45 protein-coding genes and 1 pseudogene are annotated in these 43,845 nt (G+C 71.9%); 27 read left to right on the top strand and 19 right to left on the bottom strand.

Annotated features, from left to right (window positions below; translation table 11 throughout):
* The 3 genes and pseudogenes from ACWEF6_RS32830 to ACWEF6_RS32820 all read left to right on the top strand — a co-directional run.
* Window positions 1–590 (top strand): annotated as a pseudogene (locus ACWEF6_RS32830) (saccharopine dehydrogenase); the annotation flags it as partial.
* A 150-nt stretch (window positions 591–740) separates the two neighbouring features.
* The gene (locus ACWEF6_RS32825) at window positions 741–2,816 is read left to right on the top strand and encodes a M4 family metallopeptidase (RefSeq protein ID WP_449686482.1); all 2,076 of its coding nucleotides are present in this window, start codon (window positions 741–743) and stop codon (window positions 2,814–2,816) included.
* A 76-nt stretch (window positions 2,817–2,892) separates the two neighbouring features.
* Window positions 2,893–3,801 (top strand): hypothetical protein, encoded by a 909-nt coding sequence (locus ACWEF6_RS32820; protein ID WP_310971276.1) that lies wholly within the window; start codon window positions 2,893–2,895, stop codon window positions 3,799–3,801.
* Here ACWEF6_RS32820 and ACWEF6_RS32815 read toward each other — a convergent pair.
* Complete coding sequence (locus ACWEF6_RS32815; protein ID WP_449686481.1) at window positions 3,774–5,252, bottom strand: flavin-containing monooxygenase; 1,479 nt, start codon at window positions 5,250–5,252, stop codon at window positions 3,774–3,776. The genes ACWEF6_RS32820 and ACWEF6_RS32815 overlap by 28 nt on opposite strands.
* A gap of 66 nt (window positions 5,253–5,318) precedes the next feature.
* Between ACWEF6_RS32815 and ACWEF6_RS32810 the strand changes: the two genes are divergently transcribed.
* Together ACWEF6_RS32810 and ACWEF6_RS32805 are read left to right on the top strand one after the other, a co-directional pair.
* Window positions 5,319–5,909, top strand: coding sequence for a TetR/AcrR family transcriptional regulator (locus ACWEF6_RS32810; protein WP_449675811.1), 591 nt, complete (start codon window positions 5,319–5,321; stop codon window positions 5,907–5,909).
* Between the two features lie 174 nt (window positions 5,910–6,083).
* A complete protein-coding gene (locus tag ACWEF6_RS32805) occupies window positions 6,084–6,920 on the top strand; it encodes a chitosanase (RefSeq protein WP_449686480.1) in 837 nt (278 codons plus the stop codon).
* Window positions 6,921–6,971: 51 nt separating this feature from the next.
* Here the strand turns inward: ACWEF6_RS32805 and ACWEF6_RS32800 are convergent, their stop codons facing one another.
* From ACWEF6_RS32800 to ACWEF6_RS32790, 3 genes are read right to left on the bottom strand one after another with little or no spacing between them, the layout of a single operon-like run.
* The gene (locus ACWEF6_RS32800; RefSeq protein ID WP_449686479.1) at window positions 6,972–7,958 is read right to left on the bottom strand and encodes a PHP domain-containing protein; all 987 of its coding nucleotides are present in this window, start codon (window positions 7,956–7,958) and stop codon (window positions 6,972–6,974) included.
* Between the two features lie 9 nt (window positions 7,959–7,967).
* The gene (locus tag ACWEF6_RS32795) at window positions 7,968–8,471 is read right to left on the bottom strand and encodes a metallophosphoesterase family protein (protein WP_449686478.1); all 504 of its coding nucleotides are present in this window, start codon (window positions 8,469–8,471) and stop codon (window positions 7,968–7,970) included.
* A complete protein-coding gene (locus ACWEF6_RS32790; RefSeq protein ID WP_449686477.1) occupies window positions 8,468–9,121 on the bottom strand; it encodes a GntR family transcriptional regulator in 654 nt (217 codons plus the stop codon). Before ACWEF6_RS32790 ends, ACWEF6_RS32795 begins: the two co-directional genes overlap by 4 nt.
* Window positions 9,122–9,196: 75 nt before the next feature.
* Between ACWEF6_RS32790 and araD the strand changes: the two genes are divergently transcribed.
* The 3 genes from araD to ACWEF6_RS32775 all read left to right on the top strand — a co-directional run bounded on the left by araD (window position 9,197) and on the right by ACWEF6_RS32775 (window position 14,065).
* Complete coding sequence (gene araD, locus ACWEF6_RS32785) at window positions 9,197–10,909, top strand: L-arabinonate dehydratase (RefSeq protein ID WP_449686476.1); 1,713 nt, start codon at window positions 9,197–9,199, stop codon at window positions 10,907–10,909.
* A 129-nt stretch (window positions 10,910–11,038) separates the two neighbouring features.
* Window positions 11,039–12,823 (top strand): VanW family protein, encoded by a 1,785-nt coding sequence (locus ACWEF6_RS32780; RefSeq protein ID WP_449686475.1) that lies wholly within the window; start codon window positions 11,039–11,041, stop codon window positions 12,821–12,823.
* Window positions 12,824–12,874: 51 nt separating this feature from the next.
* Entirely contained in the window at window positions 12,875–14,065 is a 1,191-nt protein-coding gene (locus tag ACWEF6_RS32775; protein WP_449686474.1) for an MFS transporter, read from the top strand.
* A 196-nt stretch (window positions 14,066–14,261) separates the two neighbouring features.
* On the opposite strand, the gene ACWEF6_RS32770 is transcribed toward ACWEF6_RS32775, so the two are convergent.
* Window positions 14,262–14,540, bottom strand: coding sequence for a hypothetical protein (locus ACWEF6_RS32770; protein ID WP_449686473.1), 279 nt, complete (start codon window positions 14,538–14,540; stop codon window positions 14,262–14,264).
* Between the two features lie 209 nt (window positions 14,541–14,749).
* On the opposite strand from ACWEF6_RS32770, the gene ACWEF6_RS32765 reads away from it, so the two are divergent.
* Window positions 14,750–16,024, top strand: coding sequence for a diguanylate cyclase (locus tag ACWEF6_RS32765; protein WP_449686472.1), 1,275 nt, complete (start codon window positions 14,750–14,752; stop codon window positions 16,022–16,024).
* Here the strand turns inward: ACWEF6_RS32765 and ACWEF6_RS32760 are convergent.
* Window positions 16,021–17,373: a TrpB-like pyridoxal phosphate-dependent enzyme gene (locus ACWEF6_RS32760; protein WP_449686471.1), complete on the bottom strand. Its 1,353-nt coding sequence runs from the start codon at window positions 17,371–17,373 to the stop codon at window positions 16,021–16,023. The two genes, ACWEF6_RS32765 and ACWEF6_RS32760, sit on opposite strands and share 4 nt — an antisense overlap.
* A gap of 77 nt (window positions 17,374–17,450) precedes the next feature.
* Here ACWEF6_RS32760 and ACWEF6_RS32755 point away from each other — a divergent pair, with 77 nt between their 5' ends.
* From ACWEF6_RS32755 to ACWEF6_RS32735, 5 genes are all read left to right on the top strand, one after another.
* Window positions 17,451–18,116: a dienelactone hydrolase family protein gene (locus tag ACWEF6_RS32755; RefSeq protein WP_449686484.1), complete on the top strand. Its 666-nt coding sequence runs from the start codon at window positions 17,451–17,453 to the stop codon at window positions 18,114–18,116.
* Window positions 18,113–18,859 (top strand): phosphatase PAP2 family protein, encoded by a 747-nt coding sequence (locus ACWEF6_RS32750; protein ID WP_449686470.1) that lies wholly within the window; start codon window positions 18,113–18,115, stop codon window positions 18,857–18,859. Before ACWEF6_RS32755 ends, ACWEF6_RS32750 begins: the two co-directional genes overlap by 4 nt.
* Window positions 18,856–19,011 (top strand): hypothetical protein, encoded by a 156-nt coding sequence (locus ACWEF6_RS32745; protein ID WP_449686469.1) that lies wholly within the window; start codon window positions 18,856–18,858, stop codon window positions 19,009–19,011. The genes ACWEF6_RS32750 and ACWEF6_RS32745 overlap by 4 nt, the downstream gene beginning before the upstream one ends.
* Window positions 19,012–19,020: 9 nt before the next feature.
* Complete coding sequence (locus tag ACWEF6_RS32740; RefSeq protein WP_449686468.1) at window positions 19,021–19,965, top strand: pentapeptide repeat-containing protein; 945 nt, start codon at window positions 19,021–19,023, stop codon at window positions 19,963–19,965.
* A gap of 93 nt (window positions 19,966–20,058) precedes the next feature.
* A complete protein-coding gene (locus tag ACWEF6_RS32735) occupies window positions 20,059–21,537 on the top strand; it encodes a non-reducing end alpha-L-arabinofuranosidase family hydrolase (RefSeq protein WP_449686467.1) in 1,479 nt (492 codons plus the stop codon).
* Between the two features lie 42 nt (window positions 21,538–21,579).
* On the opposite strand, the gene ACWEF6_RS32730 is transcribed toward ACWEF6_RS32735, so the two are convergent.
* From ACWEF6_RS32730 to ACWEF6_RS32710, 5 genes are all read right to left on the bottom strand, one after another.
* The gene (locus ACWEF6_RS32730; protein ID WP_449686466.1) at window positions 21,580–23,151 is read right to left on the bottom strand and encodes a hypothetical protein; all 1,572 of its coding nucleotides are present in this window, start codon (window positions 23,149–23,151) and stop codon (window positions 21,580–21,582) included.
* Window positions 23,152–23,217: 66 nt separating this feature from the next.
* Window positions 23,218–24,342 (bottom strand): HAF repeat-containing protein, encoded by a 1,125-nt coding sequence (locus ACWEF6_RS32725; protein WP_449686465.1) that lies wholly within the window; start codon window positions 24,340–24,342, stop codon window positions 23,218–23,220.
* A 127-nt stretch (window positions 24,343–24,469) separates the two neighbouring features.
* Window positions 24,470–25,693 (bottom strand): RNA polymerase sigma factor, encoded by a 1,224-nt coding sequence (locus tag ACWEF6_RS32720; RefSeq protein WP_449686464.1) that lies wholly within the window; start codon window positions 25,691–25,693, stop codon window positions 24,470–24,472.
* The gene (locus ACWEF6_RS32715) at window positions 25,690–26,013 is read right to left on the bottom strand and encodes a YciI family protein (protein WP_449686463.1); all 324 of its coding nucleotides are present in this window, start codon (window positions 26,011–26,013) and stop codon (window positions 25,690–25,692) included. Before ACWEF6_RS32715 ends, ACWEF6_RS32720 begins: the two co-directional genes overlap by 4 nt.
* Window positions 26,014–26,040: 27 nt before the next feature.
* Entirely contained in the window at window positions 26,041–26,640 is a 600-nt protein-coding gene (locus ACWEF6_RS32710; RefSeq protein WP_449686462.1) for a dihydrofolate reductase family protein, read from the bottom strand.
* A 180-nt stretch (window positions 26,641–26,820) separates the two neighbouring features.
* On the opposite strand from ACWEF6_RS32710, the gene ACWEF6_RS32705 reads away from it, so the two are divergent.
* Window positions 26,821–27,204 (top strand): hypothetical protein, encoded by a 384-nt coding sequence (locus ACWEF6_RS32705; protein WP_449686461.1) that lies wholly within the window; start codon window positions 26,821–26,823, stop codon window positions 27,202–27,204.
* Between the two features lie 47 nt (window positions 27,205–27,251).
* The gene (locus tag ACWEF6_RS32700) at window positions 27,252–27,713 is read left to right on the top strand and encodes a phage tail protein (protein WP_449686460.1); all 462 of its coding nucleotides are present in this window, start codon (window positions 27,252–27,254) and stop codon (window positions 27,711–27,713) included.
* A 3-nt stretch (window positions 27,714–27,716) separates the two neighbouring features.
* Here the strand turns inward: ACWEF6_RS32700 and ACWEF6_RS32695 are convergent, their stop codons facing one another.
* The 3 genes from ACWEF6_RS32695 to ACWEF6_RS32685 are packed head-to-tail and all read right to left on the bottom strand — an operon-like array spanning window position 27,717 to window position 29,553.
* Window positions 27,717–28,583 carry an aminoglycoside phosphotransferase family protein gene (locus tag ACWEF6_RS32695; RefSeq protein ID WP_449686459.1) on the bottom strand — a complete coding sequence of 289 codons (867 nt, stop codon included), beginning with the start codon at window positions 28,581–28,583 and terminating at the stop codon, window positions 27,717–27,719.
* Between the two features lie 56 nt (window positions 28,584–28,639).
* Entirely contained in the window at window positions 28,640–28,861 is a 222-nt protein-coding gene (gene infA, locus ACWEF6_RS32690; protein WP_310971250.1) for a translation initiation factor IF-1, read from the bottom strand.
* Window positions 28,861–29,553 (bottom strand): GNAT family N-acetyltransferase, encoded by a 693-nt coding sequence (locus ACWEF6_RS32685; RefSeq protein ID WP_449686458.1) that lies wholly within the window; start codon window positions 29,551–29,553, stop codon window positions 28,861–28,863. The genes infA and ACWEF6_RS32685 overlap by 1 nt, the downstream gene beginning before the upstream one ends.
* Window positions 29,554–29,803: 250 nt before the next feature.
* Here ACWEF6_RS32685 and ACWEF6_RS32680 point away from each other — a divergent pair, with 250 nt between their 5' ends.
* Both ACWEF6_RS32680 and ACWEF6_RS32675 read left to right on the top strand, forming a co-directional pair.
* Complete coding sequence (locus ACWEF6_RS32680) at window positions 29,804–30,430, top strand: glyoxalase (RefSeq protein WP_449686457.1); 627 nt, start codon at window positions 29,804–29,806, stop codon at window positions 30,428–30,430.
* A 70-nt stretch (window positions 30,431–30,500) separates the two neighbouring features.
* Window positions 30,501–31,292 carry an Fpg/Nei family DNA glycosylase gene (locus ACWEF6_RS32675; protein ID WP_449686456.1) on the top strand — a complete coding sequence of 264 codons (792 nt, stop codon included), beginning with the start codon at window positions 30,501–30,503 and terminating at the stop codon, window positions 31,290–31,292.
* Here the strand turns inward: ACWEF6_RS32675 and ACWEF6_RS32670 are convergent.
* Window positions 31,289–31,741 carry a DinB family protein gene (locus tag ACWEF6_RS32670; protein ID WP_449686455.1) on the bottom strand — a complete coding sequence of 151 codons (453 nt, stop codon included), beginning with the start codon at window positions 31,739–31,741 and terminating at the stop codon, window positions 31,289–31,291. The genes ACWEF6_RS32675 and ACWEF6_RS32670 overlap by 4 nt on opposite strands.
* A gap of 75 nt (window positions 31,742–31,816) precedes the next feature.
* On the opposite strand from ACWEF6_RS32670, the gene ACWEF6_RS32665 reads away from it, so the two are divergent.
* Window positions 31,817–32,611 carry a PIG-L family deacetylase gene (locus ACWEF6_RS32665; RefSeq protein ID WP_449686454.1) on the top strand — a complete coding sequence of 265 codons (795 nt, stop codon included), beginning with the start codon at window positions 31,817–31,819 and terminating at the stop codon, window positions 32,609–32,611.
* A gap of 309 nt (window positions 32,612–32,920) precedes the next feature.
* Here ACWEF6_RS32665 and ACWEF6_RS32660 read toward each other — a convergent pair whose 3' ends face one another.
* Window positions 32,921–33,319 carry a RidA family protein gene (locus ACWEF6_RS32660; protein WP_449686453.1) on the bottom strand — a complete coding sequence of 133 codons (399 nt, stop codon included), beginning with the start codon at window positions 33,317–33,319 and terminating at the stop codon, window positions 32,921–32,923.
* A gap of 46 nt (window positions 33,320–33,365) precedes the next feature.
* On the opposite strand from ACWEF6_RS32660, the gene mtnA reads away from it, so the two are divergent.
* Window positions 33,366–34,355, top strand: coding sequence for an S-methyl-5-thioribose-1-phosphate isomerase (gene mtnA / locus ACWEF6_RS32655; protein ID WP_449686452.1), 990 nt, complete (start codon window positions 33,366–33,368; stop codon window positions 34,353–34,355).
* On the opposite strand, the gene ACWEF6_RS32650 is transcribed toward mtnA, so the two are convergent.
* Window positions 34,312–34,527: a ferredoxin gene (locus tag ACWEF6_RS32650; RefSeq protein WP_208630229.1), complete on the bottom strand. Its 216-nt coding sequence runs from the start codon at window positions 34,525–34,527 to the stop codon at window positions 34,312–34,314. The genes mtnA and ACWEF6_RS32650 overlap by 44 nt on opposite strands.
* A gap of 2 nt (window positions 34,528–34,529) precedes the next feature.
* On the bottom strand, window positions 34,530–35,720 hold the full coding sequence (locus tag ACWEF6_RS32645) for a cytochrome P450 (protein ID WP_449686451.1): 1,191 nt from the start codon (window positions 35,718–35,720) through the stop codon (window positions 34,530–34,532).
* Between the two features lie 117 nt (window positions 35,721–35,837).
* Here ACWEF6_RS32645 and ACWEF6_RS32640 point away from each other — a divergent pair, with 117 nt between their 5' ends.
* Genes ACWEF6_RS32640 through ACWEF6_RS32625 form a run of 4 tightly spaced genes read left to right on the top strand, consistent with a single transcriptional unit; the run spans window position 35,838 to window position 38,355 of the window.
* Window positions 35,838–36,347: a PadR family transcriptional regulator gene (locus ACWEF6_RS32640; protein ID WP_449686449.1), complete on the top strand. Its 510-nt coding sequence runs from the start codon at window positions 35,838–35,840 to the stop codon at window positions 36,345–36,347.
* A complete protein-coding gene (locus ACWEF6_RS32635; RefSeq protein WP_449686448.1) occupies window positions 36,344–37,549 on the top strand; it encodes a cytochrome P450 in 1,206 nt (401 codons plus the stop codon). The genes ACWEF6_RS32640 and ACWEF6_RS32635 overlap by 4 nt, the downstream gene beginning before the upstream one ends.
* A gap of 4 nt (window positions 37,550–37,553) precedes the next feature.
* Window positions 37,554–37,751, top strand: coding sequence for a ferredoxin (locus ACWEF6_RS32630; protein WP_449686447.1), 198 nt, complete (start codon window positions 37,554–37,556; stop codon window positions 37,749–37,751).
* A 43-nt stretch (window positions 37,752–37,794) separates the two neighbouring features.
* Entirely contained in the window at window positions 37,795–38,355 is a 561-nt protein-coding gene (locus tag ACWEF6_RS32625) for a TetR family transcriptional regulator (protein ID WP_449686446.1), read from the top strand.
* On the opposite strand, the gene ACWEF6_RS32620 is transcribed toward ACWEF6_RS32625, so the two are convergent.
* Window positions 38,356–41,091 carry an FAD-binding and (Fe-S)-binding domain-containing protein gene (locus ACWEF6_RS32620; protein WP_449686445.1) on the bottom strand — a complete coding sequence of 912 codons (2,736 nt, stop codon included), beginning with the start codon at window positions 41,089–41,091 and terminating at the stop codon, window positions 38,356–38,358.
* 84 nt (window positions 41,092–41,175) lie between these two features.
* On the opposite strand from ACWEF6_RS32620, the gene ACWEF6_RS32615 reads away from it, so the two are divergent.
* From ACWEF6_RS32615 to ACWEF6_RS32605, 3 genes are read left to right on the top strand one after another with little or no spacing between them, the layout of a single operon-like run.
* Window positions 41,176–42,315 (top strand): GAF domain-containing protein, encoded by a 1,140-nt coding sequence (locus tag ACWEF6_RS32615; protein WP_449686444.1) that lies wholly within the window; start codon window positions 41,176–41,178, stop codon window positions 42,313–42,315.
* On the top strand, window positions 42,312–42,935 hold the full coding sequence (locus tag ACWEF6_RS32610; protein WP_449686443.1) for a response regulator: 624 nt from the start codon (window positions 42,312–42,314) through the stop codon (window positions 42,933–42,935). The genes ACWEF6_RS32615 and ACWEF6_RS32610 overlap by 4 nt, the downstream gene beginning before the upstream one ends.
* 16 nt (window positions 42,936–42,951) lie before the next feature.
* Window positions 42,952–43,818 carry a PHP domain-containing protein gene (locus ACWEF6_RS32605; protein WP_449686483.1) on the top strand — a complete coding sequence of 289 codons (867 nt, stop codon included), beginning with the start codon at window positions 42,952–42,954 and terminating at the stop codon, window positions 43,816–43,818.
* The last annotated feature ends 27 nt before the right edge of the window (window positions 43,819–43,845 follow it).

Raw genomic sequence — 43,845 nt, 5'->3', positions numbered from 1 at the left:
GGGCGGGGTTGGCGCCGACCGGTCGGCCGAGACGCCGGCCGGCTGAGGTGTCGGCCCCGCTCGGCCGCCCGCACCGGGTCGCCGACCCGGGCTGGTGGGCGGTCCCGCTGCCGACGATCGACGCCGAAGTCGTCCGGCGCTCGGCGGCCGCGTCCGAGCGCTACGGGCCGGACTTCACGTACCGGCACTTCGCCGCGGTCAAGCACCTGCCGGTGCTGGCGGGCGGCGTGGCCGGGGCGGGCGCCCTGCTCGCCGCGGCGCAGCTCCCGCCGGCCCGCCGGGCGCTGTCCCGGCTGCTGGCCCCGGGCAACGGCCCGAGCCCCGAGCGGCGCGCGCGGTCGTGGTTCTCGGTCCGGTTCTTCGGCGAGGGCGGCGGTTCGCGGGTGGTGACGGAGGTGTCGGGCGGCGACCCGGGCTACGACGAGACGGCGAAGATGCTGGCGGAGTCGGCCCTGTGCCTGGCGACCGACGACCTCCCGGAGACCGCGGGCCAGGTGACCACGGCGACCGCGATGGGCGGGGCGCTGGTGGACCGGCTCACCAAGGCGGGCATCGGCTTCACCACCCTCGTGAGTGGTAAAGCGGGTTAGAACCCGCCTTACCACTCACGAGGCTTTTCACGCTTTCACAGTGCGGGAGCGTGAAATTCCGCTGTTGTGATGGCACTTCTGCCGCTCCGAGGCCGCGGTTAGCGTCGATCGGGTTCTCCCCTTTCCCCTTCGCGTTTTCCAAGGAGCGTCATGAGATTGCCCCAACGGTTCGCCGCGCTCGGCGGCGCGACGGCGGCGGGCATGGTGGTGGTCGGCATCGCCGTCGCCGCGCCCGCGCAGCCCGCCCCCGTGCCCCCGCCGTCCGCCGCGCAGGCCCAGGCCAACGCCACCGGTGCCGCCGCCGGCCTGGTCGCCGCCCGCCCCGCCGCACTGCACGCCGGGAAGCACGACGAGTTCGTCCAGCGGGATGTCCGGTCGGCGGCCGGGCTGTCGTACGTCGTCTACGACCGCACCTACGACGGCCTGCCCGTGATCGGCGGCGACCTGGTCATCGCCACCGACGCCGCCGGCACGGTGAAGACCACCTCCGTCGCGCAGCAGCAGGCCCTCGGCGACCTCGACGTGCACGGCGCGAAACTCACCGCCGCGCAGGCCGAAGCCGTGGCGCGCAAGCAGGTCCGCGGGCCGAAGAGCCTGCCGGGCGGGAAGCTCGTCGTGGTCGCCGAGGGCACCGGGCGGCTCGCCTACGAAAGCAACGTCGAAGGCACCGACGAGCACGGCGAGCCGAGCAGCCTGAGCGTCTACGTCGACGCCGTGGACGGGCGCGTCCTGCGGACGGTCCAGCACCTCGCCGCGGGCACCGGCACCGGCAAGTGGAACGGCCCGTCACTGCCGTTGAACACGACGAAGTCCGGCAGCACGTACTCGATGGCGGACCCGAACACGCCGAACCTGGACTGCCGCAACTACAGCAGCGACGCGGTCCTCACCGGCCCGGACGACAGCTGGGGCAACGGCAGCGGCACGAACATCGAGACCGGTTGCGCGGACGCGCTGTTCGTCGCGCAGACCGAGAAGAAGATGCTGTCGGAATGGGTGGGCCGCAACGGCTTCACCGGCAACGGCGGCGCCTGGAAGATCCGCGTCGGCCTCGACGACGAGAACGCGTACTACTACAACTCCCGGCCGGCGTACGTGAACCTCGGCCACAACCCGAGCGGGGAGTGGGTCGGCTCGCTGGACATCCTCGGCCACGAGATGGGCCACGGCATCGACGACTACTCCGGGTCCGGCGGCTTCTCCGGCGGCGGCACCCAGGAGTTCATCGCGGACACCTTCGGCACCGCGACGGAGTTCTACGCGAACGAGCCGTCCCAGTACGACCCGCCGGACTACGCGATCGGCGAGGAGGTCAACCTGGTCGGCACCGGCGCGATCCGGTACATGTACGACCCGTCGAAGGTGGGCGACCCGAGCTGCTACTCCAGCTCGACGCCGAACGCGGAGGTGCACAAGGCGGCCGGCCCCGGCGACCACTGGTTCTACCTGCTCGCCGAGGGCAGCAACCCGGCCAACGGGCAGCCGACGAGCTCGACGTGCAACGGCAGCACGGTGGCCGGCATCGGCATCCGCAAGGCGATCAACATCATGCACGGCGCGGTGCAGCTGAAGACGTCCGGCAGCAGCTACCTGCGTTACCGGACGTGGACGCTGCAGGCCGCGAAGAACCTGTACCCGAACAGCTGCGCCGAGTTCGACGCCGTGAAGGCGGCGTGGAACGCGGTGAGCGTCCCGGCGCAGTCCGGTGACCCGACGTGCACCGGCACCCCGCCGACCACGTCGACGACCCCGACCACCACCACTCCTCCGGGCGGGTGCAGCGGGCAGCTGGTGCAGAACCCGGGCTTCGAGTCCGGCAAGGCGTCCTGGACGGACCCGGACACGACCATCGGCCAGTGGGGCGGCCAGGCGCCGGCGCGCTCGGGCAGCTACGACTCCTGGCTCGGGGGCCGGGGCTCGGCGCACACGGACACGCTCACGCAGTCCGTCACCATCCCGGCCGGCTGCAAGGCGAGCCTGACGTTCTGGCTGCGCGTGTGGACGGCCGAGACCGAGAACGTCGTCTACGACAAGCTCGTCGTGTCCGCGGGCTCGGCGACGCTGGCGACGTACTCGAACCTCGACCGCAACTCGGCGTACGTCCAGAAGACGCTCGACCTGTCTTCGTACGCGGGCCAGACGGTCACGCTGAAGTTCGCCGGGACGGAGGACCAGTCGCTGCAGACGTCGTTCGCCGTGGACGACACCGGGGTCACCCTGAGCTGACCCCGCGGGGCCTGCCACCTACTTTGGTGGCAGGCCCTCGTTGCGCCTCGGGCATCCGGTACTCATGCTTACCCGGATGGAGGCGATTCCCGCGGAGGTCGCCGCGACGGTCCGGGAAGGACCGTTCGCCGCGGCCTTCGACCAGGCGATCCGGCAGCGCGGCCTGAGCCTGGAGGCGCTGCAGCGGCGGATGGCGATCCGCGGCGCCCAGGTCAGCCTGGCCACGCTCAGCTACTGGCGCCGGGGTCGCCGTCACCCGGAGGGCCGGCGTTCGCTGCACGCGGTGACCGTCGCCGAAAGCTGCCTCGGCCTGCCCGCGGACGCGCTGACCAGCCTGGTGACGCGGCCGCGGGAGCGCCGTGCGCAGCCGTGGCCCGGCGGGGTCAGCCTGGCCAGCGCGCTCGGCTCCGCGCCGACCGACCTGGCGGCCTGCGACGGCATCGACCTCGACGGCAACGCCCGGCTCGCGCTCGTGTCGGTGCACCAGCGGGCGACGCTGGGTGCGGACCGCACCGAGCGGTCGGTGCGCACGGAGCTGGTGGTGACCAGCCGCGCGGACGGCGTCGACCGCTGGGTGTCGTTCTTCCGGCCGCAGACCGGCGGCGGCCGGCGGCCGGTGCTGCGCTCGGCGCACTGCTGCCGCCCGGGCCGCGTCCGCCGGGACGCGGCGTCCGAACTGGTGGCGTGCGAACTGCGCTTCGACTACCCGCTGCGGGCGGGCGAGACGTACGTGTTCGACTTCGAGTTCGCCTACGACGGGGAGCCACCGGAGACGAACTACCTGCAGTTCGGCGTGCGGGCCCCGGCCCGTCAGCTCGTCCTGCAGGCGTGCTTCGACCCGGCGGCGGTGCCGGTCCGGTGCTACCGCTACGCCGGGGAGGCGGCTTCCGGGCCGGAACTGCCGGTCGGCCCGAGCGGGACCAGCCACATCGCGGTGCTGGACGCGCAGCCGGGCGTCTACGGCATGTGCTGGGAGTGGGACTGACCGAGCTCGTAGTCGGCTTCCCGGAATCCGCCGACCTGCGCCCGCAGCCGCCCGGTGGAGAACGGCCAGCTGAAACTGTTGCGGCCGTTCACATCCGTGTAGTAGCTCGAACAGCCGCCGGACTGGTATACCGTGCCGGGCAACGCCGCCTGGACCTGCGCGTTGAACGCCGCCTGCGCCTCCGGGCGGACCGACAGCGACGTCCCCTCCGCACGCAGTGTCCGGGTGACCGCCGCGACCGTGTGCCGCAGCTGGGCCTCGACGATCGTGAACGCCGATGAGTGCCCGGTGCCGAGGCTCGGGCCCAACAGCAGGTACAGGTTGGGGTACCCGGCCACGGACGTCCCCGCGTACGCCTGCGGGCTGCCCTTCCAGTGGTCGTCGAGGCTGCGGCCGTCGGCGTCGAACACCCGTGCCGAGATCGGCATGTCGAGGATGTGGAAGCCGGTGCCGAAGATGATCGCGTCGACCTCCGCCGTCGAGCCGTCCGCGCCGACGATCGTGCTGCCGGAAACCGAGCGCACCGCCGTCGGATGGACGTCCACAGTGGACTGCGTCAGCGCCCGGTAGTACGTGTTCGACATCAGCAGGCGCTTGCAGCCGAGTGTGTAGTCCGGCGTCAACGCCCGGCGCAGCGCCGGATCCCGCACGGCGAGCCGCAGGTGCGCGAGCCCGATCTTCTGCACCTGCCGCAGCAGCCACGGGTGCCGGAAACCGAACCCGAGCGTCTCCATCAGGCCGTATTCGACGCCGCGCAGGGCCCGCTGCAGGGCCGGGAACCGCCGCAGCAGGAACCGTTCGACGCCCGGGACCGCGTGGTCCGGCTTCGGGAGCACCCACTGCGCCGTGCGCTGGAACAGGTGCAGCCGGCCCACCCGGGGCACGATCTGCGGCACGAACTGGACCGCCGACGCGCCGGTGCCGATCACCGCGACCCGCTTGCCGGTCAGGTCGTAGCCGTGGTTCCAGCGCGCCGAGTGGAAGACCTCGCCGGGGAACCCGGCCAGCCCGGGCAGGTCCGGGATCAGCGGTTCGTGCCAGGGGCCGGTGCCGGCGACCAGGATCCGGGCGGTGTAGCGCCCCTTCGACGTCTCCAGCTCCCAACGGGACTCCCGGGCGTTCCACTGGGCGCGCGTCACCTCGACGCCGTAGCGGATCTTCCCGGTGACGCCGAAGCGCGCGGCCGTGTCCTGCAAGTAGGCGCGGATTTCCGCCTGGCCGGCGAAGGCGCGCGTCCACTCGGGATTGGGCGCGAAGGAGTACGAGTACAGCGCGGACGGGACGTCGCAGGCGCAGCCGGGGTAGGTGTTGTCGCGCCAGGTCCCGCCGAGCGCGTCCGCCTTCTCCAGCACGGCCAGGTCGCCGACGCCGGCCTGGGCGAGGCGGATGGCCGCACCCAGCCCCGACGCCCCGGCACCGACGACGAGGACCGCGAAGTGGCGTTGTTCCATTTTCGGAGACTAACAGTATCCGAAAACCATCGGTACCCCGATTCCGAGGTTGGCTAGAGTTGCGGCATGGCCCGACTCACCCGCGCGGAAAGCCAGGCGCGCACCCGCGAGCAGCTGATCGAGACCGCCAAGCTGCTCTTCCTGCGCGACGGCTACTCGGTGACGTCGCTGGAGAAGGTCGCCGACGAGGCCGGGTACTCGAAGGGCGCGGTGTACTCGAACTTCCGCAGCAAGGACGAGCTCTGCCTGACGGTGCTCGACCGGATCCACGACGAGCAGGTCGCCCTGGTCGCCGAGGCGCTGGCCGGCGCCGAAGGCGTCGAAGGGCTGCTCGCGGCGTTCCAGACGTGGGCCGAGCGCAGCATCGGCGACGAGGCCTGGACCGCCCTGGAAGTCGAGTTCGCAACGAACGCGCGGCGCGACCCGCACGTGCGCGCCGAGCTGGCCGCGCGCGACAAGGCCATCCGCGACACCATCGCCGGCCTGCTCACCGGGTACGCCGAGCGGTTCGGGATCACGCTCCCGATGTCGGCCGACGACGCGGCGACGGCGTTGCTCAGCCTGGGCATCGGCCTCGGCGTCCAGCGGGCGATCGACCCGACGATCCCGGTGTCCGTGCTGCCGGACGTCATCCGCCTGTTCGCCGGGGCGCGCTGACCGTCCTTTGCGGACCCTTTGCGGTGGTCTGGACCGTTCACGAACATGAACGGATTCCACCTCTTGTGGAGCTCGCTGACTCTTCGCTACCGTGTCGCTACGCCGCAGCTCCACCCGCATCACCCGTACCCGCCGTGATCCGACGGCGCACCCCGCGGAAAGGGTTCCCTCCCCATGAGCAAGAAGTTGCGGCCGGTCCTCATCGGCACGCTCGGCGCCGCGTCCGTCGCGGCCCTCGTGATCACCACGCCCGCGTTCTCCTCGGCCGCTCCGGCGCCGGTGAGCGCGTCCGTGCTCGCCGCCGGCGACCTTTCGGCGCCGGCGAAGAAGGAGATCGCGATGAAGCTGGTCTCCAGCGCGGAAAACTCGTCGCTGGACTGGAAGGCGCAGTACAAGTACATCGAAGACATCGGCGACGGCCGTGGTTACACCGCGGGAATCATCGGCTTCTGCTCCGGCACCGGCGACATGCTGGAGCTCGTCGAGGCGTACACGAATTCGGTGCCGAACAACCCGCTCGCCAAGTACCTTCCGGCGCTGCGCAAGGTGAACGGAACGGACTCCCACGCGGGCCTGGGGTCGGCGTTCGAGAGCGCCTGGAAGCAGGCCGCGGCGACCACGGCGTTCCAGACGGCCCAGAACAACGAGCGCGACCGCGTCTACTTCAACCCGTCGGTGAACCAGGGCAAGGCGGACGGCTTGAGCAACCTGGGCCAGTTCGCGTACTACGACGCAATCGTGATGCACGGCCCCGGCGACAGTTCGGACAGCTTCGGTGGCATTCGCAAGGCCGCGATGAAGAAGGCGAAGACCCCGGCCCAGGGCGGCAACGAAACGACGTACCTCAAGGCGTTCTTCGACGCCCGCAAGGTGATCATGAAGCAGGAAGAGGCGCACGCGGACACGTCCCGGGTGGACACCGAGCAGCTGAAGTTCCTCAACGAGGGCAACTTCGACCTGCACACGCCCCTGAAGTGGAAGGTGTACGGCGACTCGTACACGATCAACTGAGCCGGGTCCGGCTTGCCTCGGGCGCACCGGAAGCGCTCGAGGCAAGCCGGGCTAGCGGGCCAGAAGCTCTTCCGCCGTGCGGGTGTTCAGGATGCGCTCCGGCCCGATGCCCGCCTCGATCGCGCGCTCGCACCCGTACCCCAGCCAATCCAGCTGCCCCGGCGCGTGGGCGTCGCTGTCGATCGTGAACTCGCAGCCGAGCTCCGCCGCCAGGCGCAGCAGCCGCATCGGCGGGTCCAGCCGCTCCGGCCGGGAGTTGATCTCCACCGCGACCCCGTTCTCGCGGCACGCCGTGAACACCTTCTCCGCGTCGAACTCCGACTCCGGGCGTCCGCGCCCCACCACCAGCCGGCCGGTGCAGTGCCCCAGTACCCGGACGTGCGGGTTGCGGACCGCCGCCACCATGCGGCGCGTCATGTCCCTCGCCGGCATGCGCAGTTTCGAATGGACGCTCGCCACCACGAAGTCCAGCTGCCCCAGCAGTTCCTCTTCCTGGTCCAGCGAGCCGTCGTCGAGGATGTCGACCTCGATCCCGTGCAGCAGGCGGAACGGGGCCATCAGCTCGTTGGCCTTCGCGACGATCTGCATCTGCGTCCGCAGCCGGTCCGGGGACAGCCCGTTCGCCACCTTCAGGCGCGGCGAATGATCCGTCAGCACCATGTACTCGTGGCCGAGGTCGCGGCCCGCCACCGCCATCTCGCCGATCGAACTGCCGCCGTCCGACCAGTCGGAATGGGTGTGGCAGTCGCCGCGCAACGCCGACCGCAGGGGCTCTCCGCCCGGCAGTTCCTTTTCGACGATCTTCCCCCGGTACGCCGGATCACGGCCGGCCAGCGCGTCCTCGATCACCCCCGCCGTGGCCTTGCCGATCCCCGGCAATGACGTCAGCGTGCCGTTCTCCACCATCTGAGCCAGCTTCTCGGCGCCGGTTTTGTCGACCGTCGCCGCGGCGTTGCGGAACGCGCGGACGCGGTAGGTCGGCTCACCCGCGCGTTCGAGCTGGAACGCGATCTCCCGCAACGCCCATGCCGGATCCATGGGACCTGTTTACCCCCTCCGGGGCAGTTGGTGCAGCTCGACGTCCGTCAAGGCACCCTCGCGCACCACGGCGGTCTGGTACGTGCAGTATGGCTGGCGACGCCGATCGGTCGGCGAACCCGGGTTGAGCAGGCGCAGCCCGGACGGCGTCACGGTGTCCCACGGGATGTGGCTGTGGCCGAAGACCAGCACGTCGGTGTCCGGGAACTGCGCGTCGCACCGCTGCTCACGGCCCTGCTTCGCGCCCGTCTCGTGGATCACCGCCAGGCGGACGCCGGCCAGCTCCGCCCGCGCGATCTCCGGCAGGCGGGCCCGCAGCGCCGGGCCGTCGTTGTTGCCGTACACGCCGATCAGCCGCTTGCTGCGCGCCGCCAGCTCGTCGAGCAGGGCGACCTCGACCCAGTCGCCCGCGTGCACGACGACGTCGGCGGCCGCGACCTCGGCCCACACCTGCGGCGGCAGCTCGCGCGCCCGGGCCGGCAGGTGGGTGTCCGAGATCAGCAGCAGCTTCATCCGATGGCCTTCAGCACCCGGTCCAGGAACCCGCCGATGTGGTCGCGCAGGAGCGCGGCCGCGCCCTCGGCGTCGCCCTTCTTCGCCGCCGCGAGGACCGCCTTGTGCTCGGTCCACTCCTTCTTCCAGCTCGGGTTGGCCTCCCAGCCGACGACGCTGATCAGCGCCGCGCGGTCCTTGAGGTCGTCCAGGATGCTGACCAGCAGCGGGTTGCCGCAGCCCGAGTAGAGGGCACGGTGGAAGCGGCGGTTCAGCAGGCTCAGCGCGGCCTGGTCCTTGTCCGCGATGGCCGCCGACGCCTCCTTCAGCGCCTCGGCCGCGTCTTCCAGCAGCTCGGGGTCGTGCCGCTCGACGGTCCGCCGGACGGCCTCGGGCTCGAGCACCATCCGCACGTCGTAGACGGACTTCGCGAGCTCGGCGTCGACCGTGATCACCGACGCGCCCTTGTACGGGCTGAACGTCACCAGCCCGGAGTTGGACAGCACCTTGAGCGCCTCGCGCACCGGGGTCTTCGACACGCCGAGCCGCGCGGCCAGCTCCGCTTCGACGAGCGGCTGCCCGGGGACGAGTTCCCGGGTCAGGATGCCGCGGCGGATCTCCTCCAGGACCACTTCGGTCCGGGAGGCGGGCAGGCTGAACGTCCCGGTCATGGCGCGCTCCCTCGATCTGTGAACCCCAATTCAACCAGGCGCCTCGATCGTATATCAGATGCCATACTGGATCGCATGAAGAAACCCGAGGAACTCCGCAGCCACCGGTGGTTCGGCGGCGACGAACTGCGCAACTTCAGCCACCGCGCCCGCAGCCGCCAGCTCGGCTACAACCCGGAAGAGCACCTCGGCAAACCGGTCATCGGCATCCTCAACACCTGGTCGGACATCAACCCGTGCCACCTGCACCTGCGCGAACGCGCCGAGCAGGTCAAGCGCGGTGTCTGGCAGGCCGGCGGCTTCCCGCTGGAGTTCCCGGTCGCCACGCTGTCGGAGACCTACCAGAAGCCGACCCCCATGCTCTACCGCAACCTCCTGGCGATGGAAACCGAGGAGATCCTCCGGTCCTACCCGATCGACGGGGCCGTCCTGATGGGCGGCTGCGACAAGACCACGCCGGCGCTGCTGATGGGCGCGGCCAGCGCCGGGCTGCCGGCCATCTTCGTCCCGGCCGGGCCGATGCTGCGCGGGCACTGGCGCAACGAGGTCCTCGGCAGCGGCACCGACATGTGGAAGTACTGGGACGACAAGCGCGCCGGCCTCATCGGCGACGCCGAAATGTCCGAACTGGAGCACGGGCTGGCCCGCTCGCCGGGCCACTGCATGACGATGGGGACGGCGTCCACCATGACCTCGGCCGCCGAGGTGCTCGGCGTGACGCTGCCGGGCGCGGCGTCGATCCCCGCCGTCGACTCGGCACACCACCGGATGGCCGCGGCCAGCGGCGCCCGGATCGTCGGCATGGTGTGGGAAGACCTGACCGTCACGCAGGTGCTGGACAAGCGGGCCTACGCCGACGCGATCACCACCGTGCTCGCCCTCGGCGGCTCGACCAACGCCGTGATCCACCTGATCGCGATGGCCGGCCGCAGCGGCATCCCGGTCAGCCTCGCCGACTTCGACGCGATCGCCCGGCGCGTGCCCGTGCTGGCGAACATCCGTCCCGGCGGCGACTGGCTGATGGAGGACTTCTACTACGCCGGCGGCCTGCCCGGGCTGCTGTCGCGGCTCACCGATCTGCTGCACCCGGACCGCCTCACCGTCACCGGCCGGACGCTCGGCGAGAACCTCGCGAGCGCGCGCGTCCACAACGACGACGTCATCCGGACGCGGGACAACCCGGTCGCCGCCGAGGGCGGGGTCGCGGTGCTGCACGGGAACCTGGCGCCGTCGGGCGCGGTCATCAAGCACATCGCGGCCGAGAAGCACCTGCTGACGCACACCGGCCCGGCCGTCGTCTTCGAGAACCACCCCGACCTCAAGAAGCGGATCGACGACCCGGCGATCACCGCGGACTCGGTGCTGGTGCTGCGCGGTTCCGGCCCGCTCGGCGGCCCCGGCATGCCCGAGTACGGGATGCTGCCGATCCCCGCCCACCTGCTCGAACAGGGCGTCCGCGACATGGTCCGGATCTCCGACGCGCGGATGAGCGGGACGAGTTACGGCGCCTGCGTGCTGCACGTGGCGCCCGAATCGCACGTCGGCGGCCCGCTGGCCCTGGTCCGCGACGGCGACCTGATCACCTTGGACGTTCCTTCACGGACGCTGCGGCTCGAGGTGTCCGATGCGGAACTCGAGCGGCGGCGTGCGGAATGGACCGCCCCGGCGCCGCGGTTCGAACGCGGTTACGGCGCGCTCTACTCCGAACACATCACGCAGGCCGACGAAGGCTGCGACTTCGATTTCCTCGCCCGGGCGGGACACAATCCCGAGCCGGACGCGCGGTGAAGTCGGCCGAGTTCACTGATCCGTGACCGATTCATCCCCCATAAGGGCGAGTCGTACGGCTTGTCCGGGTGCCCCGTACGCTGATCCCGTCACCGTCGCAACCCGGTGCCGCGTCGAAGGGGTGGAGAGTTGCCGCACGAACCGCACTGGCCCGACTCGCACGGCGAGCAGACCGACGTCCTGCCCGTCGTCCGGCCCGAGCCGGCACCGGGCCCCGCCCCCGCGAAGCGCTCGTTTCGCAAGGCCGGCCTGATCGCGGGCGGCGTCTTCGGCGTGCTGGTCGCGATCTACGGGATCGACATCCTGATCAGCCAGGGCAGCGTCCCGCGCGGGGTGACCGTGGCCGGCGTCGACGTCGGCGGCATGGGCCGGGAAGCGGCCGAACAGGAACTGCGCGGGAAGATCGAGCCGCGGCTGACGCGCCCGCTCGCCGTCACCGCGGGCGAGTACCAGGGCACGCTGTCGCCGACGCTCGCCGGGCTGAAGCTCGACTGGCCGCAGACCCTCGACCAGGCCGGTGAGCAGCCGCTGAACCCCTTCACGCGGTTGGCGTCGCTGTTCTCCAGCCGCGAAGTCGGCGTGGTGAGCCACTCCGACCAGGCGAAGCTCACCGCCGCACTGGAGGCGCTGCGCGGTCAGGTCGACCGCGACCCGGTCGAGGGCACCGTGAAGTTCGAGGGTGCCGCACCGGTCGCCGTCCCGCCGAAGGCCGGGCAGAAGCTCGACGTCCCGGCCGCGACCGCCGCCGTCGTCGAGAAGTGGGCGAGCGGGGAGACCCTGGCGCTGCCGGTGACCAGCACGCCGGTGCGCACCACGCCCGAAGGCGTCCAGGCGGCGCTCGACGGGTTCGCGCGGCCCGCCGTCTCCGGCCCGCTGGTGGTCAAGGGCGAAGGCAAGAACGCGACCGTGAAGCCGGAGGCGATCGCCGCGGCGATCAGCTTCGAGCCCGCCGAGGGCGGCGGTCTGACACCGAAGATCGACAACGCGAAGATCGCCGAAGCCGCCGGGCCACAGCTGAAGTCCACCGAGAAGGAGGGCAAGGACGCGACCGTCGTCTTCGAGGGCGGCAAGCCCGCGGTGGACCCCTCCACCGACGGCCGGACGGTCGACTGGGACCCCAGCCTCAAGCCGCTGCCCGACGTCCTGAAGAAGACCGACGGCCGCGAGGTGGCCGCCGTCTACAAGGACAGCCCGGCGAAGGTGACCACCGACCAGGCGAACCAGCTCGGCATCAAGGAGGTCGTCGGCGAGTTCACCACCCAGAAGTTCGCGGCCGACTCCGGGGTGAACATCCGGACCGTCGCCCAGAAGGTGAACGGCGCGATCGTCAAGCCCGGGGAAACCTTCAGCCTCAACGGGTTCACCGGCCCGCGCGGCACGGCCCAGGGGTACGTCGAGGCGGGCGTGATCAAGGACGGCGCCCCCGGCCGCGAGGTCGGCGGCGGCATTTCGCAGTTCGCGACCACGCTGTACAACGCGTCCTACTTCGCGGGCCTGAAGGACGCGGGGCACAAGGAGCACAGCTACTACATCAGCCGCTACCCCGCCGCGCGCGAGGCGACGGTGTTCCAGAACCCCAACGGTTCCAGCGTCATCGACCTCAAGTTCACCAACGACGCGCCGACCGGCATCGCGATCCAGACGATCTGGACGCCGTCGTCGATCACCGTGAAGCTGTGGGGCACCAAGCGCTACACCGTCGAGTCGATCGAGGGCACCCAGACCAACCGGAGCGACCCACCGACCAAGCCGGGGCCGGCCGAGAACTGCCACGCGTCGAACGGCGCGCAGGGGTTCACCACCAGCAACACCCGCGTGCTCAAGGACGCCGCCACCGGCCGCGAGGTCAGCCGCTCGACCCGGACCGTCCACTACAACCCGCAACCGAAAATCGTCTGCGGCGAGGGACAGTGACCTCCTAACGGACGTTCACGCTGGGCGTTCGCGGCGGTACCCTGAGTGCCCATGAGCGGGCGCGCGGTCGGGTTCCGGGACGTCCTCGCCGTGACCGAGTTCCGGGCGCTGTTCTCGGCCCAGCTGGTCTCGGTCACCGGTGACCAGCTGGCCCGGGTCGCGCTGTCGATCCTGGTGTACGACCGGACGAACTCGCCGGGCTGGGCGGCGCTGACGTACGCGCTGACGTTCCTGCCGGACCTGGTCGGCGGGCCGCTGCTGTCCGGGCTGGCCGACCGCTACCCGCCGCGCACGGTGATGGTCCTGGCGGACGTCCTGCGGGCGCTCGCGGTGGCCGCGATGGCGGTACCGGGCCTCCCGCTCCCGGCGGTGGCGACGCTGCTGGTCGGCGTCCAGCTGTTCAACCCGGTCTGGAGCTCCGCGCGGGCGACGCTGCTGCCGCAGGTGCTGCCGGGCGAGACGTTCGTGCCCGGGATGGGCCTGCTGATGATGCTGGTCCAGGCGGGCCAGGTCGCCGGCTTCGCCCTCGGCGGGCTCCTCGTGGCGGGCCTGGGCACGAGCGGCGCCCTGCTGACGGACGCGGCGACCTTCGCGGTGTCGGCCCTGTTCCTGGTCGCCGGCGTGGCCCCGAGGCCCCCGGGCTCGACGGGCGTGCGCTGGTGGCGCCACATCCGCACGGGCTGGACGGTGGTGGCGGGCGACCGCCGCCGCCTCGCCCTGGTGGCGCTGGGCTGCGTGTCGGGGACCTATATAGCGGGCGAGGCGATCGCGGCCCCGTACGCCGCCGAACTCGGCGGCGGCGCGGTGGTGGTCGGCTTGCTGCTGGGGGCGTTCGCGCTGGGGAACGTGCTGGGGATGGCCGCGCTGTCCCGCATCCCCCAGTCGCAACGGGGCCCGCTGCTGGGACCGCTCGCGGTCCTGGCGTGCGCGGCGTTGGTGGGGTGCGCCCTGCGGCCGGACCTGTTGGCCACGTTGGCGCTGTTCACGCTGTGCGGAGTGGCCAGTTCGTACAACTTGATCGCGAACACGACGTTCGTACAGCTCACACCGGAGGGGCAGCGAGCCCAGGCGTTCGGGTTCGCGTTGACGGCGTTGCGGGTGTCCCAGGGGCTCGGTGTGGTGCTGGCGGGGCTGGCGGCCGAGCGCTGGGCCCCGCACGGGGTGGTGGCGGGGGCGGGCGCGGTGGGGGTGCTGGCGGCGCTGGGTGCCGCCCGGCTGTGGCGACGGGCGGATTGCCGGTGACGGGGGTTGGCAGGCGCGATCGGGCGCGGTGGCGGCAGTCGGCGCGGCCCGACCGAGCGGCCCCTCAGGACCCCCGCGGTAAGACCAGGTCAGGCAAAACCGGCCAGGCGCACCGGCGGCATCCGACGCGGCCCGACCGAGCGGCGCCCAACCGGATCCCCGGTGACCGGCCCGGAGGCCGGCCACCGGGCACGGGTCAGGCCTGCGTCCAGTCCGTGGGGATGCGGCGCGGGGTCCAGTCGGTGGGGCACTCGGCTGGCGAGACGCCGGGCCGCGTCCAATCCGTCGGGAGCTCGCGGACCGTCCAGTCGGTGGGGAATTCGCGGGCGGTCCAGTCGGTCGGGAGCCGGCGCGGGGTCCGGTCCGTGGGGATCGCGCGGGTCCAGTCGGTGGGGAGCTGCCGGGTCCAGTCGGTCGGCCGCTGCGCGCGGCGGCGGGACGGGACGATGTTGGCGTTGGGCAGGAAGTGCGACATGATTTCTCCAGTTCCGTGAGGGATCTTGCACGGTGAGTGACCGGACGGTAGCCCGACCAGCCTAGTGACACACCGCGGTCATTCGATTACAGTGACGAATTCTGCGAAGAGTTTCATCCTGAGCAGAAGGGCGTTTCGTGGGATTGTCCGGGTCCCCAGGGCGAAAGCCCAGCTCAGAACGTCCACGATCAGGTTTCCGAACGTGGGCGATGTGGAAGCTGGCCACTCCGGTGTTCGGCTACGTCCTCATCGTCGACGCCCTGGCGCTGATCGCGGTCGTCTCGACGGCCGCGCTGGTGCCGATCACCACCCAATCGTTGCTCTGGTGTGGACTGATCCTCGCCGGTGAGGTCGTGCACCTCGAAGCGGCGCAACGCATCGAGCGCATCCGGGAGCTGGCCGCCGACGGCCGGCCGCACATGCACCTGCAGTCGATCTGGATCTTCGCCGGGCTGCTCCTGCTGCCGCCGCCGTTGGCCACCTTGGTCATCGTCGTGAGTTATGCCCATTCCTGGGTCCGGGTCTACAAACGGCGCGGGGTGATTCACCGGAAAGTGTTCTCCGGCGCGACCGTGATCCTCGCTTGCGCCGCCGCGGGGGCGGTGCTGTGGGCCGGCACCGGGCACGTGGCGCCCTACGTCCCCTACCTGGACGGCTTCGGCGGGATGCTCGCGCTGCTGACGTCCGGGATCGTCTACTTCGGCCTGAACTACGTGCTCGTGATCCTGGCCATCCTGATGAGCAATCCGGGCAAGCCGCCGCGGCAGGCGTTCGGCAACCCGTCCGACGTGCTGATCGTGCTGGCCGCGGTGGGGGTCGGCTGCGGGATCGCGCTGGTGATGACGGTCCGGCCGTGGCTGCTGCCGGTGCTCATGGTGACGCCGGTGGCGCTGCACATCGGCCTGCTGCTCCCCCAGTTCCAGGCGGCCGCGCGCACCGACTCCAAGACGGCGCTGCTCGCGCCGGAGTTCTGGGTGCAGCTGGCCCGCAACGAGCTCGCCCGCGCGGCGGAGCTGTCCTCGACGGCCGGCGTGCTGATGATCGACATCGACCATTTCAAAGCCATCGACGACGACAACGGCCACCTGGCGGGCGACGAGGTCCTGCGCTCGGTGGCGGCGGCGATCCAGGGCTCGGTCCGCGGCGGCGACTACGTGGGCCGCTTCGGCGGCGACGAGTTCGTGGTCCTCCTGCCGGGCACGACCAGCGCCGAGATCGCGTCGGTCGCGGACCGCATCCGCCGGGCGATCGCCCGGATCGAGGTGCCGGTCCCGGTGATCCGCCCGGGCAAGCCCGAGGTGATCAGCGGTCTGACGGCCTCGATCGGCGCGGCGGTGTACCCGGAAACGGCCACGGAGTACACGATCCTCCTCCAGGCTGCCGACGACGCGGTGTTCGAAGCGAAGGCGGGCGGCCGCGACCGCGTGGTCCTGGCGACCGCCCGCACCGAGCTCACCCGCCCGGAGATCCCGGACGCCCTCTAAGGCAGCGCCGCCAGGGATTCCTCGAGGACCGCATCGGACAGCTCGTCGTCCACCATGTTCCCGGCGAGGTACGCGCCATACGCCGGCAGATCCAGATGAGCGTGACCGCACAACGCCGTGAGGATCACCTTCTCCTCACCGCTTTCCTTACACCGCAATGCTTCCTGGATGCACGCCGCCAGCGCGTGCGTCGGCTCCGGTGCCGGGATGATGCCTTCCGACCGGGCGAACCGGACCCCCGCCGCGAAGCACTCCTGCTGACCGATGGCGATCGCCTCGATCAGGCCGAGCTCGTAGATGTGCGAGATCAGCGGGGACATCCCGTGGTACCTCAGCCCGCCCGCGTGGATCGGGTCCGGGATGAACTCGTGGCCGAGCGTGTGCATCTTGAGCAACGGCGTGAGCCCGGCCGTGTCGCCGAAGTCGTAGGCGTACTTCCCGCGCGTCAGCGAGGGGCACGCGGCCGGCTCGACCGCGCGGATCACCGGGTTCATCCGGCCCGCCAGTTTCTCGCGCAGGAACGGGAAAGCGAGCCCGCCGAAGTTGGACCCGCCGCCGGTGCAGCCGACCAGGACGTCCGGGGTGTCGCCGGCCAGCTCGAACTGCTTGAGGGCCTCCTCGCCGATCACCGTCTGGTGCAGCAGCACGTGGTTGAGCACGCTGCCCAGCGCGTACCGCGCGTCCGGGTCCTGCGCCGCCTGCTCGACGGCTTCGCTGATCGCGATCCCGAGACTGCCCGTGGAATCCGGGTGCTGCTTGAGGATCGCGCGGCCGGACTCGGTCAGCTCGGACGGGCTCGGGTGGACGGTCGCGCCGAACGTCTCCATCATCAGCTTGCGGTAGGGCTTCTGGTCGTAGGACGCGCGGACCTGCCAGACCTCGCACTCCAGCCCGTACTGGGCACACGCGAAGGCGAGCGCGTTCCCCCACTGGCCGGCGCCGGTCTCGGTGGTCAGCCGCGTGACGCCTTCGGCCGCGTTGTAGAACGCCTGCGGCACCGCGGTGTTCGGCTTGTGCGACCCGACCGGGCTGACCCCCTCGTACTTGTAGTAGATCCGCGCGGGCGTGCCCAGCGCCTTCTCCAGCCGGCGCGCCCGGAACAGCGGCGACGGGCGCCAGAGCCGGTAGACCTCCCGGACCTCCTCCGGGATGTCGACATAGCGATCCGTCGTCACTTCCTGGGCGATGAGCGCCTGCGGGAACAGCGGCGCGAGGTCGTCCGGGCCGACGGGCTCGCGCGTGCCGGGGTGCAGCGGCGGTGGCGGCGGCTCGGGCAGGTCGGGGATGACGTTGTACCACTGGGTCGGGAGATCGGCTTCGTCCAGGACGTATTTGGTCTGCTCAGCCATCACGCCTCCTTGGTCGGCACCCCAACTTAGGACGCTCCCGGCCGCGGAACCAGTACGGTGATCGGGTGACGAACCCGATGCTCGCCGACCTCCCGATCTGGCACCCCCCGTCCGGCCGCGGCCCCGGCTTGGTGCTGGTCCAGGAGATCTTCGGCCTCGACGACTACCTGCGCTCGGTCGCGGCCGACCTGGCCGGGATGGGATACGTGGTGGCCGTCCCGGAACTGTTCTGGCGGACGGCGCCGGGCTGGTCCTCGACGCACGACGAAGCCGGGGTCGCGGCGTCGATGAAGGTCGCGAGCACACTCGACCCCGCGCTCGCGGTGGCGGACGTCCTGGCCACGGTCGCCCACCTGCGTTCGCTGCCGTCGGTGGCCGGCGGCGTCGGCGTCCTGGGCTTCTGCCTGGGCGGCTCGCTGGCGTTCGCGGCGGCGGTCGAGGGCGATCCGGACGTGGCGGTCTCCTTCTACGGCTCCACGGTCGCGGCCCAGATCGACGGGCTGTCCCGGGTCGAGTGTCCGATCCAGTTCCACTTCGGCGGGCAGGACCCGTACATCCCGAGGTCCGATGTGGCCGTGGTGGAGGCGGCCGTCGCCGCGCACCCGGGGGCGGAAATCCACGTGCAGGAGGACGCCGGGCACGCCTTCCACAACAACGTGGCGCCGATGTTCCACCACCCCGAAGCCGCGGCCCGGGCCTGGGAGCTGACCGCGGAATTCCTGCGGCGGGCCCTCCCGGCGTGAAGGCGACGCTCGTCCGGGGCACCGGCGAGCGGCCCGGAGTGCTCGTCGAGCTGACCTTCCTGGTGCTGTGGTTCCTGCTCTTCGCGCGTCTCGACGCCGCTGTGGGCAAGGATTTCGCGGCCGCCGAAGCCCATGCGCGGGCCCTGCAGGCCCTCGAACACTCGGTGCACCTCGACATCGAACTGAGCGTGAACGCTTGGCTGGCCGGGCAGCCGGTCCTCGCACACCTGGCGGTGTACCTGTACCGGCTGTACTACCTGGTGGTCGCCGGTGTGCTGCTGTGGGTGTTCGTCCGGCACGCCGGCAGCTACCGCCACGTCCGCCGGACGATGGTCGCGATGATGGCCCTCGTGCTGCCGGTCTACTGGGCGGTGCCGATGTCGCCGCCGCGGTTCGCCCTGCCCGGGGCGGTCGACATCGTGGCCAGGTACGACTTCCTGGCCGTGGAGAGCTGGACGAGGCCCACCCACCACACGGCGATGCCGAGCATGCACGTCGGCTGGTCGCTGTGGTGCGCGTATGCCGTGTGGACCGTCCTGCGGGCCACGCATCCCCGGCTGGCGCTGCTGGCGTGGCTGTTCCCGGCGCTCATGGTGGCGGACGTCTTCGCCACCGGGAACCACTACGTCCTGGACGTCGCCGGCAGCGTCGCGCTGCTGACCGTCGCCGTTCTGGCCGCGAAGCTGTGGGAGCGTCTCAGCAGAACTTCCGTTCGGTGGCAACGGGATCCGCGGGAACCGTGACCGTGGTCCGGTGCCACGCGCCGGTGAGGCCGCCCGCCACGGCGCTGCTCCACGGCGGCGACCTGACCGCGCACGACGACGGCGGCGCGGTGTTCACGCTGACCCTGCCCCGCCGCCCGGAAACACCCACGCCGGCTCCGGACGCGCTCTAGGATTTCGCCGTGGCTTCGACGAACGCACCGACCACCGGACTGTGGTCCATCAAACGGCACCTCGTCGCGGTGGTCTGCATCGGGCTCGGCGTGTTCGCCGTCGCGGCCGGGCTCTTGTGGCTGGCGCTGGGGTTGCCCGCCGCGCCGAGTGCGGACACGCGGCTGAACGTCGTCAAGATCGCCTTGTCGGTGGTGGCCGGGGTCGGCGGGGTGGTGGCGCTGGTCGTCGCCTACCGCAAGCAGCGGATCGGGGAGATCGCCGAGGCTCGCGAGCGCGTCAAGGTGCTCAACGAGCGCTTCGCCAGTGCTTGCGCGCAGATCGGCCACGAGAAGCCGACCGTCCGGCTCGCCGGGATCTACGCCATGGCCAGCCTGGCCGACGAATGGCTCGAGCAGCGCCAGGTGTGCATCGACGTGCTGTGCGCGTACCTGCGCATCCCGTACGAGCCCGCGATCGATTCGCCGTGGTACCACGACGAAGAATCCGAAGTGCGCCTTTCGATCACCAGCGTGATCAGCGATCACCTCCGCCCGGGCGCGCCGGTCGGCTGGCACGGTCACGAGTTCAACCTCCTGCGGGCCGTGCTCCGCTCCGCCGATTTCGCGGACATCCGGATGACCGGCGGCCGGTTGCTGCTCAGCCTGGCCCGGTTTCCCGGCGGCTGGACGTCGTTCGACGGAATGCACGTCAGCGGCGGCGAAGTCTGGTTCGGTGGCGCCACGTTCGACGGCGACGCCCGGGTGACTTTCGAAAACGCGGAGTTCAGCGGCGGGCGCGTCCAGTTCGACGGCGCCGCGTTCACGGGTGGTGAAGTAAGTTTCCGCGGGGCCCGGTTCACCGGCGGCGAGGTCGACCTTTCCCAGGTCAGCACCGACGACTACACCGCGCCACCCGTGTTCGACCGGTGGGACAGCCCACCGCCCGGACTGCTGCTTCCCGGCGTTGTCCGATGAATTCGACGAAATCGAAAGTTGACGGCACACGGGAAAAGCCCTACATTTTTCCGGGCTGATTGTTAGCGCTAACAGATCCGCGAAGGAGAACCGATGAGGTCATCCCACCGAGCGGTTCGCGTCCGGCGCAGCCGGAGGACGCGCGCGCTGATCGCCGTGCTCACCACCGTCCTCGCGGCCACCGCGGCGGTCGTGCTCCACCCCGGCGCGGCGTCGGCGGCCACCGTCGACACGAGTGCGTGGTACGTGCTGGTCAACCGCAACAGCGGCAAGGTGCTGGACGTTTCCGGGGCGTCCACCGCCGACGGCGCGGCGATCCACCAATGGTCCCGCCACGACGGCGCCAACCAGCAGTGGCAGTTCGTGGACTCCGGCAACGGCTTCTACCGGCTGAAGTCGAAGAACTCCGGCAAGGTCCTCAACATCGGCAACTGGTCGACCGCGGACGGCGCGAAGGTCCAGCAGTGGACCGACCTCAACGGCACCAACCAGCAGTTCAGCCTCGCCGACTCCGACGGCGGCTACCTCCGCCTGCTCAACCGCAACAGCGGCAAGGCCGTGGAGGTGACCGGCGCGTCGACCGCGGACGGCGCCGCCGTCGTCCAGTACGGCGACTGGAAGGGCGCCAACCAGCAGTGGCAGCTCGTCAAGCTCGGCGACACCGCCTCGTGCGCCCTCCCGGCGTCCTACCGCTGGTCCTCGACGGGCCCGCTGGCCGAACCGAAGGCGGGCTGGCTCGCGCTCAAGGACTTCAGCAGCGTGGTCTACAACGGCAAGCACGTCGTCTACGGGTCGACGACCGACACGTCCGGGTCGTACGGCTCGATGGCGTTCAGCCCCTTCACGAACTGGTCCGACATGGCCTCGGCCGGCCAGACCGGAATGACCATCGGCACGGTCGCCCCGACGCTGTTCTACTTCGCCCCCAGGAACATCTGGGTGCTCGCCTACCAGTGGGGCCCGACCACCTTCAGCTACCGGACGTCGAGCGACCCCACCAACGCGAACGGCTGGTCCGCCCCGCAGGAGCTGTTCACCGGCACCATCCCCGGCGGCGCGCCCCTCGACCAGACCCTCATCGGCGACGGCACGAACATGTACCTGTTCTTCGCCGGTGACAACGGCAAGATCTACCGGGCGAGCATGCCGATCGGCAACTTCCCGGGCAGCTTCGGCTCGAACTACACGACGATCATGAGCGACACCACGGCCAACCTCTTCGAAGCCGTCGAGGTCTACAAGGTCCAGGGCCAGAACCAATACCTGATGCTCGTCGAGGCGATGGGCGCGGGCGGCCGCTTCTTCCGCTCGTTCACCGCCACCAGCCTGGGCGGCACGTGGACCCCGCAGGCCGCGACCGAGAGCAACCCCTTCGCGGGCAAGGCCAACAGCGGCGCGACGTGGACCAACGACATCAGCCACGGCGACCTGGTCCGCACCAACCCGGACCAGACCAAGACGGTCGACCCCTGCCACCTGCAACTGCTGTACCAGGGCCGCAACCCCGCGTCCGACGGCACCGACTACAACCACCTGCCCTGGCGCCCCGCCGTGCTGACCCTCCAGCGCTGACGCCGGCTCGGCGCGCGAAACGGCGGCGCGCCTGCCTCTGCGCTACGACCCCGGCATCGGCCCGCTCGTGTCCTGCGGCGGCCAGGACAGCGGCGGCCACGGCGGTTCCACCCGCAGGTCCGGGTCCGGGTCGCGCGCGCCCGCCCACCAGCCGGCCGCGACGACCACCGGCAGGCACGCCGCGGCGAGGATCGGCCCGAGGATGCCCGGGGCCGGCTCTTGCGGGTGACCGAGCGTCCAGCCCAGCGCGGGCACGACGGAGGCCAGTCCGGGCAGGACGGCGGCCGCGACCACCACCGGCATGCGCGGCCGGGACAGCGGCCGTCGTGGTGCCACGACGAGCGCGGTACCGACGCCGAGCAGGCACACCTCGGTCACCAGCCAGAGCAGGGTCGACTGCCCGGCGTTCGAACCGAAGAACACCACGATGCCGCTGATCGGGACGGAGGCGAAGAGGAACAGGGTGACGGGCAGCGCCGCCATCAGCCCGCGGCCGTGCCGGGCGCGGACCCGGCCGGCCGCCACCGCCGTCCCGATCGCCAGCGCGAGCAGGGCGAGCAGCCCGGCCGTCATGACGTCCACCCCGATCACCCGGCCGAACGCGGTGAGCGGCACCGGCCGGATGTCCAGGCCGGTTCCGGCGTCCACGACGGGCACCCGGCGCCAGGTCCCGCCGGCGTCGCGGACGGCCAGCCCCTCCACGCCGTTGGCCACGATCACCTGGTGTCCACCCGGGACGGCGCGGACGGCGACCTCCGTGCTGGCCAGTTTGGCCACGTTGACGATCCCGGCGGGAAACGGGTGCTGCCGCTGGACGAACTCCCACCGGACGGCGGGCACCTCCCAGGCGGTGTGCCAGGTCCGGCCGCCGTCGGTCGTTTCGTCGACGCCGAGCAGCCGGCCGCCGCGCGTGTCGTCGACGACGTCGGCGCCGTGCACGCGGTAGCAGTGCGTCGCCGCCTCGGGCGCGCAGGCTTCGACCCGCTTCCGGGGCGTCGGCCAGGGCGGCGGGGGCGCCTCCTCGAGGAACCGCCAGCCGTCGACGCCCGAGACGGAGCCGTAGAACCCGCCGCCCGCCTCGATCACCACCTGCGTGCCCTCGCTCCGCACGGACTGCACGGCCGGGGTGTGCTCGCTGGGCGCCGACGTCGCCGTGATCGCCAGAACGGTGAACGGGACCGCGGCCACCACCCGCAGCCGCACCGGCAGGGGCGGGGCCGACGTCACCCGGCGCCAGGCCCACCAGGACAGGCCCAGCGCGGGCAACGCGACCAGGTCGGTCGGATCGGCCAGGATCACCGATGGCCCGTTGACGACCGACCAGGCCGCGGACGCGACGCCGGCGCCCACGGCGGTCAGTTTGACCAGCGCGAACCCCGCGCCGGTCACCAGCACCGCGGCCGCGGCCGCGGCGGCGGTCCGGCCGGCGAAGAACAGGCCGAGGAGCAGCCCGAGCACCGGCGGGGCCGCCACCAGCCCGGCGAAGTCGCTGAGCTTGCCGGTGACGAGCCCCGGCCACCACGGTTTGAACACCTGGTCGTTGAGCAATAACACCGTGGTGGCGCCGATGATCAGCGGATGCCCCAGCCACCGCAGGAAAACCCCAGTTCGCATTCGGTACAGCCTGCGGCGCGGTGATCACGGCCGTGACACGGCCCGGCCCCGGATCGGGTCAGGGCCTCACCGGAGGGTCCAGAACACCCCGTGGTACTTCCCGGCCGCGGTGTTGGCCCGCCCGATGACCCGGCCGCTGTCGGTGATCCGGGAAGCTTCGCTGCGGGTGCTGCTGGGCAGCATCGCGAGCTGCGTGCGCGGCCCGTTCCGGTACCAGACGGTCGCCCGGCTCCGGAGCGTGCCCACTGCGGTGCCCTCCGCGTCGACCCCTTGGACGTCGGCGCTGGAGCCGTCGTCGGCCAGGACGGCCACGGTGCCGTCGGGGGCCCAGCGCACCGCCGAGCGGGCCGGCGGGGTGAGGTAGCCGTAGCCCACGACGTAGCCGGTGGAGCCGATCCAGGAGATCCAGACCGAGTACGGGCTGGGCCAGGCCAGCGGGTGGGCCGTGCCGCCGGTGTCCCAGGTCGCCGGGACGATGGGCCCGCTCGTGGTTCCGGCGGCGACCCCGCCCGCGTTGACCAGGTGGGCCCCGCTGCTCGGGCTCTGCGGCGCCAGCTCGGTGATCGGCCCGCCGTCGACCCAGCGCACGGCGTGGTTCGCCCCGGCGCGCTGGGCGCCGCCGACGACGATCCGGCCGTCGGCGGAGATGTCCTCGGCCATGCTCCAGGTCTCGCCGGGCAGCGTGCCCAGGTCGGTGGCCTGGCCGTCCGGGTCCCAGCGGAAGCCGTGGTACTCGTTGGCCGGCGTCAGCCAGTTCCCCACGACCACGCCGGTGTCGCTGATCGCGAAGGCGGTGGCGTTGTGGAAGCCGGGCGGGACCTGCAGCGTGGTCGCCTGGCCCTGGGCGTCCCAGCGGGCCGGCACGGCGTCGGTCGCGGTCAGCACGTAGCCGGCCGACTCCCCGAGCTCGTTGATGTCCCGCACCTGTCCCGCACTGCCGCCGGGGGTCGGCAGCGCGGTGATGACGCCGTCGGCGTCCCAGCGGACCGGGCGGTCCCGCCGCGGATTGGTGCCCACGGACGAAAGGCCGACCATCACCCCCGCCTCGTTGACCGCCAGGACGATGCTCTCGTCGTCGCCCGGCAGGGTCCCGAGGTCGACCGGCCCGCCCGGGGCGGCCTGCGCGGTCCCCGCCAGCGCCCCGGAAAACACGACCACGGCCGCCAGCGATCTTCGGAAAATCCGCAGCACGATGACTCCCCTCCTCGACCGGCGACGCCGGTCTCCCTTGCCGCGGACAGTAGCCGAAGCACCGCGCGAGTTGTGCTGCGGCGAGGGCGATCCACACGAATAGCCGAGCAGTCGCGTCCACTGTGGACTAACTCAGCCGGTCCCGGCGGCGCTTCAGGGACGCGACCTCGGCCGTGTTGCCCGCCAGCTCGATCGCCTTGTCGTACGCCGCCCGGGCCTCGGCCCCGCGGGACAGCCGGCGCAGCAGGTCGGCGCGGGTCGCGTGGTAGGCGTGGTAGCCGGCCAGCTGGTCCTCGAGCCGGCCGACGGCCGCCAGGGCCACCTCCGGGCCGTCGAGTTCGGCGACCGCGATCGCCCGGTTGAGGGCGACGACCGGCGAGGCGTCGACCCGGACCAGCTGGTCGTAGAGGGCGACGACCTGCGACCAGTCGGTGTCGCGGATATCGCGGGCCGACGTGTGCACGGCGTTGATCGCCGCGAGGATCTGGTAGCGGCCCGGCGCCACCCCGGCGGCGAGGCGTTCGCGCACCAGCCGGTGCCCCTCGGCGATCAGCGCGCGGTCCCAGACGCCGCGGTCCTGCTCGTCGAGGGCCACCAGTTCGCCCGCCGCGACGCGGGCCGGGCGGCGGGCCTCGATGAGCAGCATCAGCGCCAGCAGCCCGGTCACCTCGCCGTCGTCCGGCAGGAGCGCGTGGACCAGGCGGGTGAGCCGGATCGCCTCGGTGGTCAGCTCGTGCCGGACCGGGTCGGTGCCGGGGCCGGTCGCCAGGTAGCCCTCGTTGAAGACGAGGTAGAGGACGGTGAGCACGCTCGACACGCGGGCCGGGAGGTCCTCGGCGGACGGTACGCGGTACGGGATGCGGGCGGCCTTGATCTTGGCCTTGGCCCGGGTGATCCGCTGCTCCAAAGTGGACTCCCGGACCAGGAAGGCGCGGGCGATCTCGGGCACGGTCAGGCCGCCGACCAGGCGCAGCGTCAGGGCCACCCGGGCCTGCGTCGCCAGGGCCGGGTGGCAGCAGGTGAAAACCAGTCGCAGCCGGTCGTCGCCGATGGCACCGGCGGGCGCGGGCGGGGTGTCGTCGTGCAGCATCCGGGCCTCCTCGTGCTTGTCGTCGCGCTTGTTCTCGCGCCGGATCCGGTCGATCGCCTTCCGGACGGCGGTGGTGGTCAGCCAGGCCCCGGGGTTCGGCGGCACGCCGTCGCCCGGCCACCGCTCGACGGCGGTCGCGAACGCCTCGGCGGCCGCCTCCTCGGCGACGTCGAGGTCCCCGAACCGCCGGGTCAGGGCGGCCACCACCCGGGCCCACTCTTCGTGGTGGGCCCGGGTCACCGCTTCCCCGGCGCCGCTCACCGGAACGGCCGCACTTCGATCTTCCGGTCGCACACCTTCGACGCCTCGGCGGCGAGCGTGAGCGCGACGTCGAGGTCGGGGACGTCCCACACCCAGAAGCCGGCGAGGTACTCCTTCGACTCGACGAACGGCCCGTCGGTGAGCACGGCCTGCTCACCCCGGTTGTCGACGACCGTGGCCGCGTCGGTGTCCGCGAGCCCGCCGGCGAAGACCCAGTGGCCGTCGGCGATCAGCCGGTCGTTGAACTCGCTGATGAAGGGCTGCCGGTCGGTGCTGCCGGGCTCGACCTTGTCGTCGATGACGGAGACCAGATACTGCATACAGAATCCTTTCTCGGGGGAAGAAGCTCAAGCCGTCGCGTAGCGCGGCCGCCCGGCCGGCCGGTGGACCTGGATGGTCACGCCCTTCGCGTCGACCCGCGACTCGACCAGGTCGAGCGCGAGGTCCGGGCCGGTTTCCGGGAACAGCCGGGTGCCCTGGCCGAGGACCACCGGGACGACGAGCAGCGTCAGCTCGTCGACCAGACCGTACGCCAGCAGCCACCGGACCAGGGTGCCACTGCCGTGCACCTGCAGTTCGCCGCCGGGCCGGGCCTTCAGCTCGGCGACGGCGCTCGCGAGGTCACCGGCGAGCACGGTCGTCCCGGTCCAGTGCGCCTCGGTGAGCGTGCCCGAGGCGACGTACTTGGGGGCGGCGTTCAGGGCCACACCGATGGGGTGCGTGCTCGGCCCCCACGCGCCGGCGAACAGCTCGTAGGTGCGGCGCCCGAAGAGGAAGGCGTCGGCGCGCTGGTAGGTCTCGGTGATGAAGGCCCGGGTTTCGTCGTCCCCGGCCCCGAGGGCCCAGCCGCCCCGGTCGAACCCGTTCCGGCGGTCTTCGTCGGACGCGCCGCCGTTGCCCTGCACGACTCCGTCGAGGGTGATCTGGGTGATGGTCGTCAGCTTCATGGCCGGGGTTCCTTCCGTTCGCGGGTGGCTTCACCCCTGCTACGAACGCCGCCCACGGAATCCGACAACCCGGCGCGGAATTTTTTGCGAGCGGTTTCGAACCTGTTCGAAACACCGGTCCGGGCCGGTCCGGCCGTGGCACGGTGGCGCTTCGCCCACCCACGCTCGGAGGAGAAACCGATGAACCGACGGAAGGCGCTCTCGCTCGTGACCGTCCCCTTGGCCCTGGCCGGGCTGGTCTTCGCTCCCGGCCCGGCCGCTTCGGCGACGGTGCTCGCGTGCAACGACCACTTCCACACGATCAACGGCGCGGACCCCAACGGGCACTGGCCGCCCTACGGCGAGGCGGTGACGACGTCCTACTGCTACGACATCAACGTCAAGATGACCGAGACGGTCAGCGTCTCCACGTGCTTCCTGCCCTCGAGCGGCGGCATCTCCTGCAACAGCCGTCGCACGGTGTACGCCGGCACCTGGGGACTCGCGGCCACCGACGTCAAGGACGGCACCCGGTTCTACCTGAGCTTCAGCAAGCAAGGCGTGTACGGGCGGGCGTCCTACTGACCGGGCGCCTACGCTGGGTCCGAACCGGACACACGCGGAGGATCGCCATGCCCCACACCGTGGACTTCGACACCGTATCGACCGCCGGCCTGGAGTCGTCACCGGTGGCGGACGCGCTGGCCGGGCTGCGGGCGAACGAGGCCCGGTACTTCAAGAACAAGTACGGCCACGTCTTCACCGTCGAACCCGCGAGCGAAGCCCGGGAGGCCGTCGACCTGGTGCACCGCATCCTCGAGGAAGAGCGCGGCATCGTCATCGCCTCGCCCCCGCTCGAGGCCACCGCCTTCCAGGTCGAGAACGTCCGCTGGACCTACGTCTTCTACGAAAACGGCCTGTCGGTCAACGTCCTGTACACCGTGGACGACGGCGGTAAGCGGGCCGTCGGGTTCAAGCTCTCCGAGGGCATGGACGTGCCCGAGGAGCTGTCCTCCTTCAAGTTCGCCCGTCAGAAGTCCAAGCTGGCCGGCACCATCCGCGGCTCCTACTTCGTCATCAAGAACGAGTACTGACCCTCACCCGGCGAGGGCCTCGGTGATCTGGCGGGTCGTCTGCGCCGCGGCACGCGGGTTGACGGCCGCGTACGTGATGTAGGCGTTCAGGCCGGTCGCCAGGGCCCAGCCGCGGCCGCGGGTCCACGTCGCCTCGTCCACGCCGAGCGCGGTGCGGAACGTCGCCCGCGTCTCGGCCGACAGGAGCGTGAAGGCGATCATCAGATCGCACGCCGGGTCGCCGACGCCGAGCTCGCCGAAGTCGATGACCGCGCTGAGGCGGCCACCGGTCGTCAGCAGGTTGCCCGTGTGGAAGTCGCCGTGGCACCAGACCGGCGGACCGGACCGGGCGGGGGCCGCGAGGGCGGCGTCCCACAGGCCGGTCAGCGCCGGGCCGTCGAACGCGGCGCCGACCCGGCCGATGGCGGCCCGGGTCGCGGTGTCCCGGGTGGCCAGCGGCCGGGCGGCGCCGTCCGCGGGTTCGGCGTCGAACCGGTGGAGCGCGGTCAGGAACCCGGCCAGCTCGGCGGCGGCCTCGTGCGAGCCCGACAGCGCTTCGACCGTGGCCACCTCGCCGTCCAGCCAGCGCGACACCGCCCACGGCCACGGGTAGCCGAAGTCCGGTTCGCCCACCGCCACCGGCACGGGGATGGCCAGCGGCAGGTGCGGGGCCAGCCGCGGCAGCCACTCGGCTTCCTTCTCCGCCTGCTTGATCGCGCCGGCGTGGCGGGGCAGCCGGACCGACAGCTCCGCGCCGAGCCGGTAGATGACGTGGTCCGAGCCGGCCGGGGTGAACCGGGTCAGCGGCAGCCCGGCCCAGCGCGGGAACTGCGTGTCGACCAGCCGCCGCGCCAGTGCACCGTCGATGGCCGGGTTCGCTTGCGTCGTCAAGGAAACTCCTCCGGGGAAGCCGTCGCCGGGCCCGCGGACCCGGCGACGGCGTCGTACTAGGTCCGGTAGCGGAACAGGATCCGCCCGCGGTTCAGGTCATAGGGGCTCAGCTCGACCAGGACCCGGTCGAACGGCAGGATCTTGATGAAGTTCTTCCGGATCTTCCCGCTGATGTGCGCGAGCACCTTGTGCCCGTTCTCCAGCTCCACCCGGAACGTCGCGTTGCGCAGGCACTCGACGACCGTGCCCTCGACTTCGATGCCGGCGGTGTTCCCCATCAGCGCAGCACCAGCTCGACGTTGCCGCCCACCTGGCGGGCGCCGGCGCCCTCGAACAACGCGAGCGCCGCCGGGTTCGCTTCGTTCACCTCGGCCGTGGCCGCCGGGATTCCCTTGTGGTGCAACGCGTCCAGCACGTGGACCAGCAGGGCGCGGCCGATCCCGGACCGCTGCCGGTCCGCGCGGACCGCGAGCAGGCCGATCCGCGGCTGCCGCGTCACCGCCGCCAGCCGGAGCAGGCCGACGTACCCGTCCTCGGCCGCGGCCACCGTGTACTTCGTGAGGTCCAGCGGCGGGGCCATGACCTCGGCGGGCATCTCCTGCCAGCCGATCGTGGCCTCGACCTCGGCGCGGATCGTCGTCTCCAGCGAGCGCACCAGGTCCGGATCGGACGGCGGCCGGATCGTCACGCCCGGCGGCGGGGAAGCCGTGCCCGCGGCCGCCGGGAGCACGTACTCCCGCTCACGCCGCCGCGGCGTGAACCCGACGGATTCCCAGCGGGCCCGGAGATCGGTGTCGGTTTCGTCGACCACGGTGTGGAGCGGTCTGGGGAGAGCGGGCAGCATGTCGGCCGCGAGCAGCGCGAAGTCCGCGTCGGTCCACGTGTCGATGCTGAGGAAGAGGCGGCCGTCCGGTCGCCGGGACACTTCCCCGCGGCCGGCCACGTCCGGCCGTTCGTGCAGATGGTTCATGGTGTCGCCTTTCGGGAGTACCGGTTCCAGGTGCTCCCGGCGACAGCTAGGCCGGCCCGCCCGTGACGACGAGGGGGAGCACCCACAACGTTGCAGCGTTCACGGGTCTCACCTCCCAGGGCCGGGTCACGGACGGCGGAAAGCTATCAGACGGCCGCGCACCCCGCCCACTCCTTTTCCGCGAGCGGCCGCGCAGACCGGTCAGGAATCGAGAAGCGCCGGTCAGCGGCCCGGACCTAGCGTTACCGGCATGACGAACATCGAAACCATCACCCTCGAAGTTGCCGACACCGCCGCCGCCGAGCGCTTCTACGCCGAGGCCTTCGGGCTCACCACCCAGCTGCGGTTCCGGGTCGCGGACGCGCCGAGCGACGGCTTCCGCGGCTTCACCCTCTCCCTCACCGTGCCGCAGCCCGCGGACGTCGACTCCCTGATCGGGACCGCCCTAGCGGCCGGCGCCACGACCATCAAGCCGGCCACCAAGTCCATGTGGGGCTACGGCGGCACGGTCCGGGCGCCGGACGGGACGATCTGGAAGCTCGCGACCTCGGCCAAGAAGAACACCGGCCCCGCCACCCGCACGATCGACGCCATCGTGCTCCTGCTCGGCGTGGGCGATGTGGCCGCGAGCAAGAAGTTCTACGTCGGCCAGGGCATGACCGTCGGCAAGAGCTTCGGCAAGGTGTACGTCGAGTTCGACGCCGGCGAGAGCCCCGTCAAGCTGGCCCTGTACCGCCGCAAGGCGCTGGCCAAGGACGCCGGTGTGGCCCCCGAGGGCAGCGGCTCGCACCGGATCGCGGTCGGCGGCGCGGCCGCGGCGTTCACCGACCCGGACGGGTTCGCCTGGGAGGCCACCGCTCCCGCGAGCCTCTCCTGATCACCCGCTCGCCGGCTCGGGCGGCCGCCTGGCGCGGCGCGACCGGCGTCCCTGACGCAGACTGGATCGCGTGCCCGAACTCCCCGAAGTGGAACTCGCCCGGCAGGTCCTCGCCGGTGCCCTCGACCGGAAGATCCGCTCGGTCGACGACCACGACGACTGGGTCTGCCGCCCGCACGCCCCCGGCGACATCGCGACGGCGTTGCGCGGCGGCCGGCTGGTGGCCGCGCACCGGCGGGGCAAGACGCTCTGGTGCGAAACGGAAAGCCGGGACGGGCGGCCCGGGCCGAACCTCGGGCTGCACCTCGGGATGGCCGGGCAGCTGCGGTTCGCGGGCCGCAGCGGGCCACCCGGGCGGGCCCGCGACCGGGTGGAGAAACCCGAGTGGTTCCGGTTCGGGATCACTTTCGCCGACGGCGAACAATTGCGCCTGTTCGACACGCGGCGGCTCAGCCGGGTGCGGCTCGACCCGGACCTCGACGCGCTCGGCCCGGACGCCGGGGAGGCGTCGCGGCGCGAGTTCGTCGAGCGCGTCGGCCGCGGGCGGGCGCCGCTGAAGGCGCGGCTGCTGGACCAGTCGGTGGTCGCGGGGATCGGCAACCTGCTGGCCGACGAAACCCTGTGGCAGGCGGCGTTGTCCCCGGCCCGGCCGGTGAACGAGCTGACCGGCGACGACCTCGCGAACCTGCACAAAGCGCTGCGGAAGGCGTTGCGCGCGGCGATCCGCCACGGCGGCGTGCACACGGGCGAGGTCATCGGCCACCGCCGGGCGGGCGACCACTGCCCGCGCTGCGGCGCGGAGATGCACCACGGGACGGTCGGCGGCCGGTCGACGTGGTGGTGCTCGAAGGAGCAGGCCTAGCGGGGGCCGAGGCCGGTGCGGCCGTCGAGCAGTTCCCGGACCACGTCGAGGTGGCCGGCGTGCCGGGCGGTTTCCTCGATGACGTGCAGCACCACCGCGCGCAGATCGGTGATTTCGGCACCGAACGGGCCGGGGTGGCGGCCGCGCGGCGTCGCGGACAACGGCGTCGCGGCGAAGATCTCGTCGGATCGGCGGCATTGGTCGCGGTAGGAGGCGAAGACGGCTTCCGGGTTCTGCGGCACCGGCTCGCGGGGTGCCGTCGACCCGGTGACGACCTCCTGGAACCAGTGGTGTTCCGCGTCCCCGAGGTGTTCCACCATGCCCAGCGGGGTCCAGCCGGACGGGAGCACCGCCGTCGTCAGGGCTTCCTCGCCGAGGCCGTCGAGGATGGCCAGGACGCTTTCGCGCTGGGCCCTCAGGAACGCCAGCAGCGTCGTCTTCTCGCTCACGGTCGCGGACCATAGCGGGCGGGAGCGCATCCTGGCGGGCGGTTTTTGTCGGGGGTACCCGGTAACGTCGCGGACATGGCAACCCTGGTCACCTTCCACGCCCACCCGGACGACGAGTGCCTCCGCACCGCGGGCGTCATGCGCAAAGCCGTCGAAGACGGGCACCGGGTCGTGCTCGTCGTCGCCACCAAGGGCGAGGTCGGCGAGGTCCCCGACGGTTTCCTGGCCGAGGGCGAGAAACTGGAGGACAGGCGCGTCCAGGAGTCGTACGCGGCGGCGGAGATCCTCGGCGTCGAGCGCGTCGAGTTCCTCGGCTACCGCGACTCGGGGATGATGGGCGAGCCGACGAACGACGACCCGGCGTGCTTCTGGCGCGCCGACGTCGAAAAGGCAGCCGAGCAGCTCGCGGCGATCCTGCGCGAGGAGTCGGCCGACGTCCTGACGGTGTACGACGACAACGGCGACTACGGCCACCCGGACCACATCCAGGTCCACCGGGTCGGCCTCCGCGCGGCGGAGCTGGCGGGCACTTCGCGCGTCTTCCAGGCGACGTTCAACAGGGAGTTCATGCAGCGAGGCTTCGAAGCGGCGGTGGCGGCCGGCCAGATCCCCCCGGAGGCGGCCCCGAAGCCCCCGGAGAACGTGGAGTTCGGCAAGCCGGAGGCCGAGATCACGGCGGCGGTGGACGTGTCGAAGTACGCCCCGGTCAAGAGGGCGGCGATGCGCGCGCACCCGAGCCAGATCAGCGAGGACATGTTCATGCTGGCCATGCCGGACGACGCCTTCACGTTCGCCTTCGGCACGGAGTGGTTCATCCGCCGGGGCCAGGGCCCGGGAATCACCGAAACCGACCTGATGGCCGGCCTCTGACCCACCCACCCCGCTCCGCTCCCGGGGCGCAGGTGGGCCGGTCAGCCGGTGCCGTGTCGCCCTCCAATCACGCGAGATCGCTCTTCAATCACGCGACATCGCTCCCCAATCACGCGAGACCCGGCCCGGAACACGCGACATCGGTCGCCAATCACGCGAGTCGTCCGCCCAGGTACGCGTGTCGTCCGTTCCGGTACACCGGACTCGCGTGATCAGGAACGCAACTCGCGTGATCAGGAACGCAACTCGCGTGATCAGGAACGCGACTCGCGTGATTGGGCGGGTATCTCGCGTGAGGGGGCGGGCTTGTCAGGTGAGGGCGGCGGTCACGTCCAGCTCGACCAGCTGTCCCGGGTAGCCCAGCTGGGCGACCCCCAGCAGGGTGCTCGCCGAGGTGAAGGCGGCCGCGATCGGTGAGGACGTCAGGCGGGTCCAGACCGAGGTCAGCGCCGCGCGGTCCTCCGTTACCACGTAAATCACCGTGCGGACCACGTCGGCCGGGGAGGCGCCCGCGCACTCCAAGGCCGTCGCCGTGTTGGCCGCTACCTGGTCCACCTGGGCAAGAAGGTCGTCCGATACCAGGGCGCCGTCCGCGGTCAGGGGGCACTGGCCCGCCAAGTACACCGTGCGGGGCGCCGAGGTCACCGTCACGTGGTGGTAGCCCGGTGGTGTGTGCAAGCCCGGCGGGTTCTGCCGTTCAATGGTCACCGACCCATCTTCACCGGCCGGGCAACCGAAAAACCGAGGAGGGCTCGTGCGCAGGACCATCGACTGGGCCGACGGCGCCATCGTCATCATCGACCAGACCGCGCTGCCCACCGAATTCCGGCTGCTCGAGCTCCGGACCGTCGACGAACTCGTCGACGCCGTCCAGCGGCTCGCCGTCCGGGGTGCTCCCGCGCTCGGCGCCGCCGGGGCGCTCGGCGTGGCCCTCTCCGCCCATCAGCACCGCGACCACCACCACGGCGACGTCCACCGAGACGCCGAGCGCATCGCGCACGCACGCCCCACCGCCGTCAACCTCGCTTGGGGTGTCGAACGGGCCCTCGCACACCTGAAAAACGGACCGGAGGCCGTCCTCCAAGAAGCCCGGGCCCTGCTCGACGAAGACGAACAGCTCAACAAGGCAGCCTCGCACCACGCCGCCGAGATCGTGCTCGCCGAGTGCCCGCGGCGCCCCCTGCGGCTGCTCACCCACTGCAACGCCGGACACCTCGCCACCGTCGGCTGGGGCAGCGCCCTGGGCGTCGTCTGGCACCTGCACGCCCGCGGGCTCGTCGAAGAAGTCCTCGTCGACGAGACGCGCCCGCTGCTCCAAGGCGCCCGGCTGACCGCCTGGGAGCTCGCCCAGGCGAACGTCCCCTACCGCGTCCAGCCCGACTCGGCCGCCGCGGCCGCGATGGCTCGCGGGCTGGTCGACTGCGTGCTCGTCGGCGCCGACCGGATCGCCGCGAACGGGGACGTCGCCAACAAGATCGGCACCTACGGCCTCGCCATCGCCGCGAAGCACCACGGCATCCCGTTCGTCGTGGTCGCCCCCTCGTCCACAGTGGACAGCAAGCTCGCGGACGGCACGGGCATCGCCATCGAGGAACGCGACGCCCGCGAGCTGACCGAACACACCACGCAGGTCTTCAACCCCGCCTTCGACGTCACCCCGTTCGACCTCGTCACCGCCGTGGTCACCGAGCAGGGCAGCTTCAGGGGCGCGGACCGATCTCCCGGCCCCCGTCGGTCACCGTGATGGCCATCGCCGGGCACGAGTCCGCCACGTCCAGCACCGTCTCGTCGGCCTCCACCGACGGCGTCACCGGGTGGGCCACCGCGCCGTCGAGGCTGAACACCTCCGGCATCAGGGCCGCGCACATCCCCGACCCGATGCAGGTGTGTTCGTCGACCTTCACGTCCCAGCTCATCATCACCATCCGATCGGCATCGACCGCGGTCCGCGGACGAGCATCTGCGTCTTCCACACGATATCGCCGGCGAGGTGCAACCCCGGCATCTCGGTGACCAACGCGCGCAGCGCCTCCTGCAGCTCCAGCCGGGCCAGCGGCGCGCCCAGGCAGTGGTGGACGCCGTGGCCGAAGCCCAGGTGGTGGTTCTCCGGGCGGTCGAAGTTCAGCTTCTCCGCGTCGCCGAACTGCAGCGCGTCGCGGTTGGCCGCGCCGATCGCCACCAGCACTGGTTCACCCGCCCGGACCAGCACGCCGCCGACCGACACGTCTTCGGTGGCGTAGCGCGCGAATCCCGCGCCGGCACCCAGCGGCACGAACCGCAGCAGCTCCTCGACGGCCGCCGGGATCAGGTCCGGGTCAGCGCACAGCCGCTCCCACTGCGAGGGCTGGTCCAGCAGCGCGTAGACGAAGTTCGGGATCTGGCTCGCGGTCGTCTCGTGCCCGGCGACGAGGATGCCGACGCACAGGTCGACGAGCTCCAGCTCGGTCAACCGGTCGCGGACGTCGCGGGCCTCGATCAGCGCCGTCATCAGGTCGTCCTGCGGCCGTTCCCGGTGGTCGGCGATCAGGCCGCGCATGTAGTCGCGCAGCTCTTCGCGGTTGCGCTCGAACTCCTCCGGCGTCAGCCCGCTCGTGGACAGCGCCGCGTCGCTCCACACGCGGAACTTCGGCCGGTCGGCGACCGGGACGCCGAGCAGCTCGCAGATCACCGCGACCGGGATCGGCAACGCGTAGGCGTCGACGAGGTCGGCGGGCGCGCCGGCCGCCTTCATCTCCGCGATCAGTTCGGACGCCAACGAGGCGACGCGCGGCCGCAGCAGCTCGACGCGGCGCATGGTGAACGCCTTCGCGACCAGCGTCCGCAGGCGCGTGTGGTCGGGCGGGTCCATCTGCAGGATGCCGCCGTCCCGCACGACCGGCGAACGGCGCGGAGCGTCCTTCTCCTTCTCCATCGCCCGCGAGAACCGGCGATCGCCCAGCACCAGCCGGGCGTCGGCGTACCGGGTGGCCAGCCACGCCGGCTCGCCGTAGGTCATCTTCACCCGGACCATGCCCTCGGCGTCCCGGGCGGCCGCGTAGGCCTCGTTCAGGTCGAGCCCGGCCTCCTCGTTGAACGGGTACGCGAGCGGTTCGGTGTGGGTGGCGGTCATGCGGGAACCCCCGTGCTCCAGGTTTGTAAGCAGCTGCTTACAACGCTACACAGTTTCTCTCCACCTGTCACGATCCGCCATTGCCCGGTCACCGAACCCTAGGTTACGGTGACCTAGGTGTGGATCGAGATCCTGCTGCTGTCCAAGCTGGCCGTCGAGCCGATGCACGGCTACGAACTGCGCAAGGCGGTGGAGGCCTCGACCGGCCACACCTTGTCGAACAATTCGCTCTACCCGACCCTGCGGCGCTTCGTCGACGCGGGCGCGGTGAGCCGCAGCGCCGAGGAGCAGGAGGCCAAACCGCCGCGGCACGTCTACACGATCACCGAAGTCGGGCGGGAACTGCTGCACGACCTGCTCGCGGACTTCCCGGCCGACCTGGCGCTCAACGAACCGGAGTTCCTGGCCCGCGTCGGGAACTTCGCCTGGCTGCGCCCGCACGAACGGGCGCGGGTGCTCGCCATCCGCAGGACCGCACTGATCGCCGAACAGGCGCGGCTCACCGGGCTCGCCGCCGGGCAGGCCGACCCGTGGAGCCGGGCCGCGCTGCACCACGTGCTCGGGAAGTTCGACGCCGAGCTCCGCTGGCTCGCCGAGCTCACCACCGATCCGAGGGAAGACGCATGACCACCACCGAAGAGACGCCCCGCCTCCCCTTCGCCCGCGCGGACGCGCTCGCCATCGCCCCGGACTACGCCGTCCTCCGCCGGCAGGCGCCGATCAGCCGGGTGCTCACCCCGGCCGGCGATCCCGCCTGGCTGGTGACGTCCTACGAGGAGGCCAAGGAGGTCTTCCGCGACCGCCGCTTCGGCCGCTCGCACCCGGCGCCGGAACAGGCGTCGCGCATTTCCTACGCCGCGGTGCAGGACGGCCCGAGGGGCGACTTCGAGAACGAGGAGCGCGAGCACAAGCGGATGCGCCGGATGCTGGCGCCCGCTTTCTCCGCGCCCCGCATGCGCGCCCTCGGCGACCGCATCGCGGAGCTGACCGACCGCTGCCTGGACGAGATGGAAGCCGCGCGCGACGCCGGGCCCGTCGACCTGACCGACTTCCTCGCCTTCCCCCTGCCGGTGCTGGTGATCTGCGAGCTGCTCGGCGTCCCGTACGCCGACCGCGGGCACTTCCGCGGCCTGTCGGAGCGGATCGCGGTGATGGACGGCGGCGCGGACGCCCAGGCGGCCATGGCGGAATTCATGGCGTACATGACGGAACTGGCCGGCACGAAGCGCGCGGACCCGCAGCCCGACGTCATCTCCGACCTGGTCGCGTTCCAGGCCGAAGACCCGACCTTCACCGACGAAGACCTCGCCCGGCTGGGCGCCGGACTGCTGTTCGCCGGGCACGAGACGACGTCGACGCGCATCGCGATGGGCACGCTCTTCCTGCTCAGCGACACCGCCCGCCGCGACCGCTTCGCCGCCGATCCCGAGGGCCAGGTCAACCAGACGGTCGAGGAAATCCTGCGGCTGACCGCGACCAGCGGCACCGGCCTGCTCCGCTACGCGCACGAAGACGTCGAGATCGCCGGGACGCGGATCATGCGCGGCGACGCCGTGCTCATCTCCAGCGACGCGGCCAACCGGGACGCCTCGGTGTTCGCCGACCCGGACGGCTTCGACCCGGACCGGACGCCGAACGTGCATCTCGCCTTCGGCACCGGCGCCCACGTCTGCATCGGCGCCAACCTCGCCCGCACCGAGCTGCGCACGGTGTTCCCCAAGCTGTTCCGCCGCTTCCCCGGCCTACGGCTCGCCGTCGGGATCGACGAGATCCCGGTGCGCACCAACCGCGTGGCCGGCGGCGTCGAGCGCGTTCCCGTGGAGTGGTGAGCCGATGAAGATCACCGTCGACACCGGAAGCTGCGTCTCGTCCGGCCAGTGCGTTCTGCTCGCGCCGGAGACGTTCGACCAGAACGAGGACGACGGCACGGTCGTCCTCCTCGCCGAGGAACCGCCGTCCGGCGAGGAGGACGCGGTCCGGCAGGCCGAACTGACTTGTCCGGCCGCCGCGATCCGCCTGTCCGGCAGCTAGGGGCTGTCGCGCCCGCGTCCGGTTTGCCGGTTAGCCTGCTTCGATGACGGAACAGGCCGGCCGCAGGCGGGACGCGGCCGCGACGCGGCTGGCGTTGCTCGACGCCGCCGAAAAGCTGTTCGCCGAACGCGGGTTCGACCGGACGACCGTGCGGGACATCGCCAAGCTGGCCGGGGCGAACCAGTCGCTGCTGTTCCGCTACTTCGGCAGCAAAGAAGCGCTGTTCGAGGCGGTCATCGCCCGGTCGGGGCGGGAGCAGCTCGCCGCCACTCCGCCCGAGCGGCTCTTCAGCACGTCCTTGCGCAGCATGCTGGAACCCGGGCGGCAGAACCGGGCGCTGGAGACCTACCTGCGCTCGTCGGGCAGCGACGGCGTCGCGGCCGCCATCCGGCAGGAGGTCGGCCGCGAGTACGCCGAGGTGCTCGCGACCCTGACCGACGCCCCGGACGCCGAACTGCGCGCCGACCTCGCGCTCGCCTGGCTGATGGGGATAGCGCTGGTCCGCGAGGTCACCGGGAAGGAACCCCTGGCGGGCGCCGATCCCGAGGACATCTGCCGGCTCGTCCTCACCGGTGTCAAGACGCTGCTCGAACGCAGCGAATAGTCACGGCAGCGCCCGCCGCAGCAGCTCCGCGAGGTGCACCGGTGCCCGCCCGGACTCCTGGGCGATCTGTGTCCGGCAACTGAAGCCGTCCGACACCACCACCGTGTCCGGGGCGGCCGCGCGGATCGCGGGCAGCATCCGGTCCTCCGCCACCGCCTTCGAGACGTCGTAGTGGCCGCGCTCGAAGCCGAAGTTGCCCGCCAGGCCGCAACAACCCGAGTCCAACGTCGTGTTGCGCACGCCCGCGGCCTTCAGCGCGGACTCGTCGGCACCGAAGCCGAGGACCGCGTGCTGGTGGCAGTGGACCTGCGTGATCGCGTCGACGTCGAGGGCCGCGAACGGGATCGGCGCCCGCTCCAGCAGTTCGGCGAACGTGAACGTCCGGGACGCCAGCAGCGAAGCACGCGCGTCGCCCGGCATCAGCGCGGGCAGGTCGCCGCGGAACAACGCCGTGCAGCTCGGTTCCAGGCCCGCCACCTCGTAGCCGTCCTCCAGGTAGGGCGCCAGCACGGACAACGTCCGGTCCAGGACGCGGCGTGCGACGCCGAGCTGGCCCGTCGACACCCACGTCAGTCCACAACAGACTCCGCGATCCGGGAGGACGACGTCGTACCCCGCCGCGGTGAGCACCTCGTAGGCGGCCTCCAGCACCGACGGCGTCAGGTAGTTGTTGAACGAGTCCGGCCACAGCACGACCCGGCGCTCCCCTGACGCCCGCCGCCGGAGATCCGCGCGCGAGGACGTGAACGGCGAAGCCGCGAAGGAAGGCAGCGAACGTTCCGGCGCGATCCCGCCGAGCCGTTTCACCAAGCCCGACAACCGGGACCGGCCCACGAGATTGGCCAGGCGCGGGGCGCGCGCGCTGAGCCGCAGCCACAGCGGCAGCCAGCCCATCGAGTAGTGCGACGCCGGACGCAGCCGCCGCCGGTAGTGCTGGTGCAGGAACTCGGCCTTGTACGTCGCCATGTCGACGTCGACCGGGCAGTCCGAGAGACACCCCTTGCAGGACAGGCACAAATCGAGAGCGTCACGGACTTCCTCCGAGCGCCAGCCGTCCTTGATGACCTCGCCGTTGAGCATCTCGGCGAGCAGGTGGGCCCGGCCGCGCGTCGAGTGCTGTTCTTCGCGAGTGGCCCGGTAGCTCGGGCACATCACGCCGCCCCCGCTGGTGTTGCGGCACTTCCCCACGCCGACGCAGCGCCGCATCGCCTGGCCGAAGTTCCCGCGGTCCTCCGGGTAGCCGAGGAAGACACTGTCCTCGAAGGACTTCGACGTCGACCGCACCCGCAGGTCGGCGTCGATCGGCCGCGGCGCGACCAGGATGCCGGGGTTCATCCGCCCGGCCGGGTCGAAGATCGCCTTGAACCGCGCGAAGACGTCCAGCATCTCCGGGCTGTACATCCGGGACAGCAGTTCGGAGCGCGCCTGGCCGTCGCCGTGCTCGCCGGACAGCGAGCCGCCGTGCGCGGCGACGAGGTCCGCCGCCTCCTCCAGGAACCGCCGGAAGTCCGCGACCCCAGACGCGGACAGCAGGTCGAAGTCCAGCCGCAGGTGCAGGCAGCCTTCGCCGTAGTGCCCGTAGACGACGCTGCGGCGGCCGTGCGCCCGCATCAAGGACTTGAACTCGCGCAGGTAGGCGCCGAGCCGCTCGGGCGGGACGGCGGCGTCCTCCCAGCCGGGCCAGGCCTCCGAGCCGTCGGCGAGCCGCGTCGCCAGCCCGGCACCTTCCTCGCGGATGCGCCACAACCGGCGTTGCGCGGCCGGGTCGTCGAGGATCGCGAACCCCGTCAGGTCGAGCGACGCAGCGAGGGAACGGGCCCGCGCCGCCGGGTCGTCCCCGGCCAGCTCGACGAACAGCCACGCCCCGCCCGGCGGCAGGTCACCCGCCCGGCCGGGCAGCATCGCGACCAGCTCGGCGTCCACGCCTTCGACGGTCAGCGGCGACCACGGCAGGATCGACGGCACCGCGTCCGCCGCCGCGATGTCGGACGGGAAGCCGAGCACCGCGAGCACCCGCTCGCGCGGCAACTCGGCGAGCGAAACCGTCGCTTCGAGGATGGTCACGCAGGTGCCTTCCGAGCCGACGAGGGCCTTGGCGACGTCGAAGCCGTTCTCCGGCAACAGGTGTTCGAGCCCGTAGCCGGACACGCGGCGCGGCCACGTCGAAAGTTCCCGGCGCAGCAGCGCCAGGTTGTCGCGCACCAGCGCGCGCAACTCGTCGAAGATCCGGCCTTCGGCAGGTTCGCCCGGGCCTGCCCGCAGCCGCGTGCCGTCGTAGAGCAAGACGTCCAGGGAGCGGACGACGTCGACCGTGCGCCCCCAGGCCACCGAGTGCGAGCCGCACGCGTTGTTGCCGATCATCCCGCCGAGCGTGCAGCGGCTGTGCGTCGACGGGTCCGGGCCGAACCGCAGGCCGTGCGGGGCCGCGACCGCCTGCAGGTCGTCGAGCACTGTTCCCGGCAGCACGCGCGCCAGCCGCGTCGACGGGTCCAGCGAAAGCACCCCGCCGAGGTGGCGCGAGGTGTCGATCACCAGGCCGGGCCCGCACGCGTTCCCGGCGACGCTGGTGCCGCCGCCGCGGGCGATCACCGGCAGGTCGCGATCGCGCGCGGCCGCGACCGCCGCGACGACGTCGTCGACGGTCCGCGGCAGCACCACCCCGCGCGGCACGTGGCGGTAGTTGGACGCGTCGGTCGTGTACAGCGCGAGTGTGGCCGCGTCGGTGAGGATCTCCACACCCCCATTCAAGTCGACCGGAGGCCGCCGTACCTCTCCAGCCGGGTATGTCCGGAACCACACTTGGTGTGCCATCGTGATCGGGTGACGGCAAAGGAGCACGTCGCCGAGTACAGCGCGGTGCTGGGCGAGCTGCTGCGCGAGCGCGAAAAGCTGCTCGGCACGCTCGACCGGGTCGCCGCGCTGCACGGGACCGCGCGCCTGATCCGGGAGACGGTCGGGGCGAAGGCCGGGTTCGTCGGCGAGCTCACCGAGCCGGGGCTGGCCGTGATCCGGTGGATGTCCGGCAACCGCACCGACGCCCTGCAGGACCTCGAGGTGTCGACGGGCCAGGGCGTCGGCGGGCGGGTGCTGGCGCTGGGCCGCCCGGTCCGCGTCACCGACTACGTCAGCGCGCCGACGATCACCCATCACTTCGACGCCCAGGTCCGCGGCGAGGGCCTGGCCGCGCTGCTCGCCGTCCCGATCGTCGCGCGCGGCGAGACCGTCGCCATCGCCTACGCGGCCATGCGGGAGCCCGCCGACTTCGGTGACGACGCCGTCCGGCGGATGGAGGAGGTCGCCTGCCAGGCCGGTGCGGCGCTGCACCTGGCGAAGGTGGCCGAGACCGACCGCACGGCCGCAGTGGCCGGCGAGCGCCTGCGCATGCAGAGCGCCCTGCACGACTCGGTCGGCGCGCTGCTGTTCTCCATCGGCGTCCAGGTGCGCGACCTGCACGAGGACTTCCACGGGAACCCCGGCCTGGAAGCGCGGCTGCGGCGGCTGGAGGGCGACGTCTCCGCGGCGGCGGGCGCGTTGCGGGAGTCCCTGCTGGCCCTGTCGGAGTCCAGCCCGGAGCGGGCGCTGCCGGTCGAGCTGGCCGAGCACTGCCGCTCGTTCCAGGCCCGCTGCGGCGTCCCGGCCCGGTTCGTGCAGCTCGCCGCGGTGCCGCCGCTGGACGCCGAACGCACCGCGCTGCTGGTCGCCGCGGTCCGCGAGGGGCTGCTCAACGTCGAGAAGCACGCCGGGGCGTCCTCGGTGATCGTCAGCCTGCTGCCCAGCGACGACGGCGTCCAGGTGGTCGTCGCGGACGACGGCACCGGCACCGACCCGGTGCCCGGTACCGGCATGGGCCTGCGGACGCTCGCCGGGCGCGCGCTGCGGCTCGGCGGGCGGGTCAGCCTGGTCCGCGACGACGACGACGGCTGCACCCTGCGCGCGTGGGTGCCGCTGGTGCGGCCGTGACCCCCGCCAGCGTCTTCGTCGTCGACGACCACCCGGTGGTCCGCGACGGCGTGACGCTGCTGCTGCGCTCGGACCCGTGCCTGAACGTGATCGGCTCGGCGGAGTCCGGGCGGCTGGCGATCGAGCGGGTGGCGTCGCTGGCCCCGGACCTGATCCTGCTCGACCTGCGGCTGCCGGACATGCTCGCGCCCGAGGTCGTCACCGAGCTGCGGCGGGTGCACCCCGAGGGCAGGATCGTGGTCTTCACCGCGCACGGCGACCACCAGGGCGTGCTGGCCGCGCTGGAGTCCGGCGCGCACGGCTGCCTGCTCAAGGACGCGGCGGGCGCGCAGCTGGTGACCGAGCTGCGCCGGGTGCTGCGCGGCGAGCGCGTCGTCGACCCGCGGATCCTCCCCGACGCCGGGCAGCGGTCGGACGCGCTGGCCCGCAGCGGCCTGACCCGCCGCGAGTACGAGGTGCTGCGGCTGGCCGCGCAGGGCCAGACGAACCCGGAGATCGCGGAGTCGACGGGCCTGGCGCGGAACACGGTGAAGACGTACCTGCAGTCGGCGCTGCACAAGCTGGGCGCGCGCAACCGCGTCGAAGCGATCGGGAAGGCCAGCGAAGCCGGGCTGCTGTGAGATCCTCGGCCGGGTGATGATCGACCTGCACGCGCACAGCACGGCCTCCGACGGGACGACACCACCGGCGGAGCTCCCGCGGCTGGCCGCCGAAGCCGGGCTGGCGGTGCTCGCCCTCACCGACCACGACACCTTCGCGGGCCTGGCCGAGGCTTCCGCGGCCGCCGCCGGCGTCGAGCTCGTCCCCGGGGTCGAGATCTCGTGCCGCCTGGACGAGTTCGAGGTGCACCTGCTCGGCCTCTTCGTCGACCCGTCCTCCGCGCCGCTGGCGACCGAGCTGGAGCTGATCCGCACCGACCGCGTCCGCCGCGGGGTCCGGATGGTCGAGCGCTGCCGGGAACTCGGGGCGCCGATCACCCTGGCGCAGGTCGAGGCGATCGCCGCGGGTGCGCCGCTGGGCCGTCCGCACATCGCGGCGGCGCTGGCCGCGGCGGGCATCACCGACGCCTTCACGTCCGACTGGATCGCCGACGGCGGGCGGGCGGACGTCCCCAAGCACGTCCTGTCCACTGTGGACGCGATCGCGCTGGTCCGCGCGGCCGGCGGCGTGGCGGTGCTCGCCCACCCCCGCTCGGTCAAGCGGCGTGCTTCGGTGTCGGACGCCCAGCTGGGCGCGCTCGCCGCCGCGGGACTCGCCGGGATCGAGGCCGACCACCCGGAGCAGCCGCCGGACGTCCGCGACCGGCTCCGGGAAGTGGCCGCCGACCTGGGGTTGCTCGCCACCGGGTCGAGCGACTTCCACGGCGACCGCAAGCCGGTCCGCCTCGGCGAGTGCACGACCTCGCCCGACGTCTTCGCCGCACTCCGCTCCCGCCGGTGGGGGTGGGGTGGTGGGGGGTGGGGGGGGCCGGTCCTGAGACACAGACAAAGCCGGGCGCGGTGAGTGGTTTTTACGGCCCGGAGTGCATAT

It is taken from the genome of Amycolatopsis sp. NPDC004772, assembly GCF_053601215.1.
The sequence above is the reverse complement of the archived record's forward strand: the minus strand, read 5'-3'. Positions and strand labels throughout refer to the sequence as shown.

Coding starts and splice junctions, on each gene's coding strand:
- ACWEF6_RS32735 (WP_449686467.1), top strand. CDS start 20,059: ATGAGGTCATCCCACCGAGCGGTTCGCGTCCGGCGCAGCCGGAGGACG.
- ACWEF6_RS32700 (WP_449686460.1), top strand. CDS start 27,252: ATGCCCCACACCGTGGACTTCGACACCGTATCGACCGCCGGCCTGGAG.
- ACWEF6_RS32680 (WP_449686457.1), top strand. CDS start 29,804: ATGACGAACATCGAAACCATCACCCTCGAAGTTGCCGACACCGCCGCC.
- ACWEF6_RS32665 (WP_449686454.1), top strand. CDS start 31,817: ATGGCAACCCTGGTCACCTTCCACGCCCACCCGGACGACGAGTGCCTC.
- araD (WP_449686476.1), top strand. CDS start 9,197: ATGAAGAAACCCGAGGAACTCCGCAGCCACCGGTGGTTCGGCGGCGAC.
- ACWEF6_RS32765 (WP_449686472.1), top strand. CDS start 14,750: ATGTGGAAGCTGGCCACTCCGGTGTTCGGCTACGTCCTCATCGTCGAC.
- ACWEF6_RS32805 (WP_449686480.1), top strand. CDS start 6,084: ATGAGCAAGAAGTTGCGGCCGGTCCTCATCGGCACGCTCGGCGCCGCG.
- ACWEF6_RS32790 (WP_449686477.1), bottom strand. CDS start 9,121: ATGACCGGGACGTTCAGCCTGCCCGCCTCCCGGACCGAAGTGGTCCTG.
- ACWEF6_RS32650 (WP_208630229.1), bottom strand. CDS start 34,527: ATGAGCTGGGACGTGAAGGTCGACGAACACACCTGCATCGGGTCGGGG.
- ACWEF6_RS32825 (WP_449686482.1), top strand. CDS start 741: ATGAGATTGCCCCAACGGTTCGCCGCGCTCGGCGGCGCGACGGCGGCG.
- ACWEF6_RS32775 (WP_449686474.1), top strand. CDS start 12,875: ATGAGCGGGCGCGCGGTCGGGTTCCGGGACGTCCTCGCCGTGACCGAG.
- ACWEF6_RS32630 (WP_449686447.1), top strand. CDS start 37,554: ATGAAGATCACCGTCGACACCGGAAGCTGCGTCTCGTCCGGCCAGTGC.
- infA (WP_310971250.1), bottom strand. CDS start 28,861: ATGGGGAACACCGCCGGCATCGAAGTCGAGGGCACGGTCGTCGAGTGC.
- ACWEF6_RS32815 (WP_449686481.1), bottom strand. CDS start 5,252: ATGGAACAACGCCACTTCGCGGTCCTCGTCGTCGGTGCCGGGGCGTCG.
- ACWEF6_RS32710 (WP_449686462.1), bottom strand. CDS start 26,640: ATGAAGCTGACGACCATCACCCAGATCACCCTCGACGGAGTCGTGCAG.
- ACWEF6_RS32770 (WP_449686473.1), bottom strand. CDS start 14,540: ATGTCGCACTTCCTGCCCAACGCCAACATCGTCCCGTCCCGCCGCCGC.
- ACWEF6_RS32760 (WP_449686471.1), bottom strand. CDS start 17,373: ATGGCTGAGCAGACCAAATACGTCCTGGACGAAGCCGATCTCCCGACC.
- ACWEF6_RS32730 (WP_449686466.1), bottom strand. CDS start 23,151: ATGCGAACTGGGGTTTTCCTGCGGTGGCTGGGGCATCCGCTGATCATC.
- ACWEF6_RS32820 (WP_310971276.1), top strand. CDS start 2,893: ATGGAGGCGATTCCCGCGGAGGTCGCCGCGACGGTCCGGGAAGGACCG.
- ACWEF6_RS32755 (WP_449686484.1), top strand. CDS start 17,451: ATGCTCGCCGACCTCCCGATCTGGCACCCCCCGTCCGGCCGCGGCCCC.
- ACWEF6_RS32795 (WP_449686478.1), bottom strand. CDS start 8,471: ATGAAGCTGCTGCTGATCTCGGACACCCACCTGCCGGCCCGGGCGCGC.
- ACWEF6_RS32705 (WP_449686461.1), top strand. CDS start 26,821: ATGAACCGACGGAAGGCGCTCTCGCTCGTGACCGTCCCCTTGGCCCTG.
- ACWEF6_RS32810 (WP_449675811.1), top strand. CDS start 5,319: ATGGCCCGACTCACCCGCGCGGAAAGCCAGGCGCGCACCCGCGAGCAG.
- ACWEF6_RS32635 (WP_449686448.1), top strand. CDS start 36,344: ATGACCACCACCGAAGAGACGCCCCGCCTCCCCTTCGCCCGCGCGGAC.
- ACWEF6_RS32625 (WP_449686446.1), top strand. CDS start 37,795: ATGACGGAACAGGCCGGCCGCAGGCGGGACGCGGCCGCGACGCGGCTG.
- ACWEF6_RS32645 (WP_449686451.1), bottom strand. CDS start 35,720: ATGACCGCCACCCACACCGAACCGCTCGCGTACCCGTTCAACGAGGAG.
- ACWEF6_RS32685 (WP_449686458.1), bottom strand. CDS start 29,553: ATGAACCATCTGCACGAACGGCCGGACGTGGCCGGCCGCGGGGAAGTG.
- ACWEF6_RS32800 (WP_449686479.1), bottom strand. CDS start 7,958: ATGGATCCGGCATGGGCGTTGCGGGAGATCGCGTTCCAGCTCGAACGC.
- ACWEF6_RS32715 (WP_449686463.1), bottom strand. CDS start 26,013: ATGCAGTATCTGGTCTCCGTCATCGACGACAAGGTCGAGCCCGGCAGC.
- ACWEF6_RS32605 (WP_449686483.1), top strand. CDS start 42,952: ATGATCGACCTGCACGCGCACAGCACGGCCTCCGACGGGACGACACCA.